We start from the raw sequence: 57671 nt of genomic DNA, 5'->3' as shown, positions 1-57671 counted from the left end.
TACTGTATATAGTAGGACTAAGCATTGCACATTTATACGTGCAGTGCTTTTTTAATTGATAGAACTATGAAAGGAGCGATCTATGAAAAATAAATGGTACTGGTTATTTTCTGTAGCCATCTTTCTATTAGTTGTTACAATCGCTGGCTTGTGGTGGAAGTATGTGACATTGGAGAATACGCTTGAATCGAAGAATCAAAAAGAGAATCAGGCTGATTCCTGGCCCGAGTTTGATAAAGTACGACAGGCATATGATATTATTACGTCTAATTACGTAGAGCGTATAGATGGAGGGCAGCTGACTGAGGGAGCTATTAAAGGGATGCTTGGGGAGCTCAAAGATCCATATTCGGTATATATGGATGAAGAGACTTCGTCACAGTTTCAACAAACATTGGATTCCAGGTTTCAGGGAATTGGAGCTGAGATAAGTTTTATGGACGGGAAGTTTATCATTGTGTCACCATTTAAAAATTCCCCGGCCGAACGATCCGGTATAAAACCTGGTGATGAAATTATCCGTATTGATAGTAAGGATGTTAAGGGATTGGAACTATATGATGTTGTTTCCCTGATACGTGGGAAGATTGGAACTAAAGTGACGATAGACATTAAAAGAAACGGCAATGATCAGCCAATCACGTTTTTAGTGGAGCGTGATGAGATTCCGATTGAAACAATCCACACGGCTATAAAGAAAGTAAGGGATAAAAAAATTGGTTATATCCAAATCACCTCATTCAGTGAAGAAACTGCAGAGGATTTTCTGGAAGATCTAAAAGGTCTGGAAGAGGATAAGGTGGATGGACTTTTGATTGATGTAAGGGGAAATCCTGGAGGACTGTTAACAAGTGTTCAGGAAATCCTGGAGGTATTTGTAACGAATGAACATCCTTATATTCAAATTCAAGAGCGAAATGGCAAAAAGAATAAATTTTTCTCTACTTTAAAAAGTGAGAAGGAGTACCCGATTGCTGTGCTTATTAATAAGGGAAGCGCATCAGCTTCAGAGATATTTGCCGGTGCCATGCAGGAAGCGGAAGGTTATCCATTGATTGGCGAGAAAACATTTGGAAAAGGGACTGTTCAGCAGCCTGTTTCAATGGGGGATGGTAGTACCATTAAGTTAACCTTCTATAAATGGCTGACACCAAATGGTACGTGGATTCATAAAAAGGGTATTGCTCCGACGATGTCCGTTCATCAGGATAGCTACTATACCTTACAGCCCCTTGTTGTTACGGGAGACCTGCGGAAGGATATGAATAATAAACAGGTGAAGACACTGCAGCAGATGTTAGAGGGATTGGGATATGCACCGGGGCGTACAGATGGTTATTTTAGCAGTAAGACAGAGAAGGCTGTCCTAGCCTTTCAGCGGATGCATAAATTGCCGGTTACAGGGAGTGTTGATCAGGATGTCGCAGCTAAGCTCCAGCAGGCCGTAGTGGATAAGATTAAGGATGAAAAAAATGACCGTCAGCTGCAAACTGGTTTAAGTTGGTTGGCCCAGCAATAGCATTCGGGTCATGGTATGAGAATATAAAGTGCCTTGTTTTCTTAAAGGTGAATATCAAAAAAGTGAAGGCTATGAGCCTTCATTTTTTTGTATGCTGATTCATCCATTATTATTGTAATTCGTTACCGATCCTTTTGTTTCTTTGCAGGGAGGACATCTTAGAAGTTCTTGGTGAGTTTTGTAGTATAGTGACTATCTGAAAAGAATTGATAGGAAAGGAGGGGGGGATTTGATAGAATATTAAGTAAGTGTATGCGAGGTTGGTGATTAATTTGTGGGAAACGTGGATAATTGAAATTGCAAAAGGAATAGGCGAATTGTTTTTACACCCGCTTTTCTATGTGGGATTTATACTTACATATATACTTGGCTCCATGAGGGTCAAACAGGAAAGAAAACTGTTTCATGTCCGTGTAGAGGATTCTATGATTGAAATGAAAGAATATATTGTTCCTAGTTTAGTATGGGGACTCATTCTATCGGTCATCACTGGGCTACTCGGCTTAGCTGTACCATTTGATTTCATTGTAATCGTAGGAATCTTCATGTTACTGATTAGTGTAAGCATGCAAATCAGATTTCTTTCCCCGGCTTATACAGTTGGATTGGCCTTTCTTGTTATCTATATTTTATATGTAACAGGGTTTGAGGGCATCCTAAATAACAGCTATTTTCTATTTGAGCAGGCGATTTATCCTTCAATAGCTGTTTTAATAGGTTTATTGATTATTACAGAGGGAGTATTAATTCGGAAAAGAGGAGCTATTCAAGTTTCTCCTTCAGTTGAAAAAGGAAAGCGCGGTCTCTATATTGGAACGCAAACAACAAAAAGAGTTTGGCTGGTGCCGGTCTTATTATTTATTCCTAATGGAATGTTGAATGTTAGCGGAGATTTTTGGCCTGTCTTTTCATTTGGAGGAACGGATTGGAGTCCTATTCTGGTGCCATTTTTTATTGGGTTCTCCCTTAAAGTGAAAAGTAATTTGATGGGCAATGTGGCTGGAAGGCTTGGAAACCATGTAGCTATCCTAGGCATCATTGTATTAGCTCTGGCTGTAGCTGGAAAGTGGTATCCGATTGTCAGTTTAGCAGCTGCCATTGTTGCAATCCTTGGCAGGGAAGTCATACAGTTTGTGTATAAAAATAATGAAAATCAATCGAATGCTTTCTTCACTTCAGGGAAAAAAGGCTTGATGATCCTGGGTGTACTTCCGGAATCGCCGGCAGAGCGAATGGGATTAAAAGCAGGGGAGCGTTTGACCCGTGTGAATGGACAACAGGTTTACAACTCTGAGCAACTTTATGAAGCCTTACAAATCAATCGTGCTCATTGTAAGCTGGAAGTCTATGATACGAATGAGCAAATCAGGCTTGTCCAAAATGCCTTATATGAGGGAGACCATCACGAATTAGGTATTTTGACAGTTGATAGTGAACTGAAAAGATAGAAGCTTCAAATTAACTGGTGTTAATAATATGAATGAAATAAAACAGTGGTCACAGGCTTATATCTGTGACCACTGTTTTATTTAGTTTTTGTGATCATACTATTCAAATATTCCTGGACTTATTCAAAATAATATTCCCTACTCTAATCAACTGGTCCTGATCAAATATTTCATCAAATTCCAATCTACGCTTACCATATTGGATTTTTAATCCTCTTTCTAATAGTCCATCCTTGAACCAGTTGACGTTTCTAACGGTCTGATACCTGAATCTTTGTATTACACTGAACCTCTTATTAACAAAAATTATTCTTTTATTGGTAGGAATTAAGTATCCGAAAATTTCCTTCTTACTGTTTTTATCATATTCACAGTAAATGAAGGCCAAAGCCTTCTCATTAGGTTCAAAAACACGTTGAATAAGGGTTCTAAAGAATACTTTATTCCTTTTAATTTCGTTATATTCATAAGGGGAGTAATTTTGGCCGTTATGTTCCAGTAAATTAGCGATGATGGCTTCTATTTCTCTTCTTTCCTGTTCTTCCCGTTCCCTTTTTAACCGCTCTTTTTCCTGTTGCTTTAGAAGGCGAGCTTGTTCCTTTTCAGCTCTCTTTTGTTCAATGCCGGCTTTAACATCGGCGTATTTTTCTTTTTTTGTAAACAATTTAATAAGCATATCTTCTACTTTATAAAGTATGGTTTGATAAATGTTCATTTTAGCCCTCTTATCTATTCTATTTTTGCCCAATCAATCCTCTTGCTATTGTACTAATTGTCTCTTACCATGCTTCATTATAATCTTCTCATTAATGATTTCAAAAGGACTCTGATCAGTTTTCAGCCTTAATTTCATTTGTGTAGTCGTAAATTCTTTTGTAATAGTAGTATTGGTTTTTGTAATATTTGTAATACATAACGAGCAGATGTTATAATATGGAAAAACAGTAGGGGTCATTTAATGAATTTAAACAAGGTTCGTAAGAGTTATTTTGATCTGGACTTATTGTTGATTATCTTTGTTTTTATGGGCATCAGCTGTTTCTATATTTATAGTGCACAGAAGTATTTACCTTATGGAAATCCATTTGCAATAAAGCAGGCCATTTATTTTTGTATAGGACTAATCCTGACATCGGTTGTTTATTATTTTGATTTGAGCCAGATTAAGAGAATGTCTATCTATCTATATCTTTTCGGATTCGGTGTATTAGCTTTCCTTCTAGTCGCTCCTGAAAGTATTGCGGAGGAAACGAAGGGGGCAAAATCCTGGTTTCAACTACCTGGTTTTTCTGTGCAGCCTTCAGAGTTTATGAAGGTATTTCTCATTCTTTTTTTGGCAAAAATCATAGTCTCCCATAATGATAAATTTATGAGAAATAAATCTCTTAAATCTGATTTCATCTTATTGCTGAAATTAGGATTGGCTGCAATTCCGCCTCTTGGATTGATTCTCTTGCAGCCCGATGCAGGTACGGCTATGGTAATCGCAGCTATTTTAATAGGCATGATTTTTGTGTCCGGAGTGAATTGGAGAATCATTTTCACCTTGATTTTAACAGGGATTTCTGCCGTGGTTACGCTGGCTTACATCTATCTTTATCATACAAAACTATTACTAAGCTTTTTAGGAGAATATCAAATAAATCGGATACACGCCTGGGTTGATCCATTTAATTTTAGTGAAGGCTATCAGCTTAAAAATTCCATACTTGCCATTGGATCAGGAATGGATTCAGGCAGAGGCTTTAACAATGGTGTTATGTATGTTCCGGAAGCTCACTCGGATTTTATTTTTACCGTAATTGGAGAAGAGGGAGGATTTATCGTTGCCAGTATGGTCATTGCTCTTTACTTCATTATGATTTATAAAATAATTGCAATTGCCACATTAAATAAGGGACAGTATGAACGGTATATCTGCATAGGCATCGTTTCCATGCTCTCCTTCCATATCTTTGAGAATATAGGAATGGTCATGGGACTTGTTCCGATTACTGGCATCCCTTTACCATTGCTGAGCTATGGAGGGAGCTCAGTATTGGGAACTCTTCTCGCTTTAAGTATTGTGTTAAATATATCTGCAAAGACAAAGACCTATATGTTTTCTAAATAATAATTGTCAATCCTCTCTATTGTGAGAGGATTTTTTTGTAATCAGACATCTGGATGCGCCATATAGATTGATACAAAAGAGATTCATTTATAGGAATAAAAGTATAAGGGTTCGTTCTGGGATTATTTGACTATTAAATAAATAGGTAGTAAAATGTTCTTAAAAAAGAACGTTTCTATACTTAATAAAGGATATTAAGGATTTAGACCATTAGTCCTTATTCAGGACTTAATCACCATCATTATATGCTATTTTTTTGATATTGTTGTTCTTTAAAACGAACGTTTAAGGAGGATATTATATATCGTAAAAATTGTTATATCTGCCATCGAGCTTCTTATAGCAGTTGTGAAATGGGTGAATGGCTATGTCCTTCCTGTGGGAATGATTTAACCAAACAACAGGTGTTAAGGGGCGTAGAGTATTCGCAAAATAAACAAATCTATTATGAAAAATATCAGATGGAAAAGGACAAATTTCATTTGTTTTCGACATAAGTCTGGTTTAGAAACGGCATATATCATCCTTTTTACCTATATTTGTAGAAAAATGAAGGAAAATATACCCAAAAAATGTTTGAAAATTACAAACAGTGGCAATAAAATAGTTAGTAAGCAATTATACTAATGAAGAGCTGACAGTAAAGGGCAAACTTATTGAAAAATAAGGACGCAAAGTCACAGATCTAAGGTTTAATTACTATGATGGCTGGACTACCTGAAATACAGGAGAGTATTTTAGGGAGGAGATATAATTGATGTGTACCGTTAAAGCTGAATTGGATCAAGAGTGGGTAAATCTTATATTGATCGCCCGACAAATAGGATTTACCAAAGAAGAGATTAGGAGCTTTATAGAGAGAGAAGGAAACGCACAGGAATGAGGGTGAATATATGAAATGCCTCGGTTTCAGTTGAAGTTCGGGGTATTTATTTTGCTTTCTTAAACAAGAAAAAACACTTACAGCTATATAAGTGTTTTGGGAATTCTAGTATTTATTTTAAGGCCTTTCTATTCAATCTTTCTTAATACGCCATTTATTAAATTCAATAAACTCTCTGAACTGATCTTTGGATACTCCCGAATTCATTGCTTCTTTTATTAACTCTGCCCAGTCCTCATCAAGATTGGTCATGTCTGGTTCATCGTGTAAGAGAGCATCTAGCGGGATATTTAGTACAGCTGCTATCTTTTCAAGAAATTGAACGGAGGGATTCACCTGTATATTTCTTTCGAGTGAACTTAAATAGGACTTTGCTACTCCCGCCTTCTCCGCTAGCTCCGTCATAGACATCTTTTTCTCTTTTCTAATTCTTTTAACACGATCACCGATCATTTTAAATTCCCTTTCTGGATAAAAAATTACAATTATGTAAACGTGGTCATGAACTGATAAAATTATTATAATAGTTAGAACCTTCACATTCAATTGCTTTTAGAATTTGACTTGAAAACGTAGCGAAATTGTAATCTTAATAGGTTAATGGCCATTCAGTATTAGTTACATGGTTCATGTTGATTGCTCTCTGCTATAGTGTATCCTTCGATTTGAAACGTACAATGTTCAATCTGATGATTGTTCTTTAACCAATTCTGTAATTGAATAAGAATTTCATCACGGTCCACTTTTTTCTCAACGACAACATGGCAGCTAAGTGCAGGGAAACCGGATGTGATCGTCCAGATATGTAAATCATGCACATCCAGAACACCCTCTATACTCATTAGACTTTTTCTTACCTGCTCGATTTGGATGCCTGTCGGAGTACCCTCCATTAGAATATGATAAGAGTCCTTTAATACACGCCATCCGCTAACTAAGACAAGAGTTGCTACGATCATGCTGGCAATCGGATCTGCCAACTTCCAACCGAACAGAATGATTAAGATTCCGGCAATGATTGCGCCGACTGATCCAAGTAAATCCCCTAATACATGAAGGAAGGCTCCTCGCATATTCAGATTTTCCTCTGTATCACCTCTCATCAAGATCCATGCAACCGCTAAATTGACAATCAATCCAATTAGAGCAATCCAAAGCATATTGGAGCTAACCTCTGGCGGCACTCTAAAACGTTCAATTGCCTCCCAATAGATAAAAAAGGAAATAATGATTAAAGTCATGCCGTTTATAAATGCAGCTAATATTTCGAAGCGCTTATAGCCATAGGTTTTGGAGTAGTCAGCAGCCTTTTCTGAAAGTTTAAAGGCAAATAAGCTTAATCCCAAAGCAGCTGCGTCGCTGAGCATATGACCAGCATCGGAAAGAAGAGCAAGACTGTTGGTCCAAATCCCGCCAATCACTTCTATAATCATGAAGGCAAATATTAAACTAAAGCTAATCGCAAGGGCTTTTTTATTTGCATTATGATGATGATGGCCTTCGCTTCCGTGACTATGATGATGCCCATGGTGATGATGCCCACTCATTGTAAACTCCTCCAATCTCAGGATTTATAGGTATGTTTATAAGCCTGTTTTCTGTTGACTATTTAATCGTATTATATATGTTATGCCCCCTCTTTATTGAATATCTATCATGAAATAAATACCTGATTTAGTTTCAGCACATGGTTCAATTTTATTTTCGGTTTATTTGGAGTATTTTTTAGACGAACGAAATTATTTAAATATTATTATTTTATAATACTACCTAAGTATAAATCATAATGATTGCAATGTTCATTAGCTTTTTTTTCCTTGATGGCAGATTTAGAGGGATCTCAGTTAATCCCGAGAATCTATAATCATCCAAATGAATAAAGGGGTTATGAATGTTTCGGAAGGTATGCAGTTGATTATAGTTCTTTTCATATGTGTTCTGAAAAGTTTGGAAGCTGCCTCTGAAATAGCCGGAACGTGTAATTGACAGTATTAAGAAATCAATAATTAGATATATATTAACTCAAACAAATATCGAGAATAACCATAGATTAAGTGATGATACTCAGGGTATTGCTGAAAAGGTTGCTTGTCTATAGTATATCCATCCAGTCAGAGATGATGGCTTAAGTTGTTTAAGAAGATCAGAAAGTATATCCATATAAAATGAAAGGATCTTCTGGCCAATATAGACCTGAAGATCCTTTTTGCATAGTTTATCCACAGGGGGAAATTTACTTTGCTTATTAAATGTTATGAATAAACTGTGATTACCGTGTATAAGTGTGTGGACAACTTGGCTTATCCACAGGCGGTTAAAGTTCTATTCCATTCTCTTTCATTTCTAAAACAGTCAAAATGAACATAGCGTGTGACCAAGTAAGCGGTAATACCCAGGCAGGTCTGCCTGTAATTTTGTCAATTTGCTCTGCTAAAAGATCCAAATCAGTGGCATGATCGACGACCCATTTAAATAATTTCTTTGCTTCAAGCTGTTTATTAATGCGAATATAATAAATCGCGAGCCAGAGCGTCGATATGATCCAAGGGTCACCACTAATATAGATATCCCCCGGGAAGCGTTCGATACCGCCAATAATCTTGGAGCGGCACAGTCGGTCAATGGTGGCAGCTGTTTGTTTCATTTTTGGATCATTGGCATCAATCATATTGAAGGGTACCTGAAGGCCAAGTAAACAGATATCGATGACATCATCCCTGACCTGACGATAGATTGGATATCCCTTGGCATCATATTCCTTTGAGACATCCTTGCCCTGAGCTTTCTTATTTAAGTAGGCCGGTTCATCGAGTCTTAAATGAAAAGCTCGGAAAAACGCTTCATTCGTCTCATTGTAGCCAATCTGCATGATAGTCTTTTTAATAGCTGCTGCAGTATTCCTATAAAGAATAGCTTTTTCGGGATGACCTAATTTCTCGGCCCATTCAGAAGATCCTAACAGCCCTCCATATACTGCGGCGGCTGAATAAAAGTGTTCAGCTTCTCTTTTTTCCCATATATCCATGCTAGGAAGAGGAAGATGGGTGATGGGATCGATAAACTTAGTAAGGAAGTCCGCCCCTTTTTCCATGACTGGCCACATTTCAACTACAAAGTCCTCATCACCGGTAATTTCATAAAATTGATGGAGTCCCCACAGAATGGAGCCTGTTTCATCAATTTGCAAGCCCCAGGCAGGAGCTAAATGTCCGTCTAAATAGTGGCGCTGATCCCATTTTCCTTCCTCATCCTGAAGAGTTCTGGCAAATCGGTAAAACTCTTTAACCTGTCTGTGATAGCCTGCACGAGCATATGCAGTGGCGGTGTAGGCTGCATCACGACCCCAGCAATAGGAATATCCACCTGAAAAGGCATATTCCTCATCTACCTCAGGGGCAGCAATGAAACCGCCATTTTTATTATTCATTAAATGAAACATAAGTAAAGAACGCTCATAAATTTTCTTTGTTCGTTCATCTTTAATTTCAACTGGCTTCGCTTGATCCAAATATTCATACCAATAGTGCAAGGTCTCCTTGAAATGTTCGTCAAAGGGAATCTCTTTTACATCCTTTAAGATGTCAATCGCTCCTTGAGAGCCGTTGCCTGCTGCAATATAAAGCGTAATGGATTTTTCCTCGTTGGGATCGAGAGAAAGCGGATCATATTCAATTCCACATGATGATTTATTGGCAATTCTTTTACCCCTAAGAATACCGTCATTTAGCTCCTTAAATGTAGCTCCACATTGAAATTTCTTAACGTTATGAGTGGAGCCAACTGCAAATCCATATTCTCTGTGGTAATGGGTAAAGCTATCTGTATCTTCCTCGAACATAACAGTTTGATAGCGTCTTTTTTCATCAATCATAAAATCGCTGTAAACTACGAAGCTTATATTTTGTGGACGATCTGATAGATTTTTAAAGGTAAAGTGCCGAACATAGACATCTTTTTTGGGTAACACAAAATCGAGCTGTCTGATAGACAAGCCAGAACCGCCGAGTGTGGATATGGTTTCTAAAATGTTCGTGCGGTTCATATAGGCTTGTTTATGATTCCAAACATTCTCATGAAGGAAGAAGGTCTTTACCGAGCCTTCAATGCCGCGAATACCTGTATAAAATAGATTTAGATGCTGGGGAAAATCGATATTTGGCCATGTGATCCTTTGCGCCTGCCCATCTTTTGTTAAAGATACCAGCATGCTTGAATTACCAATGATTGCTTCTGTAATATACGGTTTTTTTTCCAACAAAATCCCCCTCAACGTTGAAACAGTACATTCGTTTTATCCCTTCACTGATCCTGATGTCAAACCGGATACTATTTTTCTTTGGAAAATCAACACCAATATAACAATTGGAATGGTGACGATGACAGTTGCTGCCGTTATATCACCCCAAGGAATGGTGTAATCACTTTGGTAAAGGGATATACCTACTGGTACAGTTCGTGCTGCTTCTTTTGAATTAATAGTTAAAGCAAATAAATATTCATTCCAAGCTGCGATAAATACAAGGATGGCTGTCGTAAATACGCCGGGTGCAGCCAATGGGAAAATGATTCTTCTAAAGGTTTGAAATGGTGTAGCACCATCCATCTTCGCTGATTCCTCAAGATCCTTTGGTATTTTCTGAAAGAACGTGGATAATAGCCAAATAGCCAAAGGTAAGCTGAATGTAATATAGGGAATCACCAACCCTGTATACGTATTACGTAAATTGAAGTCGGTTACAAAGTTATAGATTGGTGAAATAATAGCGATATGCGGAAACATAGATGATGCGAGTATTACAGCAAATATAATACCCTTTCCTTTAATCGGTAAACGTGTTAACGCATAAGCTGCAAATGATGCAAACGTTATGGCGATTACGGTCGTAACGGTAGAAACGATTAAACTATTTTTCATGTAACTGAGCAGGGGCCTTGAAGTTAAAGCAGATTTATATGAATCTAGAGATGGATTCTTGGACCACCATTTATACGAGGCAAAAATTTCACCCGGTTCTTTTAAGGATGTAAGAAAGACCCAGAGAAATGGGAACATGATAACAAAGATAAAAAGAGCAATCGACACATAGAAAAGTATGGTTTTTACAGGCTTCTTCATTTAATTTTCCCCCTTTCCGTTTATGCGGTCTCCAAATAGGTCAGAACCTATGAATTTAATGTAAATCAGGCTGATAATCGCCACTGAAACAAACACAATCATCGAGAGGACGGAGCCTTCGCCGAAATTTTGTTGAGCGAATAAGGTTTTATATGCATATATGGTAATCACTTCTGTTGAATTTGCAGGTCCGCCGCCTGTTAAGACGAAAATGAGGTCAAATACTCTGAACGCATCAAGTGTACGGAAGAGCAGGGCAACAAGAATGCTGGATTTTAATAAAGGTAGTGTTATTCTGCGGAATTGGTACCACTTGCTTGCTCCATCGACTGAAGCAGCTTCATAAACATCCTTGGGGATGGTCTGCAAGCCCGCTAACAATAACAAAGCCATATAGGGTGTTGTTTTCCATATATCCGTTAGAATAACAGACGCCATCGCTCCGGCACCTGTGCTTAATAAATCCCCGGCGTTTGAAATAATATGAAGCTCTTCGAACAAGTGGGCGATAATGCCTGATTGCCCATCATAGAGGAACATCCACATCATCGCTGATACAGCGGTAGGGATCGCCCAGGGAATTAATACAACTGCTCTGACCGCACCTCTGCCAAAGAACGCTCGATTAATTAATAAGGCAATGGCTAATCCAATCACCAATTCAAAAAAGACTGTAATAACTGTGAAAATCATCGTATTGGATAACGATTTCCACATGCGTGCATCAGATAGGTATTTACTGTAGTTACCTAACCCAACAAAGTTTTCCTTCAAAATAGAATCAGAGACAGAAGCAGATAAAGCAGCTGTATCCTTTGCAAGTTCTGACTGCTCTCCCTCGATCGCTTTCAATTCACCACTGATGGATTTTAAATCAGCTTTATAGGCTTCTGCTGTATCCTCATTAATGGAGGCATATTTTTCATCTTTCTCCTTAATAGGTTCAAAGTTGGCAACCTTTTTCTCTACATATTCATATTGCTTTTCGATATCGGATTCATTTAAAAGTTTTTGATGATTTTTTTCAATGAGTTCTGCCCATTGGCTGGATTTATCGCTATTCAATTCTTCTAGATTTTTTTGTAGATAATAATAATCAGTGGCATACCGTTCAAGGTCAACTTGAGAAGATAGCATTCGTACGGATTTCTCTGGAGTATTCAATCGATAATCAAACATACTGTTCCAAAAAGACATGGCAATTGGATAGAGAACAACAATTCCAATTAGTATAAGAGAAGGGATAATCATGGCATATCCTAATTGTCGTTCGGATAGCGAAAATTTCTTTTTCATATCATTACTCCTTTCAGGATGGACTTCAAAAGCTAAAAAATAGGAGACAAGCTTTTGTGCCCATCTCCCTCCCATTGCCGTTCCTATTAGGCTAAGTTATCTATTCCTTCAATGCAGCCTTCATTTTCGATTCCATATTTTCAATGGCTTCATCAACTGTAATATCCTTTGTTAATGCTTTAGAAATTTCGATTTGCAAAATATCCGATATTTCCTGGTAATTTGGAGTAACCGGCCTAGGTACAGCGTTTTCTAGTGTTTCAACAAAAGACTTTTCTTTGAAAACAGGAGCCGCATCCTGTACTTCCTTATCCTCATATAAAGCTTTTATGGTTGGAGCACGTCCGCCTTCGGTCGCAGAGATCTTTTGTCCTTCTTCCCCAGTCATGAATTTCACAAATTCCCATGATTCTTTTGGATGATCAGTATAGCGGTTAATCATGGCCATATAGCCTCCGAGTGTCGAAGCAGAGCCTGAATCACCAGCAGGCAAGGAGGTAAAGGCAAAGTTGCCAGCTACCTTTGAGGTACTTTTATCAGCAGCTGTTTTTTCCATATAGGGCCAGTTGCGTGCGAATACAGTTTGGCCTTCTTTAAAGGCAGATTCAGTTTCCGTTTCGGTAAAAGTTAAAATGTTATTTGGCATGAAATCTGCGTTTGCAATTTCAACCATTTTACTAAGTCCTTTTTTGGCTTCTGGACTGTTAATGACGACTTCATTGTTTTCATCGATGATTTTGCCGCCGTAGGAGGCAATGAATTCCATGGCGTTCACAACAATACCTTCATATTGCTTTGCTTGGAAGACAAAGCCTGAGCTTGTGCCTTCTTTCCCGTTTCCTTCTTTAGCCATTTCTATCAACTCATCCCATGTTTTTGGGGGTTCGCTAACCAAATCTGTTCGATAATAAAGAATACCGGCATCTGAGTATTTTGGCAGAGCCCATTGCTTGCCTTCAAATTTCCCGGCTTCAACTGGACCGGGGAAGTAGTCTTCGAGATTTATTTTATCCTGATCGATGAAGCGGTCTAATTCCATCGCATAGTTAGCTTGGGCGAACTCTGCCGGCCAAACAACATCTGCATCAAATACATCAATTTCAGCACTTTTACTACTGAATGCGGTTACATATTGATCGTGCTGTTGAGTAGAACTATTCGGCATTTCCTGATAGTTTACCTTAATATTCGGATGTTTTTTCTCGAATGCTTCTATCAGTTTTTCTGTACTGCCTGTCGTATCGACTCCTCTGGCATATGTAATTTCAACTGTTTCTTCTTTTGAATCGTTCTCATCATTAGAGGTTTCTTCGGCATCCGAACATGCTGTTAAGGCAATCCCTAAGAAAGCAGCAGAAGAGATGGATAACCATTTTTTAAGTTTCATATTTTCCCTCCTATATTAATGAATACTTGCTTCTTTATAAATTCCTTTAGATTTGGTTAACGAAACCTAATTTTGGATAAAATTTCATACATGATCCTAAAGGCCTATGGACACATTTGAAGTCAGAGGGGTGCCAAATGGAGGGCCAGTCAGCGATTAACTTAGTATCCTGCTGGATTAATCACATGAAATGTAATATATTTGTAGCTGAATAGAATTGCTGGAAAATAGCTGCGTGATTCCAGAGGAAGCAGGTGAGACCTCAGATGAAGATTTTAATAGCTCTTTTAGCTCCAGGTTTATTAGTTGTGCTCTTTTCAAGAGTGACATATAGCTGCATAGTCGGTTTGTGTTTAACGGTTGCCCTAATCGCCGCATCAGCGTATAAAGGCTATACATCATCCTGGCCTCTGATTATAATTGACGCATTTTCATTAACGGCCGGGTATTGGTATTCTCAGCGCATGATCAAAAGAACACCTAAAAGTGCATAAACAACAGACTGAGTCTTCCGTATTATTGAGGAAGACTCTTTTATTTTTTGGCAGGATGGGCATAAATGATATTATTAAAGTTAAAAAAGGGAATGTTTGTTCGCTTTTTATTGGTTTGTTTATAGATGATTGTGGTAAAATATTGTTATCAAATAAAACGAGACTTGAGATGAAAATGATGAAAGGGGCTTTTGTGTGAGTAAACAATTTGAATTGGTTTCCAAGTATACCCCTCAAGGAGACCAGCCAACTGCAATTAAAGAGCTAGTGAATGGAATTAATAATGGCGTTAAGCATCAAACGCTGCTTGGTGCTACTGGAACCGGAAAAACATTCACAATTTCCAACGTGATAAAAGAGATTAATAAGCCCACCCTTATCATTGCTCATAATAAGACGCTTGCTGGACAGCTGTACAGTGAATTTAAAGAGTTCTTCCCGAATAATGCAGTCGAGTATTTCGTCAGTTACTATGACTACTATCAGCCTGAAGCGTATGTACCTCAGACTGATACCTTTATAGAAAAGGACGCCAGTATTAATGATGAGATAGATAAACTTCGCCACTCTGCAACATCTGCATTATTTGAGCGGAAGGATGTCATTATTATTGCCAGTGTATCCTGTATTTATGGCTTGGGTTCTCCGGAAGAATACGGGGAAATGGTTTTATCCATTCGAGTTGGCATGGAAATGGAGCGGAATCAGCTATTGCGTAAATTGGTCGACATTCAATATGAACGAAATGATATTAACTTTCAACGCGGAGCATTTCGAGTAAGAGGAGATGTAGTAGAGATTTTTCCAGTCTCAAAGGATGAACACTGTGTACGTGTTGAATTTTTCGGCGATGAAGTGGAACGGATCAGAGAGGTGGATGCGCTGACTGGAGAAATTATCGGCGAAAGAGACCATGTAGCTATCTTCCCTGCATCCCACTTCGTTACAAGAGAAGAAAAGATGAGGATTGCCATTCAAAATATTGAGACGGAATTGGAAGAGCAGCTCACCTTTTTAAGAGGTGAAGGAAAGCTTCTCGAAGCACAGCGGTTGGAGCAAAGAACCCGTTACGATCTTGAAATGATGAGAGAAATGGGCTTTTGTTCAGGAATTGAGAACTATTCCCGACACCTGACCTTAAGGCCGCCGGGCTCTACCCCCTATACCCTTATCGATTATTTCCCTAAAGACTTTTTAATGGTGATAGATGAATCCCATGTTACAGTCCCGCAGGTTCGCGGTATGTATAATGGAGACCGCGCCCGGAAAGAGGTACTTGTCAATCATGGTTTCCGTTTGCCGTCCGCAATGGATAATAGGCCTTTGCAATTTCAGGAGTTTGAAGAACATGTCAACCAGATTGTTTATGTATCTGCTACACCGGGGCCTTATGAACAGGAGCATTCACCGGAAATGGTTGAACAGATTATCCGTCCAACAGGACTGCTGGATCCAACTATTGATGTTCGCCCGATTGAAGGTCAAATTGATGACTTGTTAGGGGAAATTAACGAGAGAATCACAAGGGATGAGCGTGTCCTAATCACTACATTGACTAAGAAAATGTCTGAGGATTTAACGGATTATTTAAAAGAGCTTGGCATCAAGGTTCAATATTTACACTCTGAGATTAAAACACTCGAACGAATCGAAATCATCAGAGATCTGCGTCTTGGAAAATATGATGTGTTGATTGGAATAAATCTACTGCGTGAAGGGATTGATATTCCGGAGGTCTCACTCGTAGCTATTCTTGATGCGGATAAAGAAGGATTCCTGCGTTCAGAACGGTCTCTTATTCAAACGGTCGGCCGTGCTGCCCGTAATTCAAACGGTCATGTTATTATGTATGCAGATAAAATAACGAATTCCATGGAAATAGCGATTTCAGAGACTAAAAGGCGCCGTGCGATTCAGGAAGAGTATAACAGGAAACATGGCATCGTTCCCAAGACGATTCAGAAGGATATTCGCGATGTCATTCGGGCCACTCATATAACGGAAGATGAAGAAGAAAAAGCTGCAAATAAATACGAGAAACTTTCCAAGAAAGAGCGTCAAAAAGTAATTGCAAATATGGAAAAAGAAATGAAGGAAGCAGCCAAAGCGCTTGATTTTGAACGTGCTGCCGAACTTAGAGATTTAATTTTAGAGTTAAAAGTGGAAGGATGAACATAGGATGGCACTTGATAAAATTGTAATTAAAGGGGCCAGGACCAATAATCTTAAGGATATTGATGTGACAATCCCCCGGGATAAGCTGGTTGTACTGACGGGTTTATCCGGTTCCGGAAAGTCCTCCCTGGCTTTTGACACAATCTATGCGGAGGGCCAGCGCCGCTATGTGGAATCTCTTTCCGCATATGCCCGGCAGTTCCTCGGCCAAATGGATAAACCGGATGTTGATTTGATTGAAGGGCTGTCTCCAGCGATATCAATTGACCAAAAGACGACAAGCCGCAATCCTCGTTCAACCGTTGCGACAGTGACAGAGATTTATGATTATATGCGTTTATTGTATGCCAGAGTCGGCAAACCAGTCTGTCCTGTGCATGGGATTGAAATTACATCTCAAACAATTGAGCAAATGGTAGACAGAATCTTGTCCTATCCAGAACGCACGAAAATGCAGATTCTGTCTCCGGTTGTAACAGGCAGAAAAGGTACCCATGTCAAAATGCTTGAAGATATTAAAAAGCAAGGGTATGTCCGTGTCCGTGTAAACGGAGAAATGTATGATTTGGATGATGATATTCGTCTGGATAAAAATAAAAAGCATACGATTGAAGTGGTCATCGACCGGGTTGTCGTGAAAGAGGGAATCAATGCCCGCTTAGCTGATTCAATTGAATCTGCACTCCGTCTGGGTGATGGTAAAGTTATCATTGATGTAATAGGCGAGGAAGAGTTGCTTTTCAGTGAGCATCATGCTTGTCCGTATTGTGGATTTTCAATTGGGGAATTGGAGCCTCGGATGTTCTCGTTCAACAGTCCATTTGGCGCCTGCCCAACATGTGATGGACTGGGCTTTAAAGTAAAAGTTGACCGGGCTGCCGTAATTCCTGACCCGGAATTAACATTAAGAGAGCATGCAATCGCTCCATGGGAACCTACCAGTTCTCAGTATTATCCTAAATTACTTGAATGTGTATGCAATCACTATGGTATAGATATGGATGTTCCAGTCTCTCAAATACCGGAAAGCCAGCTTGATAAAATTCTTTATGGCTCGGATGGGGAGAAAATCTATTTCCGTTACGAGAATGATTTCGGGCAAATACGGGAAAACAGAGTGGAATTTGAAGGCGTATTGGCTAATGTAGAACGCCGGTTTAAAGAAACAAGTTCAGATTATACACGTGATCAGATGGAAAAATATATGGCCGAGCAGGCATGTCCAACCTGTAAAGGCTATCGTCTGAAGAAGGAAACGATGGCGGTATTAATAGCAGGACAGCATATTGGCGAGATTACGGCCCTCTCTATTAAAGATGCTAACGATTTCTTTGAAAATTTGAATCTATCCGAGAAAGATATGAGTATCGGCCGTTTGATATTTAGGGAAATCAAAGAAAGGCTGGGCTTTTTGAATAATGTTGGCTTGGAATATCTGACATTAAACCGAGCAGCCGGAACACTTTCAGGGGGAGAAGCACAGCGAATCAGATTGGCTACTCAAATCGGCTCGCGCTTAACAGGTGTTTTATACATTTTGGATGAACCTTCAATTGGTCTTCATCAACGTGATAATGACCGATTGATTGCGACGCTGAAAAGTATGCGTGACATCGGGAATACGCTTATTGTGGTGGAGCATGATGAGGACACGATGCTGGCAGCGGATTATTTGATTGATGTCGGTCCTGGAGCAGGAGCGCACGGCGGTGAGATTGTCTCAGCAGGTACGCCGGAGGAAGTGATGGAGGATTCTAATTCCTTAACGGGCCAATATTTATCAGGGAAAAAATTCATTCCTTTGCCACAGGAACGCAGAAAGGGCGATGGACGATTAATTCAGATTAAAGGTGCTAAAGAGAATAATCTCAAAAATGTAAATGTATCTTTTCCGCTTGGGACATTTGTAGCTGTTACAGGAGTATCCGGATCAGGTAAAAGTACATTAGTGAATGAAATTCTCCATAAATCATTAGCTCAAAAGCTGCACAGGGCGAAAGCGAGACCAGGAAACCACCGCGAGATAAAAGGTGTGGAGGAACTGGAGAAAGTGATTGATATTGACCAATCACCAATCGGTCGTACGCCGCGATCCAATCCGGCAACCTATACAGGTGTGTTTGATGATATCAGGGATGTGTTTGCTTCCACAAATGAAGCGAAGGTCCGTGGATATAAGAAAGGCCGTTTCAGTTTCAATATTAAAGGCGGACGCTGTGAAGCATGCCGTGGAGATGGAATCATCCGAATAGAAATGCATTTCCTTCCGGATGTCTATGTTCCTTGTGAGGTTTGTCATGGAAAACGGTATAATCGGGAAACATTGGAAGTAACCTATAAAGGGAAGAATATTTCTGATATTTTAGATATGACAGTAGAAGAAGCACTTCAGTTCTTTGAAAATCATCCGAAAATCAAACGGAAGATCCAAACCATTTATGATGTTGGTCTGGGATATATTAAGATGGGGCAGCCTGCCACAACACTATCCGGCGGAGAAGCGCAAAGGGTTAAGCTGGCGAGTGAATTACATCGTCGCTCCAATGGCCGCTCACTCTATATTTTGGATGAGCCGACAACAGGACTTCATGTTGATGATATCTCGCGTCTCTTGGAAGTATTGCAGCGCTTGGTTGATAATGGCGATACAGTGCTTGTCATTGAGCATAATTTAGATGTCATTAAAGCAGCTGATTATTTAATTGATTTAGGTCCTGAAGGTGGAGAAAAAGGCGGAACCATTTTGGCTACCGGAACACCGGAGGTTATAGCGGAGACACCTGAATCTTATACAGGAAAATATTTAAAGCCCGTTCTAGAACGTGATCGGGACCGTATGAATAATAAAATCAAGGAAAAGCAAGCCGCCAGATAAAACGGCTTGCTTTTTATCCATATCCGGCGTATTTGCTTCAAAGAACTTACTCATACGTTTGCCCGTGCACCTTTAGAAAACTCATAGATTAACGATTTCTGGCCAGGGTATAATCGAAAAGTTACCATTTTCCAATTGTTGTAAGGTATTGTTGATATATAAGAAACTTTCTTTCAATTTATACGTACAATTAGGAGAGGTGTCTGTATCTATAACAACAACTAATCGATTTCTGGCTGCTCTATGTTATTTCAGTTTCTTCTTTTTAGGCTTCATCTTTCCTACGGTTATTTATTTCGTAGCTGTAGATGATTTTGAGCTAAAAGGGCATGCTAAACGAGCTTTAATCTCACATCTATTTCCATTAGTCATGGGCATTATCGTGTTCTTTGTATTTCTAACTCAGCTTGCCTCGAGTTCGGAAATAACGGCCTTGCCCTATACTGCTATACTGGCTATGTTTCTTTTCGGTTTGATTAGCTTTATTGTGATGATTTGGAATGTCATTCAGGGTATTAAACTAGTAAAGGATTGATAGGTACATACCATGGAAAAGGGAGCTGGTAAGAATGAATCAAGAGAAAAAAAGAATTTTGGAAATGGTGAAGGAAGGCTTACTTAACGCCGATGAAGCATTATTATTACTTGAGCAAATTGAAAAGAAAGACAAACTGATTAAAGAAGATGAGCAAAGGACAGAAACCAGTGAATTATCAACGGTTGTAAACCAAAGTGAATCAGAATATAAGGGGTCACCATCCAAAAAGTCTGCATCCACAATGGATAAACTATTAGGAATCGTAGACGATGTTGTTAAAAAGATAAAAGATGTAGATTTTGACCTTAATTTTGGCTCAGCGGTTGATATCGAGCATATTTATCATCATGATCATGTATCTTTGCGTAAAATAGATGTCGATCTGGCAAACGGCAGTGTCCAGTTCCTCCCATGGGATAAGGACGAGATTAGGATTGAATGCCAGGCGAAGGTGTATAGGGCAGAAAATACGACTGAAGCGAGAGAAAAACTGCTTAAAGAAGTAACTTATTCGCTTGAAGAAGGAAGACTTCGATTTGCTGCACACGACAAATCCATTAAATTACAAGCAATCATTCGTGTGCCAGACAATCGCTATGAGGAATTGAAAATTCGACTATTTAACGGAGCAATTACCGGTGAAAATGTTAAAGTCGATACGGTCATGACCAAAACGGGTAATGGGCAAATTCAATTTACGGATTTGAATGCAAGAGAAGCAGAATTTGAGACGGTCAATGGTGTTGTCAATCTTAAAGGATTTGATGTAGGCGAATTGGAAGTCGAAACGATGAATGGTGCAATCCAAATCCAGGGAGGCTTCCGAAAAGGAGATTTCCAGACGATTAATGGAAGTATTCAATGTGAACAAACCGGCCGTTATGGAGAAACGATCCGAGCTAAGGCGTCGGCAGGAAGTATTAATCTGCAAATCCCAGCAAATACTGGATGTGATGGGGAGTTAAAATCCAATCTCGGCAGTTTTAATATTGACCTGAAGGGTATTCACATCATTGAGGAAAAAAGTGATGTGGTCCAAAAGATGCTCCGATTCAAGTCAGAGGGTAATTATGAGGAATCCATTCATATTTTGGCCGAATCAAGAGCCGGTAATATTAAAATCAAACATTAATCAATACGTTAATGGATTAAAAGGAGCTGCGGGGTATTTTGAAGGAAAAAAAGCGTTTTGTCCGTTCAAGGTCAGATAAGATTGTTTCGGGTGTCCTTGGAGGAATCTCACAATATTTTGGTATGAGTTCAAAGCTTTTGCGTATCCTATTTATAATCGCGCTCATTCCAACTAGCTTTATGCTGATTATTCCCTATACGATTCTTAGCTGTTTTATGCCGAGAGAAGAAGTGAAGGAGATGGACATATGAAATGGATAGCCAAAATACTTGTTAATGCAGTCGTTTTCGTATTGCTGACACAGATATTTGAAGGTGTTCATGTAACCGGGTTTGGTGCAGCCATTATTGCAGCCATTGTATTATCCATCTTTAACGTAATTGTCAAACCAATTGTGACCATCCTAACGATACCTATAACGATCATTACGCTAGGAATATTTCTGCTCTTCATTAATACCATTGTGTTAATGATTACGGATGCAGCAATGGGAAGTGCCTTTGATATCAATGGCTTCTGGCTGACATTCCTGGTATCGATTATTCTTTCATTGGTTAATACGATTATGGAAAGTGTAATGGATGATAAATAAAGAACCTGAAGCCTGTTTACTAGGCTTCAGGTTTTTTAGCATTCTTGCTTGTCCGTTATGATGGTTGTTTCAAAACCAAGACGTTTTAGCTGTGTTGCTAAGTTGGCTGCATTCTGCTTGTCTGAAAAGGCACCTAACTGAATCTTGTACAGTATTTTTTCCGGATCTGATTTTTTGGAAGGATTGCTTAATTTCTTTTTCAATGAATAATGAGAGATGATAGATTCGGCAATTGCTTGTGCACATTTTTTTCGGTAGTGATTGCTTTTAAGCAGCTTTATTTCCTTTTCATTTGTCATAAACCCGCATTCAACCAGTACAGCTGTCATTTTTGTGGCGCTCAGCACATGAAAATCAGCCGTTTTAACTCCTCGATTTTGTAAACCGGTGGTGGCAATCAATTTATTCTGGATTTTTGTAGCGAGAGAGAGGGCTTCTTTAGGCCCTGATGTATGAATATACGTTTCAATTCCTCCTGCTTTATGCCAACCTCGATTTACGGCGGCGTTGGCATGAATTGATACATATAAATCTACATGGAGAGAATTTGCACGATTCGTTCTTTCTTGTAAAGGAACATCTACTATGTCCGAATGGGCAAAGAAAGTATTAACTTGATAGTTGGTTAATAAATCCTTTAAATATTCAGCAACACTTCGATTAAATTCATATTCCTTCATTCCATCCGGTGATGACTTTCCAGGTGTTTTATAGCCATGGCCTGCATCAATCATAATCTTCAACTTTAAAAGCCCCCTGTCCTTTTACTACCATAATATGAGGCAAGCCATCTAAATGGCCCATCTATGGTGACGTTTTAAATTAAAAGGACAGGATCTCTTGATTAAAATGGATATTATATTTCAGTCAGGCTTCATTGCTGTCAGAATGTATGTAATGGCTTCATCTAATATGCGTTATAGCACTCCATAGAATGTGGAAAGCCAATGATTAATCGAGCATAGAAGCTGCTTCTTTATCTACGATTACGGTTACTGCCGGATGCTGCTTTAGAATACTTGCTGGTAGTTGTTCTGTTAGATCACCGTGAATCAGTTTGTAGGTTGCTTCTGCCTTTGCTTCACCAGAAGAGAGCAGTATAATCTCTTTGCTTTTCATAATTGTAGAAATGCCCATTGTGATCGCTTGTTTTGGAACCTCATCCAGATGATTAAAGAAGCGGGCATTAGCTTGTCGAGTGCTTTCTTTTAATTCAATGATATGTGTCTTACTGGAAAATGGAGTTCCAGGTTCATTGAAGCCAATGTGACCATTCTTTCCGATTCCTAATACCTGAAGCTCTACATTACCAAGATTATTTATCACCGTTTCATATCGCTCACATTCCTGCAAAAGGTCCTCTGCATCCCCATGTGGAAGATGAATATGATTTTGTGGGATGTCCAAGTCTTTGAATAGATTATTCATCATATAGGAGTGATAGCTGTTTGGATTATCTTTTGAAAGCCCTATATATTCATCCAGGTTTACGGTATGGATTTGCTGATAGCTTGTCCCATTTTTCTGGTGATCCTCTATAAGATTTTTATAGAGACCGAGTGGGGTGCTTCCGGTAGCGAGTCCAAGGACTGCATCCGGTTTTTGCTTGATTTTGCTGATAAAAATTTCTGCAGCAATTTGGCTCATTTCATCATAATTGTCTGCTTTAATAATCCTCATAGTTGTTTGATTCATTGCTCTTCACCTCTGTAAGCTATTTTACCACGGCAGATTGTCATGGATACATTAAAGTTTGTATCCATAATCACAAGATCTGCGTCTTTCCCAACAGCAATGCTTCCTTTTTGATCATAAATATTAAGCTGTTTAGCTGGATTAACAGAAGCCATTTGGACAACTTCTTGCAATGAATATCCGGTAAAATGACATACATTTTTTATGGCATCGTTCATTTTGAGAATACTGCCTGCCAAAGTACCATCTGCAAGACGCGCTTCATCACCTGTAACGGTTACTTCCTGTCCGCCAAGATCATATTGTCCATCCGCCATTCCTTTTGCCCGCATGGCATCCGTAATAAGAATGGCCTTTTCTGTGCCTTTAACCTTGAGAGCAAGCTTTATCATTTCAGGTGATATGTGAATTCCATCCGCAATCATCTCCACGAATACCTGATCATGCAGTAAAGCTGCTCCAGCGGCACCTATGTCACGATGGTGTAAGCCGGTCATTTGATTAAATAAATGTGTAGCATTCGATATTCCGTGTTCAATCGCCTCTGATGCCTGTTCGTATGTGGCATTAGTATGACCCATGGAGCAGATGATATTTGAATTGCGGAGATGTTTAATTAATTCCTTTGCACCAGGCTGTTCCGGAGCAAGAGTGACCAATTTGATTGCATTACCTGATGATTCGTTCCACTCCTTAAATAAATCCACGTCGGCATTCTTGATATGATGCAACGGCTGTGCTCCTGCTTTTGATGGACTGATAAATGGACCTTCTAAATGTACGCCCAGCATTTCGGTTTCTCCGGCAGGATTTCCGTTAATCTTAAAGCTTTTGATAGCTTGTAACGCTTTATTTATATTGGCAGGATCCTGTGTCATTGTTGTTGCAAGAAAAGATGTGGTTCCCTCTTTAGGCAGCTCTTTTGCCATGATTCTAAGTGCTTCTTCTGTAGAATCCATGGCATCAGCCCCGGCCGCGCCATGAATGTGGATATCAATGAAACCGGGCAGTACTAGCTGTCCCTCTTTAAGGGTGATAATTTCATCAGCGTGCTGTGGTGAGTTTTCCATAAGACCCACTTCTTTAATTTGATTATCTTTAATTAAGATATATCCGTTTTGCAGGATGGCATTCTCTTGATATATCGTTGCGTTTTGTATCAGTAGTGTCATTTCTCTTAAACCCCCAGGTAAGTTGTCCTATCCTTATGGTACTTTTAACTTTTTAGAAAAACCAGAATTATATTATTGTAATTGTATGGTTATGTAGGAAATAATGATAAAATGAAAGCACAAATTTAATAATCACTAGATCAGGGAGTGAATTTTTTGGCAAAAGTTAAAACAATCGACCTCATTGATGAATTCCAGCTTGAACTGGTTTGTGGTGAAGAAGGTGTAAATAGACCTATCACTACGAGCGATCTTTCCAGACCTGGTTTAGAAATTGCAGGTTATTTCGATTATTACCCTGCTGATCGTATTCAAATCCTTGGGATGACAGAATTATCGTTTTTCTCTAAGTTAAATGATGAAGAAAGAATTTCAAGAATGCAAATGCTATGCAGTGATATTACACCTTGTATCGTTATCACGCGTGATTTAGAGGTGCCGAAGGAATTATTGATGGCTTCTGAAAGCGTTTCTGTACCGGTTTTACGAACATCGATGAAAACGACCCGGTTTTCCAGCCGACTGACTAATTTCCTTGAAAGCAAGCTTGCTCCAACGACTGCTGTTCACGGCGTTTTGGTAGATATATATGGCGTAGGTGTCATGATTACCGGAAAGAGCGGAGTCGGAAAAAGTGAGACTGCGCTTGAACTTGTAAAAAGAGGACATCGTTTAGTTGCCGATGATTGTGTGGAAATTCGCCAGGAAGATGACGACACACTGGTCGGAAATTCACCTGAATTGATCGAGCACCTTTTGGAAATTAGAGGTGTAGGCATCATTAATGTGATGACTTTGTTTGGTGCGGGAGCAGTCAGAAGCCATAAAAGAATCTCCCTTGTCATCAATCTGGAGCTATGGGATCAGCAGAAGAATTACGATAGACTTGGTTTGGAAGAAGAAAAGGTACGAATTATTGATACGGATATCACCCGAATGAATATACCAGTTCGGCCGGGCCGAAATATTGCGGTTATTATTGAAGTGGCGGCTATGAATTTCCGTCTGAAACGAATGGGCGTTAATACAGCTCAGCAATTTACCGAAAAATTGAATGAAGCAATTGAAAAAGAAAAATAATTAGAGTAGGTGTTAGGGTAGATGAATACGATAGACCGTGTTGCCATACATATCGGTTCCATCCAGATTTACTGGTATGGAATTATTATTGGAATGGGTGTCTTTATTGGGCTTTGGCTTGCCATGCGTGAGTCAAAACGCCGTGGGTTGGACAAAGATTTGTTTGTTGACCTGTTGATCTATGCAGTTCCAATCTCTATTATCAGTGCACGTATTTACTATGTTATTTTTGAGTGGTCCTATTATAAAGATCACCTCGGCGATATTTATAAAATATGGAATGGCGGAATTGCCATTCATGGAGCCTTGATTGGGGCCGTCATTACAACCATTTTCTTTGCTCGCTCCAGAAATATATCCTTCTGGAAAATTGCTGATATTGCAGCGCCATCTCTTATTCTCGCGCAGGGTATTGGCAGATGGGGTAACTTCATTAACCAGGAAGCATATGGTGATGTGGTTAGCCGCCAATTTCTTGAGAATTTAATGTTGCCCGACTTCATCATTGATCAAATGTTTATCAATGGTGCTTACCACCACCCGACTTTCTTGTACGAATCCCTTTGGAATTTCCTTGGATTTGGTTTATTGCTTCTGTTAAGAAGAGTTAATCTGCGTCAGGGTGAAATGTTCCTGACATACGTAATTTGGTATTCCATCGGCCGCTACTTTATAGAGGGGATGCGAACAGATAGCCTCATGCTGTTTGGTGAATTCCGAATGGCGCAGGTCTTATCGCTTTCATTGATTATTGGTGGAATAATCCTGCTTGTTGTAAGACGGAAAATGGGATATTCAGAGAAAAAATATTTAGACATATGATGTCCATTGCTCATAACCACATCTTTAGAATTTCAGATTGCAGGTTGTACATCGTGAACAGCTAAAGGGGTGGAATTTATGAAAAAAGATACCATATCAAAAGGGATAATGGCTGGGTTAAGAACTACGTGGATGCTCGGGAAGATTATTTTTCCCGTTACATTTTTAATATCCATCTTGCAATATACACCGGTATTACCTTGGATCATTGATTTGATAAGTCCTGCCATGGGACTGATTGGACTTCCGGGAGACGCAGCAATTCCGTTGGTACTCGGGAACTTTTTGAATCTCTATGCCGGGATTGGGGGCATATTGGCACTCGATTCTTTAACTGTTAAAGAAGTATTTATTATTGCCGTAATGCTTTCCTTTTCCCATAATCTCTTTATTGAAACCGGTGTTGCGCTAAAGGTAGGAGTTAAACTATGGGTTGTCCTGCTCACACGTATTGGACTCGCGCTATTATCAGCCATTGTCATTCATTTAGTATGGCAGGGCGGATCAGAGAGAATATATTATGGAATCAGCGGCAATGAGGAAGTGGTATCAGGCCTCATACCTGTGTTATTGCTGGCATTGGAAAAAGCAGCCTATGGAACATTAAAGCTGGCATTGATCGTTATTCCATTGATGCTAGTTATCCAAATTATGAAGGATCTTAATTGGCTAAATAAATTTTCGGACTGGATGAAGCCTATCACTAGGATGCTGGGGATGAAAGAAAACACATCCATGACTTTGGTTGCGGGCTTGGTCATTGGTCTGGCTTATGGAGCGGGAGTTATGCTTGATGCCGTTCGTGAAGATGGGGTTAGTAAAAAGGATATTACGATCGCCTTTATCTTTCTAATCGCCTGCCATGCAGTGGTGGAGGATACGGTCATTTTTATCCCTCTTGGCGTGCCAGTTCTGCCCCTGCTGCTCATCCGTTTGGTGACAGCCATTCTTTTAGCCGTAACAATTGCATTTATATGGAAAAAGGTAGAATTAAGAAAGAGGAAGGACGAACAGCGTGAAGCAGAAAATCACAACATTACTATTTGATTTAGATGGAACATTAATTGATACGAATGAACTAATTATTGCTTCATTTTTACATACATTTAATCACTACTATCCAGGCCAATATTCACGTGAGGACGTCTACCAATTTATTGGTCCCTCCCTGGCTGAAACCTTTGGAGGATTGGATCCTGAGCGTAAGGATGAGATGATTGCATTTTACCGTGAACACAATTTTGCCAATCATGACTTACTTGTTCGTGAATATGAAGGTGTATATGAGACGATTGAAATACTTAAAAAAAGTGGATATAAAGTCGGTATTGTGACAACTAAAATGCGCAATGCTGTTAAGATGGGCTTGATTAAAGGCCGCCTTGAATCCTTTTTTGATGTTGTTGTCACACTTGATGATGTTCAAATGCCAAAGCCAGATCCGGAGCCAATCCAGTTAGCGTTGAAATTAATCGGATCTGAGCCTTCTGAAACGATTATGGTTGGAGACAATAGTCATGATGTTTTGGCTGGGAAAAACGCTGGAACGAAGACAGCGGGCGTTGCCTGGACAATCAAGGGAAGAGAGTATCTTGAGCAATTCAAGCCAGATTATATGCTTGAAAATATGCGCGATCTCTTAACGATTGTAAAGCAATGAGAAGAACTAAGCGTTATCCGGTAAAAGGTGATGGCAATTCCCTTTGGTATGTTTATAAAACCGTTCCCTTTTGGAAGGTTGTTCGGAATTTTATCGTTATACAGCTTGCGAGATATACACCTTTTTTAAGCATGAAAAATTGGCTTTATCGGACTTTTTTAGGAATGAAGGTTGGGCAGAAGACCTCCTTTGCCTTAATGGTTATGCTTGACGTTATGTTTCCAGAAAAAATATCCGTTGGACGTAACTCGGTGATTGGCTATAATACAACGATTCTCGCGCACGAATACTTAATAAACGAATACCGTTTAGGGAGTGTAATTATTGGTGATGAGGTGTTGATTGGTGCCAACTCTACTCTGTTGCCCGGAATTGAAATAGGTGATGGTGCGATTGTTTCGGCAGGGACCCTCGTTCATAAGGATGTTCCGGCAGGGGCCTTTGTAGGAGGTAATCCGATGAAAATCATCTATAGTGCGGAAGAAATGAAAATTAGAATCAAGGAAGATGATTTCTTTCGGTAAAAGAGGAACCCCGTTCATTAGAGCGGGGTTTTTAATTGTGTAATTTGCAGGCCTAATGATAGATTGGTGGAAAGGAATATCCATATCACTTGACGTTATTTGGAAGGAACGATACACTTTAACTTAACTTCATCATATTAGCATATTAGCGAACTAAAGTATTCTAAAAACTTATAATAAAGGACTGTTAATTATGCCGGATTTATTTATGTTTGAAAAGCCCTTGGGCATGCGTGACACATTGCCGGATTTATATAAGATAAAACAATCCATGAAACAAAGGATGATGGATCAAACGGTTCAATACGGATATCGTTTTTTGGAAACTTCATCACTCGAATATTATGAGACGGTCGGTAAGGTATCTGCTATCCGTGATGTTCATTTATTCAAGTTATTAGATAAAGATGGTCATAGTTTAGTGTTGCGACCGGATATGACCTCGCCTATTGCCAGGGTTGCTTCTTCCCATCTATTGAAGGAAGGGAATCCCGAGCGGCTCGCCTATAGTGCAAATGTGTTCAGAGCACAGGAAAAAGAGGGAGGACGTCCAGCAGAATTTGAGCAATTTGGGATTGAATTGATAGGGGATCGTACCCTTTCGGCTGATGCTGAAGTGCTTTGTCTTCTGTCTGATGTTTTAAAATGTGCTGGTTTGGAAAGATTCCATATTACGCTTGGTCATATTGGCTTTGTACAGGATTTACTCCTTCATTTTGGCGGTTGCGCAGAAACTGCAGGGATTATGAGGAAATTTCTGTTTGAAAAAAACTATGTTGGTTTTAAACAGTATGTGAATCAATTGCCAATCTCATTAAAGGATAAAGAGACTCTGTTTCAGCTTCTTTATTTAAAAGGGGGCCGCGAGATTCTGGAAATGGCTGAAAAACTGACAAATGGGCAGCTTGGTCAGTATGCGGTTAAAGAGTTGAAAAAATTGGCCGATATCCTTCTTTTAACAGATCATACAGAAATGATTACGTATGATTTATCACTTGTCAGCCATATGGATTATTATACAGGTATTTTGTTTGAAGTATCTGGGGAAAATGTAGGCTTTCCACTTGGAAATGGAGGAAGATACAACGAGCTATATAAACAGTTCGGGACAGATGCTCCTGCCACAGGATTTGGTTTACGTTTAGACCGTATACTGGAGGCGCTCGATTCAGGAGTTGAAGAAGAGCCGCCCCTTTGCATCATTTATCACCCTGTACAGCAACAGAAAGCGATAAGCCGGGCAACGGAGCTGCGACAATCCGGCATGCGTGTGGTTTTACAAAATGTGAATGGAATAAAGGATGTAAATACATTTACAAATCATTTTCCGAATATTGAATTTATGATTGACATGACAGATGGATCAGGGGGAGAGGGATAATGGAACAATTAACGATTGCCATGCCAAAGGGACGGATTTTGGATGAAGCAGTGGAATTATTAAGAAAAGCAGATTATCAGATTCCTCCTGATTTTGACGATACTAGAAAATTGATCATTCATGTAGAGAATGAAAATCTTCGTTTTATCCTGGCTAAACCAATGGATGTTCCCACTTATGTCGAGCATGGTGTGGCTGATGTAGGGATTGCCGGTAAAGACGTTCTGATGGAAGAAGCACGTGATGTGTATGAATTGTTGGATTTAGAAATAAGTGAATGCCATTTAGCAGTGGCAGGCATGCCGAATACAGAAATGAACAAGATTGCTCCGAAGATTGCCAGTAAATACCCAAATATCGCTTCCCAATATTTTCGTGAGCAGGGTGAACAGGTTGAAATTATTAAGTTAAACGGGTCCATTGAGCTGGCTCCCATGATAGGCCTTGCTGATCGAATCGTTGATATTGTATCGACCGGACAAACTTTACGTGAGAATGGACTGGTAGAGTATGCAGCAATCCAAAATGTGACATCACGATTTATTGCAAATCCGGTAAGTTATCGAATGAAGGAAAAAGAAATCGCTGAAATGGTAACTCGACTGGGGAAGGTTTTGCAGCCGAAGGAATAATTGGAGGGAGAAGGCATGGAAATTAAATCGTTAACGAGTGGATTATCGTTGAAACGTACGGTGGATGGCGGATCCGATGCTCAAAGGAAGGTTGTCCAACAAGTCCTGCAGGATGTAAAGGAACGCGGAGATCAGGCTTTATTTTTTTATACAAAAAAGTTTGACCAAACAGAGATGGATTCTCTTAAAGTAACAAACGATGAAATGGAAAAAGCAATCGCCAACATGCCGCAAGAGATGATTTCAATCATGACTGAAGCTGCTTCAAATCTTCGAAGCTATCATGAAAAACAAGTGCAAAATTCATGGATAGATATGTCCGTGACAGGAACTATGCTTGGTTTAAGGCGTACTCCGCTTGATTCAGTCGGCATCTATGTTCCAGGCGGTACGGCCGCCTACCCATCCTCCGTATTAATGAATGCCATCCCGGCTAAAGTGGCCGGTGTAAAGCGGATTGTCATGGTTTCGCCGCCGGGAATAGACGGGAGATTACCTGACTCCGTGCTTGCTGCCGCGCATATTGCAGGCATCACTGAAATTTATAAGGTAGGCGGTGCCCAAGCAATCGGAGCTCTTGCCTATGGAACAGAATCAATCGGAAAAGTAGATAAAATTACAGGACCGGGTAATATTTACGTCGCGCTTGCCAAAAGGGAAGTATATGGGGATGTGGATATTGATATGATTGCCGGTCCTAGTGAGATTACGGTGCTTGCTGATGAAACGGCAGAGGCTCGGCATGTTGCGGCAGATTTGCTATCACAGGCTGAACATGATGAACGGGCATGCAGTGTGCTGATTACCACGAGCCGAAGATTGGCGAGCCAGGTCAAAGTGGAAGTGGAGAAACAATTGGCCGTGTTACCGCGTAAAGAGATTGCGCTCGCTGCCTGGAATAATTTTGGCGGTATATACGTAGCAAACACATTGGAAGAGGCGATTGAGGCTGTAAATGAGCTGGCCCCTGAACATTTGGAAATTCAAACAGCGGATGCGATGAATGTGGCGGGCGCAATTCGGCATACAGGTGCTATTTTTATCGGTAAATATAGTTCTGAGCCGGTTGGCGATTATTTTGCAGGTCCCAATCATGTGCTGCCTACAAATGGTACAGCCCGTTTTTCAAGCCCATTGAATGTAGATGATTTTCAAAAGAAAACGAGCTTAATTATGTACAGTCAACAGGATTTTGAGGCTAATGCATCTAAAATCGCTGCTTTTGCTAGATTAGAAGGATTAGAGGCTCATGCGCGGGCCGTGGAATCGCGATTTATTTCGAAGGAGGAAGGTCAATGAAACGTACAGCCGAAATAGATAGAAGAACGAACGAAACGAAAATTAAGCTTGCTTTAGGCCTTGACGGTGAAGGTAAGACGGAGCTTTCAACAGGTGTGCCTTTTCTCTCGCATATGCTGGATCTATTTGCGAAGCACGGCCATTTTGATTTACGAGTAGATGCGGATGGGGATATAGAAGTGGATGGGCATCACACAACAGAGGATATTGGTATTTGTTTAGGGCAGGCGTTGAGTCAGGCGCTTGGAGATAAAAGAGGGATTAAGCGATATGGAAATGCCTTTGTTCCGATGGATGAAGCACTGGCACAGGTCGTTGTTGATTTGAGCAATCGGCCGCATCTTGAATTTAGAGCAGACATTCCGGCACCGATGATTGGATCCTTTGATACAGAGCTTGTACATGAATTCCTGTGGAAGCTTGCGATTGAGGCGAAGATGAATCTTCATGTCGTCGTCCATTATGGCCGCAATTCCCATCATATTGTTGAAGCCATTTTTAAAGCGCTTGGACGTGCGCTTGATGAAGCGACATCACACGATCCAAGGGTGAAAGGAATTCCATCTACAAAAGGGATGCTGTAAGTGGAGAGGGGTGGCAGTCTTGATTGGAATCGTTGATTACGGGATGGGAAACTTATTCAGCGTTTATAACGCATTAGACAGGCTGGGAGCGGATCCTGTGATAAGCGGTGATCCGACTGTATTGGCCGGCTGTGATGGGTTAATCTTACCCGGCGTGGGTGCTTTTCGGGATGCAATAACTGCATTAAAAGAGCAGAAATTGGACGTATTTTTAAAGGAGTATGTCGAAAGTGGTAAGCCCCTGCTCGGCATTTGCCTTGGAATGCAGCTATTGTTCGAGAGCAGTGATGAACACGGGTTTTCCGAGGGGCTATGTTTCTTGGAAGGACATATTGCGAAATTTACGGGGATTGATCAAACCGGTAAAACCTATAAAGTTCCTCATATGGGATGGAATAAACTGCAATTTAAGAATGTGAATCCTTTAATTGAAGGATTGGAAGAGGATTATGTCTACTTTGTCCATTCCTATTATGCACAAATAAAGGACTCAGCGGAATTAATCGCAACAGCAATGTATGATGTCGAGGTACCCGGAATTGTAGGAAAAGGGAATGTGATGGGAATGCAATTTCACCCTGAAAAAAGTGGACAGATGGGAAAAGGTTTGCTCGGGAACTTCGTGAATCTGGTAATAGAGAAGGCGGGGGATAAGTGATGGGGACTAATTTTACAATCTATCCGGCAATTGATATGAGAGGCGGTAAATGTGTCCGTCTTCTGCAGGGAGATTATGGGCAGGAAACGGTTTATGGAGATTCTCCATTTGAAATGGCCAAGTCCTTTTCTGATTTAGGAGCCAAATGGATTCATATGGTCGATTTAGACGGTGCCAAAGAGGGAAATCCAGTTAATGAGGAACACGTACTAAAGGCAGCCCGGGAATTAAAGAGCGTATCCATTCAAGTCGGAGGCGGGATTCGCAATGAGGAGCAGGTAGCCCGTTACTTGGAGAATGGTATATCGCGTGTCATTCTTGGTAGTGTGGCTGTAAGAGAACCGGAATTTGCCACACGGATGATTCAGCAATATCCGGGGAAAGTTGCGATAGGACTGGATGGTAAAAGCGGTAAGGTGGCGACTGATGGCTGGCTGAAAACAAGTGAATGGACTGTCGTTGACTTAGGCAAGTATTTTGCCGATAAAGGGGCAGAATGGTTCATTTTTACGGATATCGCCAATGACGGGATGCTTAATGGTCCCAGTGTAGAGGCAACAGCTGAACTTGCGCGCGCAACCGGAAAGAATGTCATCGCATCAGGAGGAATGAGTCAGCTTGAGGATATCGCTGCTTTACAGGCCTATCAAGCGGATGGAATTGAAGGAGTCATCATCGGGAAGGCACTTTATGAAAATCGCTTTACATTGCCGCAGGCCCTAGCGAAGGCGGTTGAATCCTTATGATTACGAAACGAATTATTCCCTGTTTAGATGTAAAAGAGGGCCGTGTCGTGAAAGGGATTCAGTTCCTTGGGCTTCAGGATGCAGGTGATCCAGTTGAATTGGCGAAAATGTATGATGACCAAGGAGCAGATGAGCTAGTATTCCTTGATATTTCAGCGTCCCATGAAGGAAGAAAGACGATGGTGGAAGTGGTTCGGGAAGCGGCGACTGTCCTGAGTATCCCATTTACAGTTGGTGGAGGGATTAACTCAGTTGCTGATATGAGGACCATTCTGCGTGCCGGAGCGGATAAGGTATCTGTAAACACGGCGGCAGTGCTTCGGCCGGAGCTGATTGCAGAGGGAGCCAGCTATTTTGGGAATCAGTGTATCGTTCTTGCTATTGATGCAAAGTATGATGCGGAGATGAACGGCTTTCGAGTTTATACACATGGCGGCCGTAAAGCTACCGAATTAAATGCTATTGATTGGGCTAAGCAAGCCGTTGCGCTCGGTGCCGGTGAAATATTACTAACGAGTATGGACTGTGACGGGGAAAAAAGCGGATTCCATATTGAACTGACCAAGGCGATCAGTGAGGCTGTTACAGTCCCGGTGATTGCGTCCGGTGGAGCGGGAAGTAAGGAAGATTTTGCTGAGGTGTTTACAGAAGGAAAAGCAGACGCAGCACTGGCTGCTTCCATTTTTCATTACAAAGAGACAAGCGTACAGGAAGTTAAACGTAGACTGCGAGAACAAGGAGTGCTTGTGAGATGAATATAGAGAATATACGATTTGATACGAACGGATTAGTGCCGGCCATTGTTCAGGATGGAGAAACGAAGGAAGTCCTGACACTGGCTTATATGAATAAGGAATCATTGGAGAAAACGATTCAAACGGGAGAAACCTGGTTTTACAGTCGTTCCCGCCAGGAGCTTTGGCATAAAGGGGAAACAAGCAAAAACACTCAAGCCGTACGGGAAATCCGCTATGATTGCGATCAGGATGCATTAGTAGTATTGGTTCAACCAGCAGGCCCAGCCTGTCATAACGGCACGGTAAGCTGCTTTACGGAATCGCTGTATCAGGCTGATGATATTAATTTAATTCAGCCGGCAGATGAAGCAAAGGATTTTATGTATGATTTGGAGAAAATCATTGCTGAACGGGAAGCAGAGCGTCCCGAAGGCTCCTATACAACGTATTTATTTGAAGAAGGGGTAGACAAGATTCTTAAAAAGGTGGGAGAAGAAGCAGCCGAAGTCATCATCGCTGCCAAAAACCGCGACCTAGAAGAATTAAAATGGGAAGTATCCGATTTATTCTTTCATGTCCTTGTCCTCTTAAAAGAACAAAATCTCCCATTCTCTGAAATTCAAAAAAACCTCCGTGAACGCCATCTTACTAAACAGAATGATGAAGAAACTGACTCAAAAGGATGAATGATATCCTTTTGAGTTTTTTTGTTTGATGAAGGGTGCGGGGGTTAAGGGGCTATGTCATGGCTATGGCCGACCTATGCCCGGGCTTTACCCGGGTAAAGGTGAGGCAAGTGTGGGTGAAAGGCAGGGTAAAGGAGCTATGTCATGGCTATGACCGACCTATGCCCGGGCTATACCCAGGTAAAGGTGGGTCAAGTGTGGGTGAAAGGCAGGGTGAAGGAGCTATGTCTGGACTATGGCCGACACATGCCCGGGCTATACCCGGATAAAGGTGGGACAAGTGTGGGTGAAAGGTAGAGGAGAAAGGAACTCTGACTGGGCTATGGACCACCTTTGACATGGCTATCCTTGGGTAAGGGTGGGGTAAAGGCGAGTGGAAGGTAGAGGGGAAAGAGCTCTGGCTGGACTAATAAGCCCCCCTCCTGCTCCAGAATCGCCACTACATATGCTTGTCGGAGGCCTACAGGATGTAGGTCATGAAGACGTTGCCACAGGACGTGACGTATTTAGTCTTCGTTCCTTAAATGGGCCCTTCCGCTTTTCATCCGATCCAGCTGCGGCTCCTAACTGCTCGAGACATAAGTGTAGCTGCTACGGGAAAGAAAGAGCACTTTCCCTGCGCACCTCCTCTTATGCTTGTCGCAGCTGACCAGTCGCCTCCGCTTTTCATCTGATCCAGCGTCAGGGCCTAGGAGCTCGGGACATAAGCATAGCCTCTACGGGGGAAAACATCCCCCTCCGAGCCTCTGTCTTATGCTCCTCGCTCCTGGGCAAGGCCCTTCCGCTTTTCTTTCTATAATTCTCTTAATATGGTATAATTGTAGGGTTAAAGTATATGTGCTTGGAGGACTAGATGGGGAATAATTTTAATTTGACTAATAAGGCAAAAGTTGTTTCGTTTAACCCCACGGGAGAGTTCTATTTTACAAAGGGAATAAAAGCTTTCCAGCGAAGGGAATTATATAGAGCTAAGAAATATATGAACCGTGCGTTGCAGCTGGAACCGGGTGAGCCGATGATTGCTTGCCAGCTGGCTGTGATTTGTACGGAATTAGGTGAATATCAGTTTTCGAATCAGCTGCTTGAGAATATTCTTCAGGAGTTGGATCCGTTTATGACGGAGTGCCATTATTTCCTGGCTAATAATTTTGCTCATATGGGTTTATTTAAAGAGGCCTATAAGCATGCTAACGAATATTTAAATAAAGATCAGTTTGGTGAATTCAGTGAGGATGCAGAAGATTTGCTGGATTTAATCACATTTGAGACGGATGAAACAGAAGAGACCTTGGAAGTTCAGGATGATTTAATGATGCGCCAAGAGGCGGCACGTGAGTTGCTTGAAGCGGGTAATTTTGTGAAAGCCGTTGAAAAAATTGAAGAATTAATCGATTTATATCCTGAATTTTGGTCGGCTTATAATAATTTGGCACTGGCTTATTTCTATGTAGGTAAAACAGAGAAAGCTTTTGAGACGCTCGATCGAGTCCTTGAGAAGAACCCTGGCAATCTGCATGCTCTGTGCAATGGAATGGTCTTTTACCATTATCAGATGGAGCAGGATAAGCTTGATGAGGTTTTCGCTGTCCTAAAAAAAGTCAGACCTATTCTTGATGAACACCGGTTAAAATTAGGAGCGACCTTTGCGCTGACTGGTTATTATGAGGAAGCTTATATCTGGCTTCGCCAGCTGCAGAAAAAGGGTTATGAAGGGGACGGAACCTTCTATTATTGGCTCAGTAAATCTGCCCATCAAATCGGGCAAAAGAGAGTTGCTGAAAATGCCTGGGCTAAAGTGGTTGAATACAGTCCTGATAAAGAGGGACTTGAGCCTTGGGGCGAAATGACTGAAGATGAGGAATCTGGATTTGAAGAGCATGCGCCTTCCATCATTAAAAAGTTGGAAAGTGAGTATCTGGAGGAGAGATTGTTTGGTCTCTTTTTAGCGAGTCATTCGGGGGAATTTAATCAAATTAAAACTCATCCCTCTTACGAAACTAATAAACGTTTCACAGCGATGGAACGAGAATATAAAAATAGCATCGAGCTATCCGATAACCGTCAATTTTTTGCGGCAGAGGTAGCAGACACGTTATATAGGTTTTATCAGCCGGTAAAATTGATTGAGTCCGGCCTTTATTTTCTCTGGTTTTCTGTATATGCAGAAGGAAAAGAGAATGGTATACGGTTCTCAAATCCACTTGCATGGGCAGCTGCTATTGATTACGAATGGCACAAGCTGCGCGGTGAAAAAGAATCTCAAAAAACAGTGGCGGAACGATATGGAATATCTAACTCGACACTTTCTAAGTATGTAAAGCTTGTAGCCGAATTGTTGCAATGAGCAAATTTTTGGACCTAATATGTATAGTTTAATACGATTAGTTCGAGGATAAGACGAGAAATGAAATGAATGTGAGAGGCTTCGAGTTCTATCGTAAGAAGGAGTGATTCATAATGTCTGAGGAAAAAATTTATGATGTAATTATTATTGGAGCCGGACCGGCGGGTATGACAGCAGCTGTATATACGTCAAGAGCCAATCTTTCGACATTAATGCTTGAACGTGGCATTCCGGGCGGGCAAATGGCGAATACGGAAGAGGTTGAAAACTATCCAGGATATGAAACCATTCTTGGACCAGATTTATCAACTAAAATGTTCGAGCATGCGAAAAAATTTGGAGCAGAATATGCTTATGGTGAAGTAAAACAAATTATTGATGGAAAAGAATATAAAACCATTGATGCTGGTTCTAAGCAATATAAAACGCGTACTATTATTATTGCTACTGGTGCTGAATATAAGAAAATCGGCGTACCAGGTGAAAAAGAGCTAGGTGGTCGCGGTGTTTCCTATTGTGCAGTTTGTGACGGAGCTTTCTTTAAGAACAAAGAACTTTTCGTGATTGGCGGAGGAGATTCTGCTGTTGAAGAAGGTGTGTACTTAACTCGCTTTGCTTCTAAAGTAACGATTGTACACCGCAGGGATGAACTTCGTGCTCAAAAAATTCTGCAGCAGCGTGCCTTTGAGAATGAAAAGGTAGATTTTATTTGGAATACAACGTTAAAAAGCATTAATGAGAAAGATGGTAAGGTTGGCAGTGTAACATTGATATCCACTGTTGATGGTACTGAGCGCGAGTATCCGGCAGATGGCGTATTCATTTATATTGGAATGCTGCCGTTAACAAAACCATTCCAAACTATCGGAATTACGAATCAAGCTGGTTATATCGAAACCAATGATTGCATGGAAACAAAAATTCCTGGTATTTTTGCAGCCGGAGATGTTCGTGAAAAGAATTTACGACAAATTGTTACGGCAACAGGTGATGGCAGTATAGCCGCTCAATCCGCACAGCATTATGTTGAAGAGTTGATGGAGCAATTAAAAGCACAAGCAAAATAAAATAGCTTGAAGGATGAGTAAAAAATTTACATTAAAGTCATTATTAATTAATGTAGCTGTAATCAAAGTGCAATACATTTGGGGTAGAATAAAAATAAGAAATTGACCCCCTTTTATATATTTTTTTGGCATAGGTTATAAAACCTATGCCGCTTTTTTTTGTTGTTTGTCGAAAAATATAGGGATGACTTGAAAAAATTATGATGATTAACGTACATTGTTCATGCACATCTAAAATAGTATAATAAAGAGAAGTCTATCTAATTTGTGCTGTAGCAACTGAGGTGAAATAGTTTGCAAAGAGTAACCAATTGTATGTTAATGGCAGATGGCAAGGCCCTTATGCTTCAGAAGCCCAGAAGAAATTGGTGGGTAGCGCCCGGCGGCAAAATGGAATCTGGAGAATCCATACATGACTCTGTCATGCGTGAATTCTATGAAGAAACCAATTTGAAAATCGAGCGTCCTGAGTTAAAAGGCATTTTCACCATGGTTAATATGAAAGATGACCAAATTGTTCATGAATGGATGCTTTTTTCTTTTCGTGCCTACGCATTTGAGGGAGAAGCATATCAGGAGAATGAGGAAGGGATTCTGAAATGGCATCCTTTAAACGATATTCTGGCATTGCCAATGGCAGAGGGAGATCGCAAAATATTGGATCATATGATGAATGGACAAGGAATACTAATAGGTACATTTAAATATACAGAAGATTTCATACTACTCGATTACAAGCTTGAAAGAAACGGGGAATAACTAATGGAAGAGAAAAAAATAGAAACTGCAGCATCAGAGAATCGGTTGGTCATTATTACGGGTATGTCAGGTGCCGGTAAGACAGTTGCAATACAGAGCTTTGAGGATCTGGGCTTCTACTGTGTGGATAACCTTCCCCCTACGCTTCTTCCTAAATTCATGGAGCTTATGAACAATTCAGGAAAGAAAATGAATAAGGTAGCATTAGTAATGGACTTACGAGGCAGGGAATTTTTTGAACACTTATTCAAAGCCTTGGATGATCTTAATGAATCCTCCAAGTTTGTTCCTGAAATTTTATTCCTGGATGCGGATGACTCCGTTTTAGTAAGAAGATATAAGGAAACAAGACGTACTCATCCATTGGCTCCATCAGGATCGCCGTTGGAAGGGATTAGACTTGAACGAGATTTGCTTGAGGAATTAAAAGGACGTGCTCAAACGATTTATAACACATCAAATTTTAAGCCAAAAGAGCTGCGTGAGAAAATTGCCAAACAATTCTCCGTTAATCAACGGGTGGAGTTCTCGATTAATATCATGTCATTCGGTTTCAAACATGGTATCCCTATCGATGCAGATTTAGTTTTTGATGTAAGATTCCTGCCTAATCCGTTTTATATAGAAAATATGCGTCCGCAAACTGGACTGGATGAAGAGGTTTCTTCTTACGTAATGAAATGGAGTGAAACCCAGAAATTTATTGAAAAATGGACGGATTTACTTGATTTTATGATTCCTCAATATAAACGTGAGGGGAAAGCCCAGTTAATTATCGCTGTGGGATGTACTGGAGGCCAGCATCGTTCCGTAACTTTAGCTGAATATCTGGGTAAACGGTATAACAATGAGTACCATACGAGTGTAACGCATCGTGATATTGATAAAAGGAAGGTACGCACAGATGACATCCATATCAGCACAACCTAAAGTGGTCATCATAGGTGGTGGATCTGGCCTTCCTGTCCTATTAAGAGGGCTAAAGGCATATCCTCTCGACATTACCGCTATAGTGACCGTTGCGGATGATGGTGGCAGTTCTGGCAGACTGAGAGAGGAACTGGACATCCCTTCTCCTGGTGATATACGGAATGTTTTAGCAGCTATGTCTGATGTAGAGCCATTAATTGAGCAAATGTTTCAGCACAGATTTACAGGCTCTGAACAATTATCAGGTCATGCGCTAGGGAATTTAATTCTTGCTGCGATGACTTCTATTACCGGTGACTTTGTACATGCTATTCAGGAGATGAGTAAGGTTTTAAATGTAAGAGGACAGGTTTTGCCCTCTGCTAACCAGAGCGTAATCCTACATGCAGAACTCGAGGATGGGACGGTTGTTTCCGGTGAATCAAAAATTCCATACTCCGGGAAACGCATAAAGCGGGTATTCCTCAGTCCTGAGCATATTCAGCCTCCTCATGAAACCATCCAGGCCATCAGACAGGCAGATTTAATTTTGATGGGGCCGGGAAGTCTTTATACAAGTATATTGCCTAATTTGGTTGTGCCTACAATTGCAGCTGAAATTGCAAATGCCAAAGCATCCAAGGTATATATTTGTAACTTAATGACTCAAGCAGGGGAAACCCTGAATTATACAGCAAGTGACCATTTGAAAGTAATAAATGAGCATTTAGGTGAGTCATGTATGGATACAATCTTAGTCAATAAAGAGGATATCCCTGCGCATTTAAAATTAAAATATAAAGAAGAGTATGCCCAACCGGTTATCTTTGATATAAACAGACTTGAACAAATGGGACTGCAAGTGATTAAGGATAATATAGTAACGATTCAAAATAACCGTGTCAGACATGATACAGTCGTCGTTGCTTCTATTATCTATAATTTATTAAAGGAAAAGAATAAAGTGTAAGTTGTAAAGGGATTGAGGTGTAAAAAAGGATGTCGTTTGCGTCGGAAACAAAAAAAGAATTAACCAATTTAGAAGTAAAAGAGTGCTGCGCACGGTCAGAACTATCTGCGCTAATCCGGATGAACGGATCCTTATCCTTTTCCAATCGTCATCTTATTGTGGATGTGCAAACAGAAAATGCAGCGATTGCCCGGAGAATTTATACGTTTTTAAAGAAGCTTTATAATCTCCAGGTTGATTTGCTTGTTCGTAAAAAGATGAAGCTGAAAAAGAATAATGTCTATATTGTACGGTTTTCTGAGAAAGCGAAGGAAGTACTTACAGACTTGAATATCATTGAAAATGAATTTACGATTATCCATGATATATCCGAGGAATTAATCCACAAGAAATGCTGTAAACGATCATATTTACGTGGTGCATTTCTTGCAGGCGGATCAGTTAATAATCCTGAGACTTCCTCTTATCACTTGGAAATATCGTCTTTATATAAAGAGCATAATGATTCTTTGTGTGAGTTGATGAACTCATTCGGATTAAAAAGCAAAACGCTCGAAAGAAAAAAGGGATTTATCACCTATTTGAAGGAAGCGGAAAAGATTTCTGAATTCCTGAATATTATTGGAGGGCATAATGCACTCTTGAAATTTGAGGATATTCGTATTGTAAGAGACATGCGAAATTCTGTAAATCGACTTGTAAATTGTGAAACTGCAAACTTGAATAAAACAATCAGCGCTTCATTGCGCCAGGTTGAAAATATACGGTATATTGAAAATACAGTTGGTCTGGATATATTGCCTGATAAACTACGTGAAATTGCAAGACTGCGTGTCGAATACCAAGATGTAACCCTAAAAGAACTTGGGGAAATGGTTTCAAGCGATAAAATAAGCAAGTCGGGTATTAATCATCGTCTACGTAAAATAGATGAAATTGCCGAAAAGCTGCGAGCCGGTGAATCTAAATAAGTATTCCAAGCATTATGATATAAATAATATTTAATGGAGGGGAATCGCTGTGATTGAAAAAGAAGTCACTGTACAGCTTAAAACAGGCTTGCAGGCACGCCCGGCTGCTCTATTTGTTCAGGAGGCAAGTCGTTTTTCATCTGATATATTTATTATAGATGGAGAAAAGAAGGTCAATGTAAAAAGTATTATGGGATTAATGAGTATGGCGATTGGTACAGGTAAGACAGTGACCCTTGCAGCAGATGGTCAGGATGAAGAAGAGGCTATAGAGGTTTTAGAAGCATTTATGACAAAGAGTAGTAATACGAAGAATCATTAGGATACAAATAGAAAAGAGGTGGCTATCTATAAGCCGCCTCTTTTCCTGCTTTATTTACTAATAAGAATTTTTCCGACAGTACGGTCTTTGCTTTGACCCGTTAACTTGATTTTTACGCCAAACTCAGGGATATTCCGCCCTGCGTCAGGTTTGCCAGGATTTAAATAATTTTTGCTATCATCAAACACAGAAAATGGTTTCGTGTCAAAATCTGACAATGTTAAACCATTTACACTCTTATAATCCAAATACATTTTATCTGTTTTATCTAATCTAAATGCAGCATCATGAATTTGATAACGAGTTGCAGCTAAGGATTTGTCACTCCATTTTAATGTTCCTTGGTCAGCATCGACTACCCCTAGGAAGCCTTCACCTGGGTGACTGCCTGTCCAGTTATCTGAATAGCTGTCATCCACATACCAAACTACTAATCCACCATCATATTTCATTAGGCTGGCTCCGCGTTTGATATGAGCAAGTCCTAAATCGACCCCCTGATGATTTCGCCATTCTGCCAAATAGTATTGATCGCTTGTATAGAAGCCTTCATTCTTGGTGAAGCCATCTAATGTAAAGGCAGAGGTTGAAGTATCTGCATTATCTTTTACGAGTTCCTGTCCATCAGCAGTAATTGTAATGTCATCTACATAAAAACCTGGTTCAATAGCTGCTATATCAGTCCAGTAATTAAAGCGTAATTCAATTTTCTTGCCGGCATAGGCATTTAAATCAAATATACCATCTACCCATCCGTTGGAGTTTCCTGTTATACCATTACCCGGATTTTGTTCATATGGATTAGTAGAAGTGGTTATATTCCCTGCTACGCCTGTCCAGTTTGTTTGTCCTTCTTCACGCACTTGAACAGATGCATAGTCCCAATCCTGCTCTATTTGGTACCATGTCTTGAAAGATAACTGGGCTGTCGACTTATTTGTTAGATCAAGAGAAGTAACCAAAGAGTTATTTAGGTTATTACCTTTTCCGCTATGATATTCATACTTCCCGCTATAAGGAGTATTTACTGTGGTCTTCTTTTGTGGCAAATTCACTTTAAGCGCATCCAGGTTTCTTCCCTTTGTATTGGCTTGATCGAGAAGGAATTCAGATCCCCGTCTAGTCAGATCATCCAAATCGACCTCTTCATAATTAAGCCAGTTTCCACCGAGGCTCTCCTGAAGATATTCTTTGGCATATGGGCTGAATCCAGTTGGTTCTCCTCCTGGAACTTTACCTGCCCAGCTGCCGCTTGCCATGATTGACCAATAGCCGATGGCTTCACCAGATCCTGAGTATTGCGTATCATATTCATCCGGTAGACCCAAATCATGACCATATTCATGGGCAAATACTCCGGCAGCTCCATCAATTGGTTCGATTGTGTAATCGTAAGCAGCCATTTGTCCATTCCAGTAAGGTATGTCTGTTTCCGTATTAGCAATTGGGAATATCCCGTCGAATATCCCGTCCAAATTCGAACGATGGGACCAGATTGCATCTCCACCCAGTGTGCCGCCACCTGCTTCTTCACCTACAGCAGAGTGGACAATCATTAAGTGATCGATTAATCCATCTGGCTCGCGTTTATTGCCGTCCCCATCATAATCGTAGCGATCTTCCTGATCATACTCAGCAAAATCTACATTTGGATCGTTTGCTGCAGCTTCAAGTGCTTCCTCTACAAGGCTACGTGCATCCTTGTCATTTCCATCAGGTGTGGGAATATTTCCACCATACTCAGCAGCAGGTTTTTCAGCCATATACCAACCAGCTACTTCACCATCTACGGTATAGCTACCGCCAGATTGCTGTTCATAATATTGCTTCATAGAAATTAGCTTTTCGCCGTTAGGACCTGTATATCCCTTTTTACCAAAAATCATTTGTTGGTAATGATCCTTAGTATAATCTTGATAGTACATGTCTGTATCCTCTGGTCTGACATTGTCACCATTGTAATCAGGGAACTCAATCATCAGAACCAAAACTTTATCTTTTACTACAGACCCTTTATATTTCTCTTCTTTTACTGGTTGAACAACACCATTACTAGGTTTGGAACCTTTGCCAGTTTTTTTACCTTTTTTCTTTTTGTTCCACTTCTTTTGCAACTCTTTTATTTGCTTATCGAATTTTTTTGATGAGTCCTTTTTAGCGTTTTCTTCTTTTTTCTTTAGGTACTTTTTCAACTGTGCCTGTGCTTCTTTATCTGTTGCATTTTTCTTGATAACACCTTCCTTTTTAAGCATTTTAATTAATCGTTCCTCGTTGGCAATGCTTAAATCAAAAGAGCTTCCTGTATAGGTAACTGAATGATTATGACTGGTCTCGGTTGCAGCATGATTACTTATTGTCGAAACTTGGTGAGCAGAAGTGGCTGGTGCAAAGGCACTGAATGTTAAAGCAGCAGCGAAGGCCGATGCCAAAATAGATTTTCCTCGCAAATGGTTTCCTCCTCTTAATTTTAATTAACATCTATAAATATTCTAACTATTCTGTTAAAAAACCTCTTTAATAGTAGAAAATGGTAGATTAGGAGTAGTTGAGGAAAAAGAAGTGGGTAATTAGACATAAAAAAACCACCCTTTTTGAAAGAGTGGTTTCGTCTTATGATTATCTATCTTCTGTCAAACTTCTAGAAATTTCTTTTGGTTTCTTGTTTTTCATCAGGATTGGATAGAGAACAAGACCGAGGACAAATAAACCTATACCGAGCGAGAAGGTTTTTAAGTCGGCTGTTCCGGTTTTAATTACCCATAGGGTGTATACAAGAGCCACTATCGCTATTATGCCATCTATCAATCGTGATCGCTTCATCCCTGTGTATGTTTCACCGGTAATAATCAGTTTTACCTGATAAAGAACACTAACGAAATACGGGATTAAGTAAGCTAATGTAGCAACGACCATTGCGAATTCATAAGCTTCCATTATCGTTCCGGAAACAGTAGCGAATAAAAAGAATTGCGTTAAAAGGTTTGTGATAGTCAAAGAATTGACTGGACTTCCTTTTTTATTCGTTTTTCCGAAGAATGCCGGGAACAAGTTGGATTTAGCAGCTTGATATGGTACCTCGGAGCTAACGACAATCCAACCGACTGTGGATCCGAATAATGAAATTAAGGCAAGGAATCCTAAAATATAAGCACCGCTAGATCCGATTGCAGCTTGCAGAGCATCAACCAAAGGTTTATGTGACTGTTGCAATGCCTCTTGGGATAAAGCGCCCATTGTTAATAGTGTTATACCAATATAGATCGCAATGGCAATAATCAGTCCGGTGATTGTCGCTTTTTTCACATCAGTCTGAGACTTTGCCCTATTAGATAGCATCACAGCAGCTTCTACCCCAATGAAGGCCCATAGCGTGGCAATAGCTGCGTTATTTACTTGTCCACCCAATGAATGGGAAACCCCAGATGCATCGATGAATTCTTTACCGTTCATTATATTAGTAGAATCAAATATGAAAATGGTTGCGACGATAAAAAGGGCGAACCCAATTACTTTAGTGATGGTTGCCAGCAAATTGATTTTTCCAGCGCTGTTAAAGCTTTTGCAGAGAATAAAGTGAATGCCCCACAGCATAACTGTACATACCATAAAGTTTAAGAATTTCCCTAATTCCAGATCAAAATTGCCGCTTGAAAAAAGGATGTACTGGCTTTGCATAATTGGGAAGAAGGTAGATAAGTACCCGGCAAACGAGATAATGACTGATGCCGTTGCAGCCCAGTTAGCAGCCCAGTAACCCCAAGCAATACTGTAACCAGCGATTTTCCCTTTCCTTGGTGAACTGAACATGGCTTGAGCATAGCTTTGCGGTCCCGTTTTTAATTCCGGCTTTCTGATAGCCAAATTTCCAAATACAAGAGCAACCATTAATACTCCAGCTCCTGTTAAGATCCAGGCCATTGATGCTCCAAACGGACTAGAAACACCAGCTAGGTTTGCCGGAAGCATAAATATTCCTCCACCAACCATGTTGCCGACAACAAACATGGTTAATATCCAAAATCCCCATTTTTTATTATTCATGATGAAAGACCCCTTCTGTTTTCAAAAATATGCGAAAAATATAATAAGATAAATTATTGCTAGTGGTACAAATCGTTATAATTCTATACCCGAATTATAATTTGATCATTCCGGTGGCTTATTGGTTGAGATTGTTAAGTATGAAATTCAACACAATAAACTCTCTTCAGAATGACTAATTATTAAATTGTGCTTTCATATTAACATCAAACTTTAATTTGGTAAAGTGATAAACAATTAGAGAACTAAAATATTGTCAGGTAGGGGAGTAGAGGGGGATATCTACATTATTTTTTTGATAAAACAAAAGAGCTGCCGAATATCTCGACAGCTCTTAATCAGTTTATTATTTTTTATTTTCTTCTACTACATTGCGGGTGATAATTTTATCAACTAATCCGTACTCTACCGCACGTTCAGCTGTCATGAAGTTATCACGTTCTGTATCGCGAGCAATTGTTTCATAAGATTGACCAGTACGTTCAGCCAAAATTTTGTTTAAGCGCTCACGCATAAAGAGAATGCGTTTAGCAGCGATTTCAATCTCAGTCGCTTGTCCTTGAGCTCCGCCAAGTGGTTGGTGAATCATCACTTCACTGTTTGGTAACACAAAACGCTTTCCTTTTTCGCCGGCAGCAAGAAGGAATGCACCCATTGAAGCAGCCATACCGATACAGATCGTAGAAACCTTTGGTTTAATATATTGCATTGTATCGTAGATTGCCATACCAGCTGTGATGCTTCCGCCTGGGCTATTGATGTAAAGATATATATCTTTCTCTGGGTTTTCAGTTTCAAGGAACAATAATTGGGCAACGATAGAGTTGGCAACATTGTCATCAATTGCACTTCCAAGCATGATAATCCGGTCTTTTAATAAACGGGAATAAATATCGTATGCGCGTTCCCCGCGATTTGTTTGTTCAATAACTGTAGGAATTAAATTCATTTATTTTCTCCTCCTTATATGTAAAAAAAATAATACATTTGGCTTTGACTTTATCATACACTTTATGGTCAATAAAGGTCAAACAAAAGACGCTTACATTACTATATGTTTTTTATTAAGGACTGATGTCTAGTTTATCTGATTGGTCTGCGCATAATTTGCAACTGATTCTATGTATAGAAACAAAATAATCCCTGATATCCATCTTACCCAACATAAAGGCTTATAAACCTAAGGAATAGTTCTTGCAAAAAGACTTTCTCTTCCTTATAATATAATTTTGTAGGCTAACATTTTGCCCTCGTAGTTTAATGGATAGAACATAAGATTCCGGTTCTTACGATGGGGGTTCGATTCCCTCCGAGGGCGTATAATATATTGTAGGAAATGCCCCAGTGCCGAAAGTAGCTTAGCACTGGGGCATTTTTTTATTTATTAACAAATTCAATATTTTGTAAATATATCCTCCTTTTTCTTGCTCTGCTCCTTCCTATTTACTACTATTAATGTAAGCGATTTATTATAAGGGGGCAGGGATTTGAACGTAGAGTTTGGTTTGTACCAGCAACAAAAGTTAAAGCTGACGATGACGCCGGAATTAAATCAGGCAATAAACTTGCTTCAATACCCGGCAATTGAATTAGCTGCCTATATCGATGGAAAAGCACTTGAGAATCCGTTAATTGAAATAGATGACGAGTATCCGAAAGTCTCAGGCAGATCATATGGCGACTCATCAATCAATCAAATCAGTGAGGAGACTGTTTCATTAAAATCTTATTTACGATCCCAAATTCCATTTAAAGTATTAACCGACAGGGAAGAGTGCGTTTTATTGTTTTTGATTGATTGTATCGATGAAAATGGATATTTACGTATTACCTTTGAGGAAGCTCGATCCCTTGTGGAGGTTAGTCAGGCAGAATGGGATGTTGCCTTATCTGTTTTGCAGGCATTGGAGCCTGTCGGAGTGGGTGCCAGGAATCTAAGTGAATGTTTGCTCATACAGGCTAAACGTGATTATATCGATGATCTGCCACTAGAAGAGGTTTTGGTTAATCATTTCGATATGCTTGTGAATAGAAAGTGGAAAGAGCTTGCCAAGCTGGTTGGTGTAACAATTGCAGATATTCAATCCATTTTTGATTTAATACAGGCATATAACCCCAAACCTGGTTCAGCTTTTAATAGTGGTGAATTCCAATATTTCATACCGGATGTAAGTGTTTCTGTTTCAAAAGGAGTACCCACTGTAAAAGTTTTATCAATGAGAAGATTTAAAACGAATGAATTTACTTCCCCTATAAATGGAAGTGATGACATAACTAAAAAGTATATGTACGAAAAGAAATTGGAGCTTAACTGGCTAAAAAAGGCTATTGAGCAAAGAGAGCAAACTTTAAGGCGTGTAACTTATGCCATCATGGAAAAGCAATCTGCCTTCTTTGATACTGGAAAAAGTGTCACCTTAAAGCCATTAACTATGAAGGAAATCGCCAAAATGGTTGATGTGCATGAGTCCACAGTAAGCAGGGCGATTAGAGACAAAGTGGTAGAGACGCCATTTGGGACTTATGATATGAAAATGTTTTTTACGAGCAGCATCCCGAACGCTCAATTGGAAGACTCTTCATCAGAACAAGTAAAGCAAGAAATAGTGCGGTTGATAAAGGCAGAGCAGAAAACATTACCTTTATCGGATCAGGCAATTGCAAAGCAACTTCAGGATGATTTTGGTATTCTTGTATCACGGAGGACAATCGCGAAATATCGGACTCTGCTTCATATACCATCTTCTTCAAAAAGAAAACGATATGAGGTTAGTGAATAATTAATTTATAAATGTAGAAAATAAGAAAGAGCAGGGGGAAAGAGAGTGAGTGTACCAATCATTCATTTTTATACAAAAAAGAATTGCCCATTATGCGAAGAGGCAAAGGATCTTTTGAAAATTTTGCAAAGAGAAATGACGTTTACTCTCCTTGAAGTCGATATATATTCCAATGATAAATTACTGGAACAATATGGGCTTATGATTCCTGTAGTCGAAATCAATGATCAGGTTATTCAATACGGTCGTATCGATTTAGATGAGATTCGTCGCTATTTAACGTGATGTTCACATTTAGAACCTTGCAACTATTCGAAACTCCTGTTAGAATGGAATTACATCAGGAGCTATTTTTTTTACATAAACTGGGACGCTAAACGTCTTGCTAGGACAAAAAATGACCAAAGTATAAAAGGAGTTTGAAGGATATGGACGGAATACTCCATTTACAGAAGAAATTAATTCCAGATATATTTGAGGTCATGCAAAAAAGATACAATATCTTAAGAACGATTCGTACTCTGCAGCCGGTAGGCAGACGAAGCTTATCACTGACTTTGAACATTACGGAGCGGATTTTGCGCAGCGAAGTGGAATTTTTGAAAAACCAAAATCTTATACTCATTGCGAGCTCTGGAATGACTGTTACCAATGAAGGGAAAGAGGTACTCGACCATCTGGGTGGTGTAATAAGGCAATTATCGGGTATAGATGATATGGAACGCCTATTACAGGAAAAACTTAATTTGGAGAAAATTATCATCGTTAGCGGTGATAGTGACCAATCCCCATGGGTAATAGATGAGCTTGGACGTGCCGGTGCTTCGCGTATGAAAAGTCTCTTAACGGGTAAAAATATCATTGCCGTAACAGGTGGAACAACAATGGCAGCAATAGGAAGAATGTTACCTGATGTCTCAGAGCTTCCAGATGTGGATGACATTTTGTTTGTACCAGCGAGAGGCGGTCTTGGCAAGGGTGTTCAATACCAGGCCAATACAGTTTGCGAACAAATGGCGGAAAAGATGCATTCACGATATCGTGTCCTGTATGTACCGGACAACCTAAGTGAAGCAGCATACAATACGCTAACCAGTGAACCTGCTATACATGAGGTATTGAATTTGTTGAAATCAGCTAATATCGTTCTTCATGGTATAGGGGAAGCCAAAACAATGGCTGAAAGAAGGAAATCATCCGATGACAGTCTTCAGGAGCTTGAGAATAAAAAGGCAATTGGAGAGGCGTTTGGATATTATTACGATGAAGATGGCAACATAATACAAAAAGTCCATACAATCGGCCTTCAATTAGATGATCTGGTTAATGCGGAACATGTAATCGCCGTCGCTGGCGGAGCTTCAAAAGCTAAGGCAATAAAAGCCTATATCAAAATGGCACCTAAAAAACCGATTTTAATTACGGATGAAGGTGCGGCACTACAGTTACTTAAGGGATAACACCCTTTTGAATATAATTTAAATCTATTTCTAAGATTCCAAAAGGAGGAACCTTCTAATGGCAGTAAAATTAGGTATTAATGGTTTTGGTAGAATTGGACGTATCGTATTCCGTGCAGCGTTAAATAATCCGGAAGTAGAAGTTGTAGCAGTTAACGATTTAACTGATGCAAAAATGCTTGCGCATCTTTTAAAATATGATTCCGTTCATGGAACTTTAGATCAAGATGTAACAGTTGACGGAGACTACTTAGTAGTAGCTGGACAACGTGTAAAAGTTCTTGCTGAAAGAGATCCAGCTCAACTTGGTTGGGGAGATCTTGGAGTAGATATCGTTGTTGAATCTACTGGACGTTTCACTAAACGCGCAGATGCTGCAAAACACCTTGAAGCTGGCGCTAAAAAAGTTATCATTTCTGCACCTGCATCTGATGAAGATATCACAATCGTTATGGGTGTTAACGAAGATAAATATGACGCAGCTAACCATGATGTAATCTCTAATGCATCTTGTACTACAAACTGCTTGGCTCCATTTGCAAAAGTATTGAACGATAACTTCGGTATCAAACGCGGAATGATGACTACAATTCATTCTTACACAAATGACCAACAAATCTTAGACTTGCCACACAAAGACTACCGTCGTGCTCGTGCTGCTGCTGAAAGCATGATCCCTACAACTACTGGTGCTGCTAAAGCTGTTGCTCTAGTATTACCTGAATTGAAAGGTAAATTGAACGGTATGGCTATGCGTGTACCAACTCCAAACGTATCTGTTGTTGACCTTGTTGCTGAATTAGAAAAAGAAGCAACTGCAGAAGAAATCAATGCAGCATTAAAAGCAGCTGCTGAAGGTGAATTAAAAGGAGTTCTTGAGTACAGCGAACTTCCATTAGTATCTCGTGACTACAATGGAACTACTCAATCTTCTACTATTGATGCTCTTTCTACAATGGTTATGGAAGGCAACATGGTTAAAGTACTTTCTTGGTACGATAACGAAACTGGTTACTCCAACCGTGTAGTTGACCTTGCAGCTTACATTGCTAAAAAAGGTCTTTAATCTTTAACGTAGTAGATAGAAAACCTTATTAAAGGTATAATGAATTTGTTTAAGGGGGGAGAGGGGAAAATTCCCCTTTCTCCCTGTTTTATTTTAACGGCAATTAATCAGAGTTTGGGCAGACCTGATTAAGTCTTTAGCTGGTCCCTTATTTTAAAGGAGGTTCATTTAAGTGAACAAAAAATCGATTAAAGACATTGATGTACAAGGAAAAAAAGTATTTTGCCGCGTTGATTTTAACGTACCAATGCAAGATGGCAAAGTAACTGATGACACAAGAATTCGTGCGGCTTTACCGACTATTCAACTTTTAATTGAAAAAGGCGCAAAAGTAATTCTGGCAAGCCATTTGGGCCGTCCAAAAGGTGCAGTAAAAGAAGAGCTACGCTTAACTCCTGTTGCTGCGCGTTTAAGCGAATTACTTGGCAAAGATGTTAAGAAAACGGATGAAGCATACGGAGAAGCTGTACAAGCTGAAATCGGGCAGATGAAAGATGGCGATGTACTTCTTCTAGAAAACGTACGTTTCTATCCTGGCGAAGAAAAGAACGACGCAGAATTGGCAAAAGCATTTGCAGATCTTGCAGATGTGTATGTAAATGATGCATTCGGTGCAGCTCACCGTGCACATGCTTCGACAGAAGGAATTGCAAAACATATCCCTGCTGTAGCCGGTTTGCTAATGGAAAAAGAATTAGAAGTGCTTGGAAAAGCTCTTTCTAATCCAGAACGTCCATTCACAGCAATTATTGGTGGAGCAAAAGTAAAGGATAAAATCGGTGTAATTGATAATCTTCTTGAGAAAGTGGACAACCTAATCATTGGCGGTGGACTAGCATATACGTTCATCAAGGCTCAAGGTTATGAAATTGGTCAATCTCTTTTAGAAGAAGATAAAATTGAATTGGCTAAATCCTTTATGGATAAAGCAAAAGAAAAAGGTGTTAACTTCTTAATGCCGGTGGATGCGGTTATTGCAAAAGAATTTTCACCTGATACAGAGTCTAAAGTGGTAGATATTGATGCGATTCCAGCTGATTGGCAAGCGCTTGATATCGGACCAAAGACTGCAAAATTATATGAAGACACTATTAAAAATTCCAAACTCGTGATCTGGAATGGACCAATGGGTGTATTCGAATTTGATAAATTCGCTGGCGGTACAAAAGCAGTAGCAGAAGCACTTGCAAATGCGGAAAATACATACTCCGTAATTGGTGGTGGGGACTCAGCTGCGGCAGTTGAAAAGTTCGACCTTGCGGATAAAATGAGCCACATCTCTACTGGAGGCGGTGCTTCCTTGGAATTCATGGAAGGTAAAGAGCTTCCTGGTGTGGTAGCGTTAAACGACAAATAAATACATTATACGGACACATACGAGAGGATGAGAAAAGTGCGTAAACCAATTATCGCAGGAAACTGGAAGATGAATAAAACGGTTGGCGAAGCTTTACAATTTGTAGATGAAGTTAAAGGTTCCATTCCTACTCCAGAAAAAGTGGATGCGGTTGTGTGTTCTTCTCCGCTATTTCTTGAATCGCTTGTAAAAGCAACAAAAGGAACGGATCTTAAAGTTGGTGGACAAAATATGCACTTTAAAGAAAGTGGCGCATATACGGGTGAAGTAAGTCCGGAAGCACTTTCTGATTTAGGGGTAGACTATGTTATCATTGGACATTCCGAACGTCGTGAAATGTTCAATGAAACAGATGAATCAGTTAACCAGAAAACATTGGCTGCTTTTAAGCACAATTTAATCCCTATTGTGTGTTGTGGGGAAACTTTGGAGCAGCGTGAAGCTGGTGAAACGAAAGCTCTTGTAGCTGAACAAATTAAAAAGGCATTTCAGGGCCTAACTGAAGAACAAGCTAAGAAAACAGTTGTTGCTTATGAACCAATCTGGGCAATTGGTACAGGAAAGTCTTCCACAGCAGCTGATGCTGATGAAGTTTGCGGTCATATCCGTCAAACAATCGCTGATAGCTTTTCAACTGATGTGGCAGAAGCAATTAGGATTCAATATGGCGGTTCTGTTAAACCTGAAAACATCAAAGAATATCTTTCAGAAGATAATATCGATGGTGCTTTAGTTGGCGGAGCAAGCCTTGAACCAACTTCTTTCTTAGGATTATTGGAGGCTGTTTCTAAATGAGTAAGAAACCAGTAGCGTTAATCATTCTCGATGGGTTTGGATCTCGAGATGTAACACAGGGTAATGCTGTGGCACAGGCTAAAAAGCCTAACTTTGACCGTTATTGGGCAGAGTATCCACATAATCACCTGATAGCGAGTGGCTTAGCAGTTGGTTTGCCGGAGGGACAAATGGGTAACTCAGAAGTTGGCCATTTAAATATCGGTGCAGGCCGGATTGTTTATCAAAGCTTAACTCGAGTAAACCTTGCGATTCGTGAAGGTGAATTCGAAAAGAATGAAACTTTCTTAGGCGCGATTCAACATGCGAAAGAAAATAATAAGGCTCTACACTTAATGGGATTATTATCTGATGGTGGAGTACACAGCCATATTCAGCATTTATTTGCATTACTTCGCTTGTGTGCTAAAGAAAACTTTACAAATGTTTATGTACACGGCATTTTAGACGGACGTGATGTTGGTCCTCAAACTGCTGAAAAGTACATTCAACAAACTGAAAATATGTTTAAAGAAATTGGTGTAGGCCAGTTCGCGACTATTTCAGGACGTTATTACTCCATGGACCGTGATAAACGCTGGGATCGTGTAGAAAAAACGTATCGTTCCATGACTTATGGTGAAGGACCTTCTTATTCTTCCGCAATGGAAGTAGTAGAGGATTCCTACCGTAATGGGATTTTTGATGAATTCGTTCTACCATCTGTAATTACGAAAGCTGATGGACAGCCTGTGGCGAAAATTGAAGATAATGATTCTGTTATTTTCTATAATTTCCGTCCTGACCGTGCTATCCAAATTTCTAACGTATTTACAAATGATGATTTCCGCGGCTTTGACAGAGGCCCAGGATTCCCGCAGAATTTGTATTTTGTTTGCTTGACTCACTTTAGTGAAACGGTTAAAGGATATGTTGCATTTAAACCAACAAATCTGGATAACACAATCGGTGAAGTCTTATCGCAAAACAACTTAAAACAGCTTCGCATTGCCGAAACTGAAAAATACCCACACGTTACCTTCTTTATGAGTGGTGGACGTGAAGATGAATTCCCAGGCGAGAAACGTATTTTGATTAATTCTCCAAAGGTTGCCACGTATGACCTTAAACCTGAAATGAGCGCTTATGAAGTGACTGAAGCCCTTATGAAGGAATTGGATGAAGATAATCATCATGCGATCATCCTAAACTTTGCTAACCCTGATATGGTTGGGCACTCCGGAATGCTTGAACCAACAATCAAAGCAATTGAAACTGTGGATGAATGCCTTGGAAAAATCGTCGATAAAATCCTATCTATGGGTGGTAAAGCCATTATCACAGCTGACCATGGTAATGCTGATGAGGTAATCACTCCAGATGGAGATCCGATGACAGCACATACGACAAACCCTGTTCCAGTGATTGTCACTGATAAAGAGGTAGAACTTCGTGACGGTGGAATTCTGGGTGATTTAGCTCCAACTATGCTTGAACTATTGCATGTAGAGCAACCGAAAGAAATGACTGGAAAATCATTAATTAAAAAGTAAGTTGTACAAACTATAAAATGTACTATATTTTCCAATTAAAAGGAGAGAAATTTAATGCCAATTATTATTGACGTTTATGCACGTGAAGTATTAGACTCCCGTGGTAACCCAACAGTTGAAGTAGAAATTGAAACAGAATCTGGCGCATTCGGCCGTGCTATGGTACCAAGTGGTGCTTCCACTGGTGAATACGAAGCAGTAGAACTTCGTGATGGCGATAAAGACCGTTACCTTGGAAAAGGTGTTCAAAAAGCAGTAGATAACGTAAACAATATCATTGCTGAACAAATCATCGGTATGCATGTTCTTGATCAAGCTGGAATCGACAAAGCGATGATCGACCTTGATGGAACTGAAAACAAAGGTAAATTAGGTGCGAACGCAATTCTTGGTGTTTCCATGGCTGCTGCAATCGCTGCTGCTGATTACCTAAACATTCCTTTATACCGTTACCTTGGCGGATTCAACACGAAACAGCTTCCAACTCCAATGATGAATATCATCAACGGTGGTTCTCACGCTGATAACAACGTTGACTTCCAAGAATTCATGATCATGCCTGTTGGAGCTCCAACTTTCAAAGAAGCAATCCGTATGGGTGCTGAAGTATTCCACAGCTTGAAAAAAGTTCTTCACGACAAAGGCTTAAACACTGCAGTAGGTGACGAAGGTGGATTCGCTCCAAACCTTGGTTCTAACCGTGAAGCTCTTGAAGTAATCATTGAAGCAATCACTAAAGCTGGCTACGAAGCTGGTAAAGATATCTACCTTGCAATGGACGTAGCTTCTTCTGAGTTCTTCAACAAAGAAACTAAGAAATACGATCTAGCAGGCGAAGGACGCAATGGTCTTTCTTCCGAAGAAATGGTTAACTTCTATGAAGAATTAATCAACGAATTCCCAATCATCTCTATTGAAGATGGTTTAGATGAAAACGACTGGGAAGGCCACAAATTGTTAACTGAGCGCATTGGCGATCGTGTACAACTTGTTGGTGATGACTTGTTCGTTACAAACACTAAAAAGCTTGCTGAAGGTATCGAAAAAGGTATCGCTAACTCTATCCTAATTAAAGTTAACCAAATCGGTACTTTAACTGAAACTTTCGATGCAATCGAAATGGCAAAACGCGCTGGCTACACTGCAGTTGTATCCCACCGTTCCGGTGAAACAGAAGATTCTACAATCGCTGACATTGCAGTAGCAACAAACGCTGGCCAAATCAAAACTGGTTCTATGAGCCGTACAGACCGTATCGCGAAATACAACCAACTTCTTCGTATCGAAGATGAGCTTGGCGATTTAGCTGAATACAAAGGTCTTCAATCTTTCTACAACCTTAAAAAATAAGTATTTTATATGATTTTCAAGGACGCTTGAGAAGTATTATAAAAGCTCAAAAGGGAAAACTCCTTATACTGATGAATTTCAGTATAAGGAGTTTTTTTATAAACAATAAAAAACGCCCTCTTACCAATAAGGAAAGAGGCGTTTTTGTTAGAAATAATGAATTACAGTGTTGATTAATTTTGAATGAACATTTGCACCCAGTAATGCTCATTCTTTTCATAACCAATCCCGATTTCAGTAAAGTTTGGATTTAGGATATTTTTTCTGTGGCCCTCTGAGTTCATCCAACCTTCCATAACGGCTTCAGCTGTTCTGTGGCCTTGTGCAATGTTTTCAGCTGCTGCTACGTATGTGATTCCGAAAGCCTTCATCATATCAAAGGGAGTTCCGTATGTTGGTGATGTATGGGCAAAATAACCGTTTTCTGACATATCTACAGCTTTCGTGTAAGCAACTATGGATAAGTCTGCATTATTGCTGAGAGGTTGTAGACCGTTTTTAGCTCTTTCCTCGTTGACTAATGCAACAATTTGGTTGACGATGGCTTGGTCATTGCCTTCTGGCTCCGTTACTTCAGGAGTAGTCTCAACAGGTTCTGTTACTTCAGGAGTAGTCTCAACAGGTTCTGTTACTTCAGGAGTAGTCTCAACAGGTTCCGTTACTTCAGGAGTAGTCTCAACAGGTTCCGTTACTTCAGGAGTAGT

55 protein-coding genes, 1 tRNA gene and 1 riboswitch are annotated in these 57671 nt (G+C 40.0%); of the genes, 42 read left to right on the top strand and 14 right to left on the bottom strand.

What is annotated here, in order from left to right; all coding sequences use genetic code 11:
- Nucleotides 1–82: 82 nt before the first annotated feature.
- Both AC4BHP_RS12785 and AC4BHP_RS12780 read left to right on the top strand, forming a co-directional pair.
- Nucleotides 83–1519, top strand: coding sequence for a S41 family peptidase (locus AC4BHP_RS12785; RefSeq protein WP_490552605.1), 1437 nt, complete (start codon nt 83–85; stop codon nt 1517–1519).
- Nucleotides 1520–1791: 272 nt separating this feature from the next.
- Nucleotides 1792–2967: a PDZ domain-containing protein gene (locus tag AC4BHP_RS12780; protein WP_180349980.1), complete on the top strand. Its 1176-nt coding sequence runs from the start codon at nt 1792–1794 to the stop codon at nt 2965–2967.
- A gap of 103 nt (nt 2968–3070) precedes the next feature.
- Here the strand turns inward: AC4BHP_RS12780 and AC4BHP_RS12775 are convergent, their stop codons facing one another.
- Nucleotides 3071–3682: a PH domain-containing protein gene (locus tag AC4BHP_RS12775; RefSeq protein WP_490552603.1), complete on the bottom strand. Its 612-nt coding sequence runs from the start codon at nt 3680–3682 to the stop codon at nt 3071–3073.
- A 243-nt stretch (nt 3683–3925) separates the two neighbouring features.
- Here AC4BHP_RS12775 and AC4BHP_RS12770 point away from each other — a divergent pair, with 243 nt between their 5' ends.
- Complete coding sequence (locus tag AC4BHP_RS12770) at nt 3926–5080, top strand: FtsW/RodA/SpoVE family cell cycle protein (RefSeq protein WP_490552601.1); 1155 nt, start codon at nt 3926–3928, stop codon at nt 5078–5080.
- Between the two features lie 636 nt (nt 5081–5716).
- Nucleotides 5717–5801: riboswitch (cyclic di-GMP riboswitch) on the top strand.
- A 36-nt stretch (nt 5802–5837) separates the two neighbouring features.
- Nucleotides 5838–5963, top strand: coding sequence for an anti-repressor SinI family protein (locus AC4BHP_RS12765; RefSeq protein ID WP_148630634.1), 126 nt, complete (start codon nt 5838–5840; stop codon nt 5961–5963).
- A gap of 132 nt (nt 5964–6095) precedes the next feature.
- Here the strand turns inward: AC4BHP_RS12765 and AC4BHP_RS12760 are convergent, their stop codons facing one another.
- The 6 genes from AC4BHP_RS12760 to AC4BHP_RS12735 all read right to left on the bottom strand — a co-directional run bounded on the left by AC4BHP_RS12760 (nt 6096) and on the right by AC4BHP_RS12735 (nt 13762).
- Complete coding sequence (locus AC4BHP_RS12760; RefSeq protein WP_139892193.1) at nt 6096–6416, bottom strand: helix-turn-helix domain-containing protein; 321 nt, start codon at nt 6414–6416, stop codon at nt 6096–6098.
- A 161-nt stretch (nt 6417–6577) separates the two neighbouring features.
- Nucleotides 6578–7510 carry a cation diffusion facilitator family transporter gene (locus AC4BHP_RS12755; RefSeq protein WP_490552598.1) on the bottom strand — a complete coding sequence of 311 codons (933 nt, stop codon included), beginning with the start codon at nt 7508–7510 and terminating at the stop codon, nt 6578–6580.
- A gap of 767 nt (nt 7511–8277) precedes the next feature.
- Entirely contained in the window at nt 8278–10218 is a 1941-nt protein-coding gene (locus AC4BHP_RS12750) for a glycoside hydrolase family 15 protein (protein WP_139892194.1), read from the bottom strand.
- A 36-nt stretch (nt 10219–10254) separates the two neighbouring features.
- Nucleotides 10255–11079: a carbohydrate ABC transporter permease gene (locus AC4BHP_RS12745; protein ID WP_066106115.1), complete on the bottom strand. Its 825-nt coding sequence runs from the start codon at nt 11077–11079 to the stop codon at nt 10255–10257.
- On the bottom strand, nt 11080–12375 hold the full coding sequence (locus tag AC4BHP_RS12740) for a carbohydrate ABC transporter permease (RefSeq protein WP_140461785.1): 1296 nt from the start codon (nt 12373–12375) through the stop codon (nt 11080–11082).
- A gap of 100 nt (nt 12376–12475) precedes the next feature.
- Nucleotides 12476–13762: an ABC transporter substrate-binding protein gene (locus tag AC4BHP_RS12735; protein ID WP_139892197.1), complete on the bottom strand. Its 1287-nt coding sequence runs from the start codon at nt 13760–13762 to the stop codon at nt 12476–12478.
- Nucleotides 13763–14028: 266 nt separating this feature from the next.
- On the opposite strand from AC4BHP_RS12735, the gene AC4BHP_RS12730 reads away from it, so the two are divergent.
- The 7 genes from AC4BHP_RS12730 to AC4BHP_RS12700 all read left to right on the top strand — a co-directional run bounded on the left by AC4BHP_RS12730 (nt 14029) and on the right by AC4BHP_RS12700 (nt 21568).
- A complete protein-coding gene (locus AC4BHP_RS12730) occupies nt 14029–14256 on the top strand; it encodes a CsbA family protein (RefSeq protein WP_066106119.1) in 228 nt (75 codons plus the stop codon).
- A 195-nt stretch (nt 14257–14451) separates the two neighbouring features.
- Nucleotides 14452–16428 (top strand): excinuclease ABC subunit UvrB, encoded by a 1977-nt coding sequence (uvrB, locus tag AC4BHP_RS12725; RefSeq protein WP_139892198.1) that lies wholly within the window; start codon nt 14452–14454, stop codon nt 16426–16428.
- 7 nt (nt 16429–16435) lie between these two features.
- Nucleotides 16436–19306 carry an excinuclease ABC subunit UvrA gene (uvrA, locus tag AC4BHP_RS12720; protein ID WP_066106124.1) on the top strand — a complete coding sequence of 957 codons (2871 nt, stop codon included), beginning with the start codon at nt 16436–16438 and terminating at the stop codon, nt 19304–19306.
- Nucleotides 19307–19505: 199 nt separating this feature from the next.
- Nucleotides 19506–19841: a magnetosome magnetite crystal formation protein family gene (locus AC4BHP_RS12715; protein ID WP_490552594.1), complete on the top strand. Its 336-nt coding sequence runs from the start codon at nt 19506–19508 to the stop codon at nt 19839–19841.
- A 34-nt stretch (nt 19842–19875) separates the two neighbouring features.
- Nucleotides 19876–20976, top strand: coding sequence for a DUF4097 family beta strand repeat-containing protein (locus AC4BHP_RS12710; RefSeq protein ID WP_066106130.1), 1101 nt, complete (start codon nt 19876–19878; stop codon nt 20974–20976).
- Between the two features lie 38 nt (nt 20977–21014).
- Nucleotides 21015–21227 carry a PspC domain-containing protein gene (locus tag AC4BHP_RS12705; protein ID WP_066106133.1) on the top strand — a complete coding sequence of 71 codons (213 nt, stop codon included), beginning with the start codon at nt 21015–21017 and terminating at the stop codon, nt 21225–21227.
- Nucleotides 21224–21568 (top strand): phage holin family protein, encoded by a 345-nt coding sequence (locus AC4BHP_RS12700; RefSeq protein ID WP_066106135.1) that lies wholly within the window; start codon nt 21224–21226, stop codon nt 21566–21568. The genes AC4BHP_RS12705 and AC4BHP_RS12700 overlap by 4 nt, the downstream gene beginning before the upstream one ends.
- Before the next feature lie 35 nt (nt 21569–21603).
- On the opposite strand, the gene AC4BHP_RS12695 is transcribed toward AC4BHP_RS12700, so the two are convergent.
- The 3 genes from AC4BHP_RS12695 to nagA form a co-directional block, all read right to left on the bottom strand.
- Nucleotides 21604–22302, bottom strand: coding sequence for an N-acetylmuramoyl-L-alanine amidase (locus tag AC4BHP_RS12695; protein WP_254654719.1), 699 nt, complete (start codon nt 22300–22302; stop codon nt 21604–21606).
- A gap of 217 nt (nt 22303–22519) precedes the next feature.
- On the bottom strand, nt 22520–23248 hold the full coding sequence (gene nagB / locus AC4BHP_RS12690; protein ID WP_490552806.1) for a glucosamine-6-phosphate deaminase: 729 nt from the start codon (nt 23246–23248) through the stop codon (nt 22520–22522).
- A gap of 11 nt (nt 23249–23259) precedes the next feature.
- Entirely contained in the window at nt 23260–24435 is a 1176-nt protein-coding gene (gene nagA, locus AC4BHP_RS12685) for an N-acetylglucosamine-6-phosphate deacetylase (protein WP_490552591.1), read from the bottom strand.
- A 156-nt stretch (nt 24436–24591) separates the two neighbouring features.
- Here nagA and hprK point away from each other — a divergent pair, with 156 nt between their 5' ends.
- The 22 genes from hprK to AC4BHP_RS12575 all read left to right on the top strand — a co-directional run bounded on the left by hprK (nt 24592) and on the right by AC4BHP_RS12575 (nt 42586).
- Complete coding sequence (gene hprK, locus AC4BHP_RS12680; RefSeq protein ID WP_066106142.1) at nt 24592–25515, top strand: HPr(Ser) kinase/phosphatase; 924 nt, start codon at nt 24592–24594, stop codon at nt 25513–25515.
- A 21-nt stretch (nt 25516–25536) separates the two neighbouring features.
- On the top strand, nt 25537–26337 hold the full coding sequence (gene lgt, locus AC4BHP_RS12675; RefSeq protein ID WP_139892202.1) for a prolipoprotein diacylglyceryl transferase: 801 nt from the start codon (nt 25537–25539) through the stop codon (nt 26335–26337).
- 78 nt (nt 26338–26415) lie between these two features.
- Nucleotides 26416–27384: a nucleoside recognition domain-containing protein gene (locus AC4BHP_RS12670; RefSeq protein WP_139892203.1), complete on the top strand. Its 969-nt coding sequence runs from the start codon at nt 26416–26418 to the stop codon at nt 27382–27384.
- Nucleotides 27353–27997, top strand: a complete 645-nt coding sequence (ppaX, locus tag AC4BHP_RS12665) for a pyrophosphatase PpaX (RefSeq protein WP_139892204.1) — start codon at nt 27353–27355, stop codon at nt 27995–27997. The genes AC4BHP_RS12670 and ppaX overlap by 32 nt, the downstream gene beginning before the upstream one ends.
- A complete protein-coding gene (locus tag AC4BHP_RS12660; protein ID WP_066106154.1) occupies nt 27994–28521 on the top strand; it encodes an acyltransferase in 528 nt (175 codons plus the stop codon). The genes ppaX and AC4BHP_RS12660 overlap by 4 nt, the downstream gene beginning before the upstream one ends.
- A gap of 193 nt (nt 28522–28714) precedes the next feature.
- The gene (locus AC4BHP_RS12655; RefSeq protein ID WP_490552585.1) at nt 28715–29902 is read left to right on the top strand and encodes an ATP phosphoribosyltransferase regulatory subunit; all 1188 of its coding nucleotides are present in this window, start codon (nt 28715–28717) and stop codon (nt 29900–29902) included.
- Nucleotides 29899–30534, top strand: coding sequence for an ATP phosphoribosyltransferase (gene hisG, locus AC4BHP_RS12650; RefSeq protein ID WP_139892206.1), 636 nt, complete (start codon nt 29899–29901; stop codon nt 30532–30534). The genes AC4BHP_RS12655 and hisG overlap by 4 nt, the downstream gene beginning before the upstream one ends.
- Nucleotides 30535–30549: 15 nt before the next feature.
- Nucleotides 30550–31833: a histidinol dehydrogenase gene (gene hisD, locus AC4BHP_RS12645; protein WP_490552584.1), complete on the top strand. Its 1284-nt coding sequence runs from the start codon at nt 30550–30552 to the stop codon at nt 31831–31833.
- Nucleotides 31830–32417, top strand: coding sequence for an imidazoleglycerol-phosphate dehydratase HisB (hisB, locus tag AC4BHP_RS12640; protein WP_066106166.1), 588 nt, complete (start codon nt 31830–31832; stop codon nt 32415–32417). Before hisD ends, hisB begins: the two co-directional genes overlap by 4 nt.
- A gap of 19 nt (nt 32418–32436) precedes the next feature.
- Nucleotides 32437–33075 (top strand): imidazole glycerol phosphate synthase subunit HisH, encoded by a 639-nt coding sequence (hisH, locus tag AC4BHP_RS12635; RefSeq protein WP_066106169.1) that lies wholly within the window; start codon nt 32437–32439, stop codon nt 33073–33075.
- Nucleotides 33075–33821, top strand: a complete 747-nt coding sequence (hisA, locus tag AC4BHP_RS12630) for a 1-(5-phosphoribosyl)-5-[(5-phosphoribosylamino)methylideneamino]imidazole-4-carboxamide isomerase (protein WP_066106172.1) — start codon at nt 33075–33077, stop codon at nt 33819–33821. The genes hisH and hisA overlap by 1 nt, the downstream gene beginning before the upstream one ends.
- Nucleotides 33818–34576: an imidazole glycerol phosphate synthase subunit HisF gene (gene hisF, locus AC4BHP_RS12625; protein ID WP_139892209.1), complete on the top strand. Its 759-nt coding sequence runs from the start codon at nt 33818–33820 to the stop codon at nt 34574–34576. Before hisA ends, hisF begins: the two co-directional genes overlap by 4 nt.
- A complete protein-coding gene (gene hisIE, locus AC4BHP_RS12620; RefSeq protein WP_066106181.1) occupies nt 34573–35244 on the top strand; it encodes a bifunctional phosphoribosyl-AMP cyclohydrolase/phosphoribosyl-ATP diphosphatase HisIE in 672 nt (223 codons plus the stop codon). Before hisF ends, hisIE begins: the two co-directional genes overlap by 4 nt.
- Before the next feature lie 59 nt (nt 35245–35303).
- Nucleotides 35304–35513: a hypothetical protein gene (locus tag AC4BHP_RS12615; protein WP_490552579.1), complete on the top strand. Its 210-nt coding sequence runs from the start codon at nt 35304–35306 to the stop codon at nt 35511–35513.
- 104 nt (nt 35514–35617) lie between these two features.
- Complete coding sequence (locus tag AC4BHP_RS12610) at nt 35618–35893, top strand: hypothetical protein (RefSeq protein ID WP_490552577.1); 276 nt, start codon at nt 35618–35620, stop codon at nt 35891–35893.
- 204 nt (nt 35894–36097) lie between these two features.
- Nucleotides 36098–37588: a tetratricopeptide repeat protein gene (locus AC4BHP_RS12605; protein WP_066106184.1), complete on the top strand. Its 1491-nt coding sequence runs from the start codon at nt 36098–36100 to the stop codon at nt 37586–37588.
- Between the two features lie 113 nt (nt 37589–37701).
- Nucleotides 37702–38655, top strand: coding sequence for a thioredoxin-disulfide reductase (gene trxB, locus AC4BHP_RS12600; RefSeq protein WP_490552574.1), 954 nt, complete (start codon nt 37702–37704; stop codon nt 38653–38655).
- 294 nt (nt 38656–38949) lie between these two features.
- Nucleotides 38950–39414, top strand: a complete 465-nt coding sequence (locus tag AC4BHP_RS12595; protein ID WP_140461775.1) for an 8-oxo-dGTP diphosphatase — start codon at nt 38950–38952, stop codon at nt 39412–39414.
- Between the two features lie 3 nt (nt 39415–39417).
- Nucleotides 39418–40344, top strand: coding sequence for an RNase adapter RapZ (gene rapZ, locus AC4BHP_RS12590; protein ID WP_373925482.1), 927 nt, complete (start codon nt 39418–39420; stop codon nt 40342–40344).
- Nucleotides 40319–41293: a gluconeogenesis factor YvcK family protein gene (locus tag AC4BHP_RS12585; protein ID WP_302621342.1), complete on the top strand. Its 975-nt coding sequence runs from the start codon at nt 40319–40321 to the stop codon at nt 41291–41293. Before rapZ ends, AC4BHP_RS12585 begins: the two co-directional genes overlap by 26 nt.
- Nucleotides 41294–41322: 29 nt before the next feature.
- Nucleotides 41323–42264 carry a DNA-binding protein WhiA gene (whiA, locus tag AC4BHP_RS12580; protein WP_148630643.1) on the top strand — a complete coding sequence of 314 codons (942 nt, stop codon included), beginning with the start codon at nt 41323–41325 and terminating at the stop codon, nt 42262–42264.
- 49 nt (nt 42265–42313) lie between these two features.
- Nucleotides 42314–42586, top strand: coding sequence for an HPr family phosphocarrier protein (locus AC4BHP_RS12575; RefSeq protein ID WP_148630645.1), 273 nt, complete (start codon nt 42314–42316; stop codon nt 42584–42586).
- 50 nt (nt 42587–42636) lie between these two features.
- Here AC4BHP_RS12575 and AC4BHP_RS12570 read toward each other — a convergent pair whose 3' ends face one another.
- From AC4BHP_RS12570 to clpP, 3 genes are all read right to left on the bottom strand, one after another.
- Entirely contained in the window at nt 42637–45033 is a 2397-nt protein-coding gene (locus tag AC4BHP_RS12570) for an immune inhibitor A domain-containing protein (protein WP_148630648.1), read from the bottom strand.
- A 169-nt stretch (nt 45034–45202) separates the two neighbouring features.
- Complete coding sequence (locus tag AC4BHP_RS12565; RefSeq protein ID WP_140461771.1) at nt 45203–46627, bottom strand: amino acid permease; 1425 nt, start codon at nt 46625–46627, stop codon at nt 45203–45205.
- A gap of 346 nt (nt 46628–46973) precedes the next feature.
- Nucleotides 46974–47576: an ATP-dependent Clp endopeptidase proteolytic subunit ClpP gene (gene clpP, locus AC4BHP_RS12560; protein WP_066106206.1), complete on the bottom strand. Its 603-nt coding sequence runs from the start codon at nt 47574–47576 to the stop codon at nt 46974–46976.
- A 297-nt stretch (nt 47577–47873) separates the two neighbouring features.
- On the opposite strand from clpP, the gene AC4BHP_RS12555 reads away from it, so the two are divergent.
- The 9 genes from AC4BHP_RS12555 to eno all read left to right on the top strand — a co-directional run bounded on the left by AC4BHP_RS12555 (nt 47874) and on the right by eno (nt 56967).
- A tRNA-Arg gene (locus AC4BHP_RS12555) sits at nt 47874–47945 on the top strand.
- Between the two features lie 169 nt (nt 47946–48114).
- Nucleotides 48115–49407 carry an RNA polymerase factor sigma-54 gene (rpoN, locus tag AC4BHP_RS12550; protein ID WP_490552568.1) on the top strand — a complete coding sequence of 431 codons (1293 nt, stop codon included), beginning with the start codon at nt 48115–48117 and terminating at the stop codon, nt 49405–49407.
- 45 nt (nt 49408–49452) lie between these two features.
- Nucleotides 49453–49692, top strand: a complete 240-nt coding sequence (locus AC4BHP_RS12545) for a glutaredoxin family protein (protein ID WP_257469108.1) — start codon at nt 49453–49455, stop codon at nt 49690–49692.
- Nucleotides 49693–49835: 143 nt separating this feature from the next.
- Complete coding sequence (locus tag AC4BHP_RS12540; protein WP_066106212.1) at nt 49836–50867, top strand: sugar-binding transcriptional regulator; 1032 nt, start codon at nt 49836–49838, stop codon at nt 50865–50867.
- Between the two features lie 58 nt (nt 50868–50925).
- Entirely contained in the window at nt 50926–51933 is a 1008-nt protein-coding gene (gene gap / locus AC4BHP_RS12535) for a type I glyceraldehyde-3-phosphate dehydrogenase (RefSeq protein ID WP_066106217.1), read from the top strand.
- 172 nt (nt 51934–52105) lie between these two features.
- The gene (locus tag AC4BHP_RS12530) at nt 52106–53290 is read left to right on the top strand and encodes a phosphoglycerate kinase (RefSeq protein ID WP_066106220.1); all 1185 of its coding nucleotides are present in this window, start codon (nt 52106–52108) and stop codon (nt 53288–53290) included.
- Between the two features lie 36 nt (nt 53291–53326).
- Nucleotides 53327–54085, top strand: a complete 759-nt coding sequence (gene tpiA / locus AC4BHP_RS12525; protein ID WP_490552566.1) for a triose-phosphate isomerase — start codon at nt 53327–53329, stop codon at nt 54083–54085.
- Entirely contained in the window at nt 54082–55617 is a 1536-nt protein-coding gene (gene gpmI, locus AC4BHP_RS12520; RefSeq protein ID WP_066106226.1) for a 2,3-bisphosphoglycerate-independent phosphoglycerate mutase, read from the top strand. Before tpiA ends, gpmI begins: the two co-directional genes overlap by 4 nt.
- A 54-nt stretch (nt 55618–55671) precedes the next feature.
- Nucleotides 55672–56967, top strand: coding sequence for a phosphopyruvate hydratase (gene eno, locus AC4BHP_RS12515; RefSeq protein WP_066106229.1), 1296 nt, complete (start codon nt 55672–55674; stop codon nt 56965–56967).
- A 173-nt stretch (nt 56968–57140) separates the two neighbouring features.
- On the opposite strand, the gene AC4BHP_RS12510 is transcribed toward eno, so the two are convergent.
- A partial coding sequence (locus AC4BHP_RS12510) for a CAP domain-containing protein (protein ID WP_490552563.1) occupies nt 57141–57671 on the bottom strand: 531 nt, incomplete at its 5' end.

The organism is Pradoshia sp. Z4_20 (genome assembly GCF_058216035.1).
The sequence above is the reverse complement of the archived record's forward strand: the minus strand, read 5'-3'. Positions and strand labels throughout refer to the sequence as shown.

Bases quoted from the DNA above. Each gene is read 5' to 3' on its own strand.
- AC4BHP_RS12785 (WP_490552605.1), top strand. From the start codon at position 83: ATGAAAAATAAATGGTACTGGTTATTTTCTGTAGCCATCTTTCTATTA.
- AC4BHP_RS12775 (WP_490552603.1), bottom strand. From the start codon at position 3,682: ATGAACATTTATCAAACCATACTTTATAAAGTAGAAGATATGCTTATT.
- AC4BHP_RS12770 (WP_490552601.1), top strand. From the start codon at position 3,926: ATGAATTTAAACAAGGTTCGTAAGAGTTATTTTGATCTGGACTTATTG.
- AC4BHP_RS12765 (WP_148630634.1), top strand. From the start codon at position 5,838: ATGTGTACCGTTAAAGCTGAATTGGATCAAGAGTGGGTAAATCTTATA.
- AC4BHP_RS12760 (WP_139892193.1), bottom strand. From the start codon at position 6,416: ATGATCGGTGATCGTGTTAAAAGAATTAGAAAAGAGAAAAAGATGTCT.
- AC4BHP_RS12755 (WP_490552598.1), bottom strand. From the start codon at position 7,510: ATGAGTGGGCATCATCACCATGGGCATCATCATAGTCACGGAAGCGAA.
- AC4BHP_RS12745 (WP_066106115.1), bottom strand. From the start codon at position 11,079: ATGAAGAAGCCTGTAAAAACCATACTTTTCTATGTGTCGATTGCTCTT.
- AC4BHP_RS12740 (WP_140461785.1), bottom strand. From the start codon at position 12,375: ATGAAAAAGAAATTTTCGCTATCCGAACGACAATTAGGATATGCCATG.
- AC4BHP_RS12735 (WP_139892197.1), bottom strand. From the start codon at position 13,762: ATGAAACTTAAAAAATGGTTATCCATCTCTTCTGCTGCTTTCTTAGGG.
- AC4BHP_RS12730 (WP_066106119.1), top strand. From the start codon at position 14,029: ATGAAGATTTTAATAGCTCTTTTAGCTCCAGGTTTATTAGTTGTGCTC.
- uvrA (WP_066106124.1), top strand. From the start codon at position 16,436: ATGGCACTTGATAAAATTGTAATTAAAGGGGCCAGGACCAATAATCTT.
- AC4BHP_RS12710 (WP_066106130.1), top strand. From the start codon at position 19,876: ATGAATCAAGAGAAAAAAAGAATTTTGGAAATGGTGAAGGAAGGCTTA.
- AC4BHP_RS12700 (WP_066106135.1), top strand. From the start codon at position 21,224: ATGAAATGGATAGCCAAAATACTTGTTAATGCAGTCGTTTTCGTATTG.
- AC4BHP_RS12695 (WP_254654719.1), bottom strand. From the start codon at position 22,302: ATGATTGATGCAGGCCATGGCTATAAAACACCTGGAAAGTCATCACCG.
- nagB (WP_490552806.1), bottom strand. From the start codon at position 23,248: ATGAGGATTATTAAAGCAGACAATTATGATGAAATGAGCCAAATTGCT.
- nagA (WP_490552591.1), bottom strand. From the start codon at position 24,435: ATGACACTACTGATACAAAACGCAACGATATATCAAGAGAATGCCATC.
- lgt (WP_139892202.1), top strand. From the start codon at position 25,537: ATGAATACGATAGACCGTGTTGCCATACATATCGGTTCCATCCAGATT.
- AC4BHP_RS12670 (WP_139892203.1), top strand. From the start codon at position 26,416: ATGAAAAAAGATACCATATCAAAAGGGATAATGGCTGGGTTAAGAACT.
- AC4BHP_RS12660 (WP_066106154.1), top strand. From the start codon at position 27,994: ATGAGAAGAACTAAGCGTTATCCGGTAAAAGGTGATGGCAATTCCCTT.
- AC4BHP_RS12655 (WP_490552585.1), top strand. From the start codon at position 28,715: ATGCCGGATTTATTTATGTTTGAAAAGCCCTTGGGCATGCGTGACACA.
- hisD (WP_490552584.1), top strand. From the start codon at position 30,550: ATGGAAATTAAATCGTTAACGAGTGGATTATCGTTGAAACGTACGGTG.
- hisB (WP_066106166.1), top strand. From the start codon at position 31,830: ATGAAACGTACAGCCGAAATAGATAGAAGAACGAACGAAACGAAAATT.
- hisA (WP_066106172.1), top strand. From the start codon at position 33,075: ATGGGGACTAATTTTACAATCTATCCGGCAATTGATATGAGAGGCGGT.
- hisF (WP_139892209.1), top strand. From the start codon at position 33,818: ATGATTACGAAACGAATTATTCCCTGTTTAGATGTAAAAGAGGGCCGT.
- hisIE (WP_066106181.1), top strand. From the start codon at position 34,573: ATGAATATAGAGAATATACGATTTGATACGAACGGATTAGTGCCGGCC.
- AC4BHP_RS12615 (WP_490552579.1), top strand. From the start codon at position 35,304: ATGGCTATGGCCGACCTATGCCCGGGCTTTACCCGGGTAAAGGTGAGG.
- AC4BHP_RS12605 (WP_066106184.1), top strand. From the start codon at position 36,098: ATGGGGAATAATTTTAATTTGACTAATAAGGCAAAAGTTGTTTCGTTT.
- trxB (WP_490552574.1), top strand. From the start codon at position 37,702: ATGTCTGAGGAAAAAATTTATGATGTAATTATTATTGGAGCCGGACCG.
- rapZ (WP_373925482.1), top strand. From the start codon at position 39,418: ATGGAAGAGAAAAAAATAGAAACTGCAGCATCAGAGAATCGGTTGGTC.
- AC4BHP_RS12585 (WP_302621342.1), top strand. From the start codon at position 40,319: ATGACATCCATATCAGCACAACCTAAAGTGGTCATCATAGGTGGTGGA.
- whiA (WP_148630643.1), top strand. From the start codon at position 41,323: ATGTCGTTTGCGTCGGAAACAAAAAAAGAATTAACCAATTTAGAAGTA.
- AC4BHP_RS12565 (WP_140461771.1), bottom strand. From the start codon at position 46,627: ATGAATAATAAAAAATGGGGATTTTGGATATTAACCATGTTTGTTGTC.
- clpP (WP_066106206.1), bottom strand. From the start codon at position 47,576: ATGAATTTAATTCCTACAGTTATTGAACAAACAAATCGCGGGGAACGC.
- AC4BHP_RS12540 (WP_066106212.1), top strand. From the start codon at position 49,836: ATGGACGGAATACTCCATTTACAGAAGAAATTAATTCCAGATATATTT.
- gap (WP_066106217.1), top strand. From the start codon at position 50,926: ATGGCAGTAAAATTAGGTATTAATGGTTTTGGTAGAATTGGACGTATC.
- gpmI (WP_066106226.1), top strand. From the start codon at position 54,082: ATGAGTAAGAAACCAGTAGCGTTAATCATTCTCGATGGGTTTGGATCT.
- eno (WP_066106229.1), top strand. From the start codon at position 55,672: ATGCCAATTATTATTGACGTTTATGCACGTGAAGTATTAGACTCCCGT.